The 56,599-nt window shown below is 65.4% G+C and carries 56 protein-coding genes and 1 pseudogene (2 of these 57 only partly in view); 24 read left to right on the top strand and 33 right to left on the bottom strand.

Translation table 11 applies throughout. The features are described from left to right. Positions 1–576, bottom strand: partial view of a TetR/AcrR family transcriptional regulator gene (locus G6N68_RS04035; protein WP_163708176.1) — the 5' portion only. Its footprint begins 3 nt before the window's first position; only the first 576 of its 579 coding nucleotides appear in the window; the start codon lies at positions 574–576; the stop codon falls past the left edge of the window. 115 nt (positions 577–691) lie between these two features. Between G6N68_RS04035 and G6N68_RS04030 the strand changes: the two genes are divergently transcribed. Continuing rightward, positions 692–1,624, top strand: a complete 933-nt coding sequence (locus G6N68_RS04030; protein ID WP_163708175.1) for a TauD/TfdA dioxygenase family protein — start codon at positions 692–694, stop codon at positions 1,622–1,624. A gap of 18 nt (positions 1,625–1,642) precedes the next feature. Here G6N68_RS04030 and G6N68_RS04025 read toward each other — a convergent pair whose 3' ends face one another. From G6N68_RS04025 to guaB, 3 genes are read right to left on the bottom strand one after another with little or no spacing between them, the layout of a single operon-like run. After that, positions 1,643–3,388: a GMC oxidoreductase gene (locus G6N68_RS04025; protein WP_163708172.1), complete on the bottom strand. Its 1,746-nt coding sequence runs from the start codon at positions 3,386–3,388 to the stop codon at positions 1,643–1,645. A gap of 45 nt (positions 3,389–3,433) precedes the next feature. Beyond that, the gene (locus G6N68_RS04020) at positions 3,434–4,561 is read right to left on the bottom strand and encodes a GuaB3 family IMP dehydrogenase-related protein (protein ID WP_163708169.1); all 1,128 of its coding nucleotides are present in this window, start codon (positions 4,559–4,561) and stop codon (positions 3,434–3,436) included. 19 nt (positions 4,562–4,580) lie between these two features. Next, positions 4,581–6,179: an IMP dehydrogenase gene (gene guaB / locus G6N68_RS04015; protein WP_163718140.1), complete on the bottom strand. Its 1,599-nt coding sequence runs from the start codon at positions 6,177–6,179 to the stop codon at positions 4,581–4,583. 195 nt (positions 6,180–6,374) lie between these two features. On the opposite strand from guaB, the gene G6N68_RS04010 reads away from it, so the two are divergent. Further along, positions 6,375–6,788, top strand: a complete 414-nt coding sequence (locus tag G6N68_RS04010) for a DUF5319 domain-containing protein (RefSeq protein WP_065135424.1) — start codon at positions 6,375–6,377, stop codon at positions 6,786–6,788. Positions 6,789–6,894: 106 nt separating this feature from the next. Here G6N68_RS04010 and G6N68_RS04005 read toward each other — a convergent pair whose 3' ends face one another. The 3 genes from G6N68_RS04005 to G6N68_RS03995 form a co-directional block, all read right to left on the bottom strand. Next, positions 6,895–7,806 carry an anti-sigma-D factor RsdA gene (locus G6N68_RS04005; protein WP_163708166.1) on the bottom strand — a complete coding sequence of 304 codons (912 nt, stop codon included), beginning with the start codon at positions 7,804–7,806 and terminating at the stop codon, positions 6,895–6,897. Beyond that, a complete protein-coding gene (locus G6N68_RS04000) occupies positions 7,799–8,374 on the bottom strand; it encodes a sigma-70 family RNA polymerase sigma factor (protein WP_069417474.1) in 576 nt (191 codons plus the stop codon). Before G6N68_RS04000 ends, G6N68_RS04005 begins: the two co-directional genes overlap by 8 nt. 115 nt (positions 8,375–8,489) lie before the next feature. Continuing rightward, complete coding sequence (locus G6N68_RS03995; RefSeq protein ID WP_240355365.1) at positions 8,490–9,278, bottom strand: hypothetical protein; 789 nt, start codon at positions 9,276–9,278, stop codon at positions 8,490–8,492. 419 nt (positions 9,279–9,697) lie between these two features. Between G6N68_RS03995 and G6N68_RS03990 the strand changes: the two genes are divergently transcribed. The 3 genes from G6N68_RS03990 to G6N68_RS03980 all read left to right on the top strand — a co-directional run bounded on the left by G6N68_RS03990 (position 9,698) and on the right by G6N68_RS03980 (position 11,482). After that, positions 9,698–10,003: a WhiB family transcriptional regulator gene (locus tag G6N68_RS03990; protein ID WP_163708161.1), complete on the top strand. Its 306-nt coding sequence runs from the start codon at positions 9,698–9,700 to the stop codon at positions 10,001–10,003. Positions 10,004–10,103: 100 nt separating this feature from the next. Beyond that, positions 10,104–10,916, top strand: a complete 813-nt coding sequence (locus tag G6N68_RS03985; RefSeq protein ID WP_163708158.1) for an SDR family NAD(P)-dependent oxidoreductase — start codon at positions 10,104–10,106, stop codon at positions 10,914–10,916. Positions 10,917–11,002: 86 nt separating this feature from the next. Then, positions 11,003–11,482 (top strand): nuclear transport factor 2 family protein, encoded by a 480-nt coding sequence (locus tag G6N68_RS03980; RefSeq protein WP_163708155.1) that lies wholly within the window; start codon positions 11,003–11,005, stop codon positions 11,480–11,482. Positions 11,483–11,505: 23 nt separating this feature from the next. Here the strand turns inward: G6N68_RS03980 and G6N68_RS03975 are convergent, their stop codons facing one another. After that, entirely contained in the window at positions 11,506–12,429 is a 924-nt protein-coding gene (locus G6N68_RS03975; RefSeq protein ID WP_163708152.1) for an LLM class F420-dependent oxidoreductase, read from the bottom strand. 222 nt (positions 12,430–12,651) lie between these two features. Then, positions 12,652–12,936 (bottom strand): alpha/beta hydrolase fold domain-containing protein, encoded by a 285-nt coding sequence (locus tag G6N68_RS03970; RefSeq protein ID WP_308205878.1) that lies wholly within the window; start codon positions 12,934–12,936, stop codon positions 12,652–12,654. Between the two features lie 448 nt (positions 12,937–13,384). On the opposite strand from G6N68_RS03970, the gene G6N68_RS03965 reads away from it, so the two are divergent. Next, entirely contained in the window at positions 13,385–15,166 is a 1,782-nt protein-coding gene (locus G6N68_RS03965) for a PE domain-containing protein (protein WP_163708148.1), read from the top strand. Here G6N68_RS03965 and G6N68_RS03960 read toward each other — a convergent pair. From G6N68_RS03960 to G6N68_RS03940, 5 genes are all read right to left on the bottom strand, one after another. Continuing rightward, on the bottom strand, positions 15,163–16,095 hold the full coding sequence (locus G6N68_RS03960; RefSeq protein WP_163708145.1) for an NADP-dependent oxidoreductase: 933 nt from the start codon (positions 16,093–16,095) through the stop codon (positions 15,163–15,165). The two genes, G6N68_RS03965 and G6N68_RS03960, sit on opposite strands and share 4 nt — an antisense overlap. 146 nt (positions 16,096–16,241) lie before the next feature. Further along, positions 16,242–17,450: a thiolase family protein gene (locus G6N68_RS03955; protein ID WP_163708142.1), complete on the bottom strand. Its 1,209-nt coding sequence runs from the start codon at positions 17,448–17,450 to the stop codon at positions 16,242–16,244. Further along, entirely contained in the window at positions 17,450–17,857 is a 408-nt protein-coding gene (locus tag G6N68_RS03950; RefSeq protein WP_163708139.1) for a Zn-ribbon domain-containing OB-fold protein, read from the bottom strand. The genes G6N68_RS03955 and G6N68_RS03950 overlap by 1 nt, the downstream gene beginning before the upstream one ends. 174 nt (positions 17,858–18,031) lie before the next feature. Next, positions 18,032–18,499, bottom strand: a complete 468-nt coding sequence (locus G6N68_RS03945) for a 2,4'-dihydroxyacetophenone dioxygenase family protein (protein WP_163708137.1) — start codon at positions 18,497–18,499, stop codon at positions 18,032–18,034. A 123-nt stretch (positions 18,500–18,622) separates the two neighbouring features. After that, a complete protein-coding gene (locus G6N68_RS03940) occupies positions 18,623–19,933 on the bottom strand; it encodes a PucR family transcriptional regulator (RefSeq protein WP_163708133.1) in 1,311 nt (436 codons plus the stop codon). 140 nt (positions 19,934–20,073) lie between these two features. Here G6N68_RS03940 and G6N68_RS03935 point away from each other — a divergent pair, with 140 nt between their 5' ends. Further along, positions 20,074–21,423: a WS/DGAT/MGAT family O-acyltransferase gene (locus G6N68_RS03935; protein ID WP_163708130.1), complete on the top strand. Its 1,350-nt coding sequence runs from the start codon at positions 20,074–20,076 to the stop codon at positions 21,421–21,423. Between the two features lie 5 nt (positions 21,424–21,428). Here the strand turns inward: G6N68_RS03935 and G6N68_RS03930 are convergent, their stop codons facing one another. Beyond that, entirely contained in the window at positions 21,429–22,388 is a 960-nt protein-coding gene (locus tag G6N68_RS03930; protein ID WP_163708128.1) for an oxygenase MpaB family protein, read from the bottom strand. A gap of 144 nt (positions 22,389–22,532) precedes the next feature. Between G6N68_RS03930 and G6N68_RS03925 the strand changes: the two genes are divergently transcribed. Both G6N68_RS03925 and G6N68_RS03920 read left to right on the top strand, forming a co-directional pair. Further along, positions 22,533–23,099, top strand: coding sequence for a TetR/AcrR family transcriptional regulator (locus G6N68_RS03925; RefSeq protein WP_163708125.1), 567 nt, complete (start codon positions 22,533–22,535; stop codon positions 23,097–23,099). Positions 23,100–23,137: 38 nt separating this feature from the next. Further along, complete coding sequence (locus tag G6N68_RS03920) at positions 23,138–23,896, top strand: superoxide dismutase family protein (RefSeq protein WP_163708122.1); 759 nt, start codon at positions 23,138–23,140, stop codon at positions 23,894–23,896. A 107-nt stretch (positions 23,897–24,003) separates the two neighbouring features. On the opposite strand, the gene G6N68_RS03915 is transcribed toward G6N68_RS03920, so the two are convergent. Then, positions 24,004–25,134 (bottom strand): acyl-CoA dehydrogenase family protein, encoded by a 1,131-nt coding sequence (locus G6N68_RS03915; RefSeq protein WP_163708117.1) that lies wholly within the window; start codon positions 25,132–25,134, stop codon positions 24,004–24,006. Between the two features lie 88 nt (positions 25,135–25,222). Between G6N68_RS03915 and G6N68_RS03910 the strand changes: the two genes are divergently transcribed. Genes G6N68_RS03910 through G6N68_RS03900 form a run of 3 tightly spaced genes read left to right on the top strand, consistent with a single transcriptional unit; the run spans position 25,223 to position 27,847 of the window. Beyond that, on the top strand, positions 25,223–26,398 hold the full coding sequence (locus G6N68_RS03910) for an acyl-CoA dehydrogenase family protein (protein WP_163708115.1): 1,176 nt from the start codon (positions 25,223–25,225) through the stop codon (positions 26,396–26,398). Between the two features lie 24 nt (positions 26,399–26,422). Beyond that, the gene (locus tag G6N68_RS03905; RefSeq protein ID WP_163708109.1) at positions 26,423–27,574 is read left to right on the top strand and encodes an amidohydrolase family protein; all 1,152 of its coding nucleotides are present in this window, start codon (positions 26,423–26,425) and stop codon (positions 27,572–27,574) included. A gap of 6 nt (positions 27,575–27,580) precedes the next feature. Next, complete coding sequence (locus tag G6N68_RS03900) at positions 27,581–27,847, top strand: acyl-CoA synthase (protein ID WP_163706401.1); 267 nt, start codon at positions 27,581–27,583, stop codon at positions 27,845–27,847. A 4-nt stretch (positions 27,848–27,851) separates the two neighbouring features. Here the strand turns inward: G6N68_RS03900 and G6N68_RS03895 are convergent, their stop codons facing one another. After that, a complete protein-coding gene (locus G6N68_RS03895) occupies positions 27,852–29,324 on the bottom strand; it encodes an aldehyde dehydrogenase family protein (protein ID WP_163708106.1) in 1,473 nt (490 codons plus the stop codon). A gap of 32 nt (positions 29,325–29,356) precedes the next feature. Here G6N68_RS03895 and G6N68_RS03890 point away from each other — a divergent pair, with 32 nt between their 5' ends. Then, positions 29,357–30,172 (top strand): FadR/GntR family transcriptional regulator, encoded by an 816-nt coding sequence (locus G6N68_RS03890; protein WP_240355364.1) that lies wholly within the window; start codon positions 29,357–29,359, stop codon positions 30,170–30,172. Positions 30,173–30,183: 11 nt separating this feature from the next. On the opposite strand, the gene G6N68_RS03885 is transcribed toward G6N68_RS03890, so the two are convergent. From G6N68_RS03885 to G6N68_RS03865, 5 genes are all read right to left on the bottom strand, one after another. Next, a complete protein-coding gene (locus G6N68_RS03885) occupies positions 30,184–31,398 on the bottom strand; it encodes a CaiB/BaiF CoA transferase family protein (RefSeq protein ID WP_240355363.1) in 1,215 nt (404 codons plus the stop codon). 16 nt (positions 31,399–31,414) lie between these two features. After that, positions 31,415–32,575: a DUF7064 domain-containing protein gene (locus tag G6N68_RS03880; RefSeq protein ID WP_240355362.1), complete on the bottom strand. Its 1,161-nt coding sequence runs from the start codon at positions 32,573–32,575 to the stop codon at positions 31,415–31,417. 55 nt (positions 32,576–32,630) lie between these two features. Beyond that, positions 32,631–34,199, bottom strand: coding sequence for an AMP-binding protein (locus G6N68_RS03875; protein ID WP_163708100.1), 1,569 nt, complete (start codon positions 34,197–34,199; stop codon positions 32,631–32,633). An 81-nt stretch (positions 34,200–34,280) separates the two neighbouring features. After that, a complete protein-coding gene (locus tag G6N68_RS03870; RefSeq protein ID WP_163708097.1) occupies positions 34,281–35,714 on the bottom strand; it encodes a FadR/GntR family transcriptional regulator in 1,434 nt (477 codons plus the stop codon). A gap of 4 nt (positions 35,715–35,718) precedes the next feature. Further along, positions 35,719–36,519 (bottom strand): enoyl-CoA hydratase/isomerase family protein, encoded by an 801-nt coding sequence (locus G6N68_RS03865; RefSeq protein WP_163708095.1) that lies wholly within the window; start codon positions 36,517–36,519, stop codon positions 35,719–35,721. Positions 36,520–36,590: 71 nt separating this feature from the next. On the opposite strand from G6N68_RS03865, the gene G6N68_RS03860 reads away from it, so the two are divergent. From G6N68_RS03860 to G6N68_RS03825, 8 genes are all read left to right on the top strand, one after another. Continuing rightward, positions 36,591–37,814 carry a cytochrome P450 family protein gene (locus G6N68_RS03860; protein WP_163708093.1) on the top strand — a complete coding sequence of 408 codons (1,224 nt, stop codon included), beginning with the start codon at positions 36,591–36,593 and terminating at the stop codon, positions 37,812–37,814. Between the two features lies 1 nt (position 37,815). Beyond that, on the top strand, positions 37,816–39,087 hold the full coding sequence (locus G6N68_RS03855; RefSeq protein ID WP_163708088.1) for an FAS1-like dehydratase domain-containing protein: 1,272 nt from the start codon (positions 37,816–37,818) through the stop codon (positions 39,085–39,087). Continuing rightward, positions 39,084–39,926, top strand: a complete 843-nt coding sequence (locus G6N68_RS03850; protein WP_240355361.1) for an enoyl-CoA hydratase/isomerase family protein — start codon at positions 39,084–39,086, stop codon at positions 39,924–39,926. Before G6N68_RS03855 ends, G6N68_RS03850 begins: the two co-directional genes overlap by 4 nt. After that, positions 39,923–41,320, top strand: a complete 1,398-nt coding sequence (locus G6N68_RS03845; protein WP_163708085.1) for a phosphotransferase family protein — start codon at positions 39,923–39,925, stop codon at positions 41,318–41,320. The genes G6N68_RS03850 and G6N68_RS03845 overlap by 4 nt, the downstream gene beginning before the upstream one ends. Further along, complete coding sequence (locus G6N68_RS03840; protein ID WP_240355360.1) at positions 41,317–42,858, top strand: class I adenylate-forming enzyme family protein; 1,542 nt, start codon at positions 41,317–41,319, stop codon at positions 42,856–42,858. The genes G6N68_RS03845 and G6N68_RS03840 overlap by 4 nt, the downstream gene beginning before the upstream one ends. Then, the gene (locus tag G6N68_RS03835) at positions 42,855–43,859 is read left to right on the top strand and encodes an LLM class flavin-dependent oxidoreductase (protein ID WP_163708079.1); all 1,005 of its coding nucleotides are present in this window, start codon (positions 42,855–42,857) and stop codon (positions 43,857–43,859) included. Before G6N68_RS03840 ends, G6N68_RS03835 begins: the two co-directional genes overlap by 4 nt. Next, the gene (locus tag G6N68_RS03830) at positions 43,856–44,881 is read left to right on the top strand and encodes a spirocyclase AveC family protein (protein ID WP_163708075.1); all 1,026 of its coding nucleotides are present in this window, start codon (positions 43,856–43,858) and stop codon (positions 44,879–44,881) included. The genes G6N68_RS03835 and G6N68_RS03830 overlap by 4 nt, the downstream gene beginning before the upstream one ends. A gap of 113 nt (positions 44,882–44,994) precedes the next feature. Further along, entirely contained in the window at positions 44,995–45,510 is a 516-nt protein-coding gene (locus G6N68_RS03825) for a hypothetical protein (protein WP_163708071.1), read from the top strand. Positions 45,511–45,517: 7 nt separating this feature from the next. On the opposite strand, the gene G6N68_RS03820 is transcribed toward G6N68_RS03825, so the two are convergent. Next, a complete protein-coding gene (locus G6N68_RS03820; protein ID WP_163708068.1) occupies positions 45,518–45,943 on the bottom strand; it encodes a rhodanese-like domain-containing protein in 426 nt (141 codons plus the stop codon). 135 nt (positions 45,944–46,078) lie between these two features. On the opposite strand from G6N68_RS03820, the gene G6N68_RS03815 reads away from it, so the two are divergent. Next, entirely contained in the window at positions 46,079–46,768 is a 690-nt protein-coding gene (locus tag G6N68_RS03815; RefSeq protein WP_163708065.1) for a winged helix-turn-helix transcriptional regulator, read from the top strand. A 16-nt stretch (positions 46,769–46,784) separates the two neighbouring features. Continuing rightward, a complete protein-coding gene (locus tag G6N68_RS03810; protein ID WP_163708062.1) occupies positions 46,785–47,375 on the top strand; it encodes a cysteine hydrolase family protein in 591 nt (196 codons plus the stop codon). Positions 47,376–47,405: 30 nt separating this feature from the next. Here the strand turns inward: G6N68_RS03810 and G6N68_RS03805 are convergent, their stop codons facing one another. The 10 genes and pseudogenes from G6N68_RS03805 to groES all read right to left on the bottom strand — a co-directional run bounded on the left by G6N68_RS03805 (position 47,406) and on the right by groES (position 55,098). Continuing rightward, positions 47,406–48,680 carry a cytochrome P450 gene (locus G6N68_RS03805; RefSeq protein ID WP_163708059.1) on the bottom strand — a complete coding sequence of 425 codons (1,275 nt, stop codon included), beginning with the start codon at positions 48,678–48,680 and terminating at the stop codon, positions 47,406–47,408. Between the two features lie 191 nt (positions 48,681–48,871). Continuing rightward, positions 48,872–49,078: pseudogene (locus G6N68_RS03800) on the bottom strand (adenylate/guanylate cyclase domain-containing protein); the annotation flags it as partial. Positions 49,079–49,510: 432 nt separating this feature from the next. After that, on the bottom strand, positions 49,511–49,726 hold the full coding sequence (locus tag G6N68_RS31945) for a group II intron maturase-specific domain-containing protein (RefSeq protein ID WP_371871530.1): 216 nt from the start codon (positions 49,724–49,726) through the stop codon (positions 49,511–49,513). 23 nt (positions 49,727–49,749) lie between these two features. After that, positions 49,750–50,169, bottom strand: a complete 420-nt coding sequence (locus tag G6N68_RS30085) for a reverse transcriptase domain-containing protein (RefSeq protein WP_205351233.1) — start codon at positions 50,167–50,169, stop codon at positions 49,750–49,752. Positions 50,170–50,355: 186 nt separating this feature from the next. Further along, complete coding sequence (locus G6N68_RS30080; RefSeq protein ID WP_205351232.1) at positions 50,356–50,649, bottom strand: reverse transcriptase family protein; 294 nt, start codon at positions 50,647–50,649, stop codon at positions 50,356–50,358. Positions 50,650–50,702: 53 nt separating this feature from the next. Then, a complete protein-coding gene (locus tag G6N68_RS03790; RefSeq protein WP_163708055.1) occupies positions 50,703–50,990 on the bottom strand; it encodes a hypothetical protein in 288 nt (95 codons plus the stop codon). Between the two features lie 240 nt (positions 50,991–51,230). Then, positions 51,231–52,136 carry a reverse transcriptase domain-containing protein gene (locus tag G6N68_RS03785; protein WP_205351230.1) on the bottom strand — a complete coding sequence of 302 codons (906 nt, stop codon included), beginning with the start codon at positions 52,134–52,136 and terminating at the stop codon, positions 51,231–51,233. A 70-nt stretch (positions 52,137–52,206) separates the two neighbouring features. Beyond that, the gene (locus tag G6N68_RS30075) at positions 52,207–52,482 is read right to left on the bottom strand and encodes a reverse transcriptase family protein (RefSeq protein ID WP_205351229.1); all 276 of its coding nucleotides are present in this window, start codon (positions 52,480–52,482) and stop codon (positions 52,207–52,209) included. A gap of 610 nt (positions 52,483–53,092) precedes the next feature. Next, on the bottom strand, positions 53,093–54,715 hold the full coding sequence (groL, locus tag G6N68_RS03780) for a chaperonin GroEL (protein WP_163708052.1): 1,623 nt from the start codon (positions 54,713–54,715) through the stop codon (positions 53,093–53,095). An 80-nt stretch (positions 54,716–54,795) separates the two neighbouring features. Continuing rightward, positions 54,796–55,098, bottom strand: coding sequence for a co-chaperone GroES (gene groES / locus G6N68_RS03775; protein ID WP_011739140.1), 303 nt, complete (start codon positions 55,096–55,098; stop codon positions 54,796–54,798). A gap of 693 nt (positions 55,099–55,791) precedes the next feature. Here groES and G6N68_RS03770 point away from each other — a divergent pair. Beyond that, positions 55,792–56,599, top strand: partial view of a PE family protein gene (locus G6N68_RS03770; RefSeq protein WP_240355358.1) — the beginning only. It continues 2,513 nt past the right edge of the window; only the first 808 of its 3,321 coding nucleotides appear in the window; its start codon is at positions 55,792–55,794; its stop codon lies beyond the right edge, outside the window.

Below are 56,599 nucleotides of genomic sequence, written 5' to 3'. Positions count from 1 at the left end.
GCGCGGTCCAAGCATCCGGGCGACCTCGGCGGCCACCTCCTGACGCAGTTCCTCTTCGGGCATGTGGTCAAGACCGGTCGCCGAGCGCAGCATCGGCGCGAACAGCCGCCAACCAAATTGCAGTGCAAGGGAATTGGCGACGGCCAGCCGCCCCTTGGTTTCGTCCTCATGACGGGGAAGCACCTCGTCGAGCAGCTCGGCAACGTTGGGAAAACGCTTCTGCAACTGCGCGACGGGATAACCGTCCAGCAATGCGCGGGCCAGCACCCGCATGTGCCGGTCAAGCGCGCGTTCGATGACGTCGGGCGGGGTCTCGGAGTGCACCAACCCGGACAGCGTGGCGCCCAGGTGATCGAGCACCGCACCGACCAACTGTTCTTTGGTGCCGAAGTGGCGAAACACCAACCCGTGGTTGACCTTCGACCTTGCGGCGATGTCACGAATCGACGTGGCGGCCGGCCCACGCTCGGCGAAAAGATCTGTAGCGCTTTCTAATACCGCCGCCGCAACCTCATCGCGGCCGGTGGGGATCTTGCCGCGCGACACCCTCGCAGACCCCGCGGACCGTGTAGTCATCCGTCTACGTTAGCCGACCGCGAAACTGCCCCTTGCACCGGGTGTAGTCACTCGACTACAGTGAGCTCTAATGTAGTCAACTGACTACAGATGAACACCCGGGTAAGGACACATCATGACGACCACCACCACCCATCTGATCGGAGTGAAAAAGCTGGGCAGCCGCATCGGTGCCGAGATCAGCGGTGTTCGCCTCGGCGGCGACCTGGACCCGGCAGTGGTGGACGAAATCCGGGCGGCGCTGCTGGCCCACAAGGTGATCTTCCTCCGCAACCAGCACCACCTCGACGACGCGCAGCAGCTCGCATTCGCCGGACTACTCGGCACCCCCGTCGGGCACCCGGCCGCCGCCGCCTTCGCCGCCAACGCGCCGGTCATCACGCCCATCAACTCGGTGTTCGGCAAGGCCAACCGCTGGCACACCGACGTCACGTTCGCCGCCAACTACCCGGCGGCGTCGATCCTGCGCGCGGTCACGCTGCCCAGCTACGGCGGGTCGACGCTCTGGGCCAACACCGCAGCCGCCTACGAGGATCTGCCCGAGCCGCTGAAGTCGCTCACCAAGCACCTGTGGGCCGTGCACTCCAACCGCTACGACTACGCCGCCAGCGGGGCCCCCGGCGGCACTACCGGCGAGGCGCAGGAATCGTCAACCGAGGCGCAGCGCGCCTTCCGACGGGTGTTCGAGGAGCCCGACTTCCGGACCGAGCATCCGGTGGTGCGTGTGCACCCGGAGACGGGCGAGCGAACCCTGGTGCTGGGCGACTTCGTCCGCAATCTCGTCGGACTGGACAGTCATGAGTCGAACCTGTTGTTCGAGATACTGCAGCGTCGAATCACCCTGCCGGAGAACACCATCCGCTGGAACTGGGAATCGGGCGATGTCGCCGTCTGGGACAACCGAGCCACCCAGCACCGAGCGATCGACGACTACGACAACCAGCACCGGGTCATGCACCGGGTCACCTTGATGGGCGACGTCCCCGTCAACGTGCACGGGCAGCGCAGCCGGGTGATCAGCGGGACGCCGCTGGCGCTAGCGGGCTAGCAGCCCCTGCCGCACCGCTCAGCCGACGTCGGCCTGCGGAAGGATCTCCTTCTGCGGCAGCCGGCGCAGCGCGCCGGGCGCGTCGGCAGGCACCACCGGGTGCAGCGGGTCGATCGGCTCCATCCGCTGGTATGCCTCACCTTGCGACGGGCGCACGTCGTTGTCGCCCTTGTTCGGCCATAGCGACGCCGCGCGCTCGGCCTGCGCGGCGATCGACAGCGAGGGGTTGACACCCAGGTTCGCAGAGATCGCGGCGCCGTCCACCACATAGAGCGTCGGGTAGCCGTAGACGCGGTGGTAGGGGTCGATGACCCCGGTGTCGGGGCTGTCGCCGATCACCGCGCCGCCCAGGAAGTGAGCGGTCAGCGGGATGTTGAACAGCTCGCCCCAGGTGCCTCCGGCGACACCGTCGATCTTCTCGGCGATCCGACGGGTCACTTGGTTGCCCACCGGGATCCAGGTCGGGTTCGGCTCCCCGTGGCCCTGCTTGCTGGAGTACCAGCGAATGCCGAGCTTGCCACGCTTGGTGTAGGTGGTGATCGAGTTGTCCAAGTGCTGCATCACCAACGCGATCAGGGTGCGTTCGCTCCACTGCCGCGGATTCAGCAGCCGCAACATGTTTTTCGGATCCTTGCCCGCTTGGTCCAGCAGCTGCTTCCAGCGCGGCACGTCGGTGCCTTCGGGTCCCGCTCCGTCGGTCATCAACGTCTGCAGCAACCCCATCGCGTTGGAGCCCTTGCCGTACCGCACCGGTTCGACGTGGGTGTCCTCCGTCGGGTGGATCGACGAGGTGATCGCGACCCCGTGAGTCAGGTCGAGATCCGGCTTCACCTCCAATGTGGCCGCGCCGACGATGGATTCGGAGTTGGTGCGAGTCAGCACGCCCAGCCGCTTCGACAGCTTGGGCAGTTTGCCGGCGTCGCGCATGTTGAACAGCAGGTGCTGGGTGCCCCAGGTGCCGGCGGCCAGGATGAGGTGCGTGGCGGTGAACTTGCGCCGATCCCGTCGCACCCAGCTGCCGGTGCGCACCGTGCTGACTTCCCACAACCCATCCGGACGCTGCGCGAACGACTTGACCGTCGTCATCGGAATAACTTCTGCGCCTGCGGATTCCGCGAGATAGAGGTAGTTCTTGAGCAACGTGTTCTTGGCGCCGTAGCGGCAACCGGTCATGCACGAGCCGCATTCCAGGCAACCGGTGCGCGCCGGTCCCGCACCGCCGAAGTATGGGTCGGGCACGGTCTTGCCCGGTGTCTTGGTGCCGTCCGGCCCGAAGAACACCCCCACCGGAGTCGGCACGAAGGTGTCGCCGCAGCCCATCTCGTCGGCAACCTCTTTGATGATGCGGTCGGCGTCGGTGAACGTCGGGTTGTAGACCACGCCCAGCATCCGTTGCGCCTGCTCGTAGTGCGGCATCAACTCGGAACGCCAGTTGGAGATGTCCCGCCACTGCGGATCGTTGAAGAACGGGTCCGGCGGTATGTACAGGGTGTTGGCATAGTTCAGCGACCCACCGCCCACGCCGGCGCCGGCCAGGATCATCACGTTGGTCAGCGGGTGGATGCGCTGAATGCCGTAGCAACCCAGCTTGGGCGCCCAGAGGAATTTGCGCAGGTCCCAGGAGGTCTTGGCGAATTCGTGGTCTTCGTAACGGCGTCCGGCTTCCAAAACGCCGACCCGATAGCCCTTCTCGGTCAGACGCAGCGCGCTGACGCTGCCCCCGAATCCCGACCCGATAATCAGAACGTCATAATCCGGCTTCATCGGTGCAGTATGAACGGCTTGACAGCGAAGCTAAACCGGCACCCCTCAGCAGCCGACTGTCAGGCCGACCTTCTGGAACTCTTTGAGGTCGCAATACCCGGCCTTGGCCATCGCTCTCCGCAAACCGCCGACCAGATTCAAGCTGCCGAACGGGTCGTCGGACGGTCCGTTGAGCACCCGCTCCAGGGGCGGCCGTTCGCCGACGGCGATCTGCAGCAGCGCCCCGCGCGGCAACGACGGATGCGCCGCAGCGGCCGGCCAGAACCAGCCCTCGCCCAGCGCTTCGGCGGACTCGGCCAGCGGCGTGCCCAGCACCACCGCGTCGGCGCCGCAGGCGATCGCTTTGGCCAGCTCACCGGAGGTGTGGATGTCGCCGTCGGCCAGCACGTGGACGTAACGGCCGCCGGTCTCGTCCAGGTATTCGCGTCGCGCGGCCGCGGCGTCGGCAATCGCGGTCGCCATCGGCACGCTGATGCCCAGCACCTCGTCGGTGGTGGTCACTCCGCGCGTCGAGCCGTAGCCGACGATGACGCCCGCGGCGCCGGTACGCATCAGGTGCAATGCCGTGCGGTGGTCCTGCACCCCGCCCGCGACGACGGGGATGTCGAGTTCGGAGATGAACGTCTTCAGGTTGAGCGGCTCACCGTCACTGGCCACCCGTTCCGCGGAGACGATCGTGCCCTGGATGAGCAGCAGATCGATGCCGGCCTGCAGCAACACCGGGGTCAGCGCCTGGGCATTCTGCGGGCTGACCCGCACCGCGGTGGTCACACCCGCTTCGCGGATCCGGGCCACCGCCGCGCCCAGCAGGTCCGGGTTCAGCGGTGCCGCGTGCATCTCCTGCAGCAGCCGGATCGCAGCCGACGGTTCCGGCTCCTTGCTCGCGGCCTCGATGACCAGGGCAATCTTGGACTGCACGTCGGCGTGCCGGCCGATCAGCCCCTCGCCGTTGAGCACGCCCAGCCCGCCGAGCCGACCGAGTTCGATCGCGAACTCCGGAGAGACCAGCGCGTCGGTCGGGTGCGCCAGCACCGGGATCTCGAACCGGTAGGCGTCCAGCTGCCAGGCGGTGGACACGTCCTGGGACGAGCGGGTGCGCCGCGACGGCACGATGCTGATTTCGCTCAGTTCGTAGGTGCGGCGGGCGTTGCGGCCCATGCCGATTTCAACCATGTTCGGTGTGCCCGTCAGCTCAGCGTGCGTAGTAATTGGGCGCCTCGACGGTCATAGCGACGTCGTGCGGGTGGCTCTCTTTGAGGCCCGCCGGGGTGATCCGGACGAACTGGGCCTGCTGCAGTACCTCGATGGTGGGCGAGCCGGTGTAACCCATGGCGGCCCGCAACCCGCCGGTCAGTTGGTGGATCACCGAGTTCAGCGGACCGCGGAACGGCACCCTGCCCTCGATCCCTTCGGGCACCAACTTGTCCTCGGACAGCGCGTCGTCGGCGAAGTAACGGTCCTTGGAGTACGACTTGGCCCCGCCGCGGCCCTGCATGGCACCCAGCGACCCCATGCCGCGATAGCTCTTGTACTGCTTGCCGTTGACAAAGATGAGCTCGCCCGGCGCCTCGGCCGTCCCGGCCAGCAGCGAACCGAGCATGGCAGTCGACGCGCCGGCGGCCAGTGCCTTGGCGATGTCGCCGGAATACTGCAGCCCGCCATCGGCGATCACCGGCACACCGGCCGGCCGGCACACCGCGACGGCTTCCAAAATCGCCGTGATTTGAGGCGCACCGACTCCGGCCACCACCCGCGTCGTGCAGATCGAACCCGGCCCCACCCCGACCTTCACCGCGTCTGCGCCGGCGTCGACCAGGGCCGCGGCCGCGGCTCGGGTGGCGACGTTGCCGCCGATCACCTCTACCCGGTCACCGACCTCGAGCTTGAGTTTGTGCACCATGTCCAGGACCAGCCGGTTGTGCGCGTGCGCGGTGTCGACGACCAACACGTCGACCCCGGCATCGACCAGCATCATCGCCCGGACCCAGGCGTCACCGCCGACGCCGACGGCGGCACCCACCAGCAGCCGGCCGTCGCTGTCCTTGGTGGCCAGCGGGTGCTGTTCGGTCTTGACGAAGTCTTTGACGGTGATCAGCCCGGTCAGGCGGCCGCGGCCGTCCACGACGGGCAGCTTCTCGATCTTGTGGCGGCGCAGCAGGCCCAGCGCCGCTGACGCACTCACACCCTCCTGCGCGGTGATCAGCGGGGCCTTCGTCATCACCTCGGCGACCTGCTTGGACTGGTCGACCTCGAACCGCATGTCGCGGTTGGTGATGATGCCGACCAGGGCACCATCGTCGTCGACGACGGGCAGACCGGAGATGCGGAACCGCGCGCAAAGCGCGTCGACCTGCGCCAACGTGTTGTCCGGACGGCAGGTGACCGGGTCGGTGACCATGCCGGCCTCCGACCGCTTGACCATCTCGACCTGGCCCGCTTGTTCGGCGACGGGCAGATTGCGGTGCAGCACACCCATTCCGCCCGCCCGGGCCATCGCGATCGCCATCCGCGACTCGGTGACGGTGTCCATCGCCGAGCTAACCAGCGGCACCTTCAGCCGGATCCGCTTGGTGAGCTGACTGGACGTATCCGCAGTGGCGGGCACCACGTCGGACGCCGCTGGCAACAGCAAGACGTCGTCGAAGGTCAGACCCAGCATCGCGATCTTGTGCGGGTCGTCGCCGCCGGTCGGCACCGATTCGCCCGCGAGCCCCGAAACGGGAGCGTCGCGCACGTAAGGGCTGCCGACCAGGTCGGAGCTTTCTTCGAGGCCGGACATGCCACGGGACATCTGGAAGCCCTCCATACGCATGCGTCAGATGAGAAATCCATCCTATCGGCTTCCGCACCGTGCCCTACTCACAGCTTTTGGTGCACGCCTGGCGTGTTGGTACCCAGACTGACCCGAACCGCCCCGGTCCCGCCACGAACGGGGCCGCCCGGGAATTTCTGGCAATATGTCCGCCCGCTTGCGTAGTCTAGAGGCGTGCGCGACCACCTCCCACCGGGTTTGCCGCCTGACCCGTTTGCTGACGACCCCTGCGACCCGTCGGCGGCGCTGGAGGCCGTCGAGCCGGGACAGCCCCTTGATCAGCAAGAGCGAATGGCCGTCGAAGCCGACCTGGCTGATTTGGCCGTCTACGAAGCTTTGCTGGCGCACAGAGGCATCCGCGGGCTGGTGGTGTGCTGCGACGAGTGCCAGCAAGACCACTACCACGATTGGGACATGCTGCGTGCCAATCTTCTGCAGCTTCTGATCGACGGCACGGTGCGTCCGCACGAGCCGGCGTATGACCCCGAACCCGACGCGTATGTCACCTGGGACTACTGCCGCGGGTACGCGGACGCCTCGCTCAACGAAGCGACGTCAGACGCGGACGGTTTCCGCCGCCATCTCTGAGCGCGCTCTTTAACTACGGTCTCTAACTACGGTCTTTAACTACGGCGCCGGCTCCGCCGGCGGTTCAGTCGGTGTTTCCGACGACTTGTGCGACCCGTGAGTTGACCTACGACGTGGTCGTCGGAGCCGGTGTCGTCGAGTCCGACGGTTCGGTTGCGGACGGGGACGGCGCCTCGGACTCCGTCGCGCCGGGGGTTGGCGACGGGGACCCGGATGCCGAAGGCGTCGGGGTCGCGCTGACCGTGACCCCGTCCTGCGGGGTTGTTGTCGGACTTACCGTCGGGGTCGTCGAGCCCGCCGCCGAGGTGGTCGCCGGGACGGATGTCGGAGTCGACTGCGGCGCAGACGGTGGCGCCGACGGCGCCGGGGCCAGTGACCCGGTTTGGGGCGCCTGCGCGTTGGGGTCGCGCCTGTCCACCTTCGTGTTCAGCTGATTCACTTCGTTCAACAAGTTCTGCTTACGGTTGTCGTCGTTCACCCCCTGCAGGGTGCTGCTGACCTCCGCCAACTGCGTGTGGGCCTGGTCCCACTGGCCCTGGGCGATCATCTGCTCGACCTTCGCCAGCTCCGCCTTGGCCGACAACTCGATCTGGTCGTCGTTGACCCGCGGTTCGCTGAACAGCATCGCGTGCAGGCCATACAACGCGTCGCCCGGACGAGCGTCCGCCACCACGGCGCCAAATCCACTCAACGCCAACACCGTTGCCGCCACCGACCCAACCGCGGCCATACCGCGACGAGTGCGCCGGCGCTCCGCGAGTCCCTCTTCCAAAGCCGCAATGGCCTGGTCTTTCGACACCAGCGTGTTGGCGGGTGGCCACCGCACGTCGTCTCGCCACTCCCCGAGCAAGGTGGCGAGCGCGTCGTCGTCGGGATCCCCGAGCCGGAAGTCCGCCCGCTCGGCGAGCGCATCCAACAGCAGATCGGTGTGGGTCAGTTCGTCCAGCGCCGGCGGGTCGCCGCGCGACCCGAAGTCCGGTTCGGAATTGCGTCCTGAACTCCGCCCTGAATTATGCATAATCACCTGCCGCAACGAGTTCGTCTTTTAACCGCTGAAGTGCGCGGTGCTGGGCCACCCGTACCGCCCCCGTGGTGCTACCCACCGCGGCGGCGGTCTCCTCCGCGCTCAGACCAACGACAACGCGCAGGATGAGGATCTCGCGTTGTTTGGAAGGCAAGATTTCGAGCAGGTCATTCATCCGGCTCACCGAATCCGCTTCGATCGCACGCTGTTCCGGGCCTGCGTCCGACGACCGGCGCTCGGGCACCTCCTCGGCCGGATAGGCCAGATCACGACCCGCGGCGCGGTGCGCGTCGGCGACCTTGTGCGCCGCGATGCCGTACAGGAAGGCCAGGAACGGACGTCCTCGGTCTCGGTAGCGCGGCAACGCCGTTATGGTGGCCAAGCAAACCTCCTGTGCCACGTCATCTGCTGACAGGCCACTCCGCTCGACCGTGCCGACTCGCGCTCGGCAATATCGGACGACGATTGGACGGATGGTCTCCAGCACCTCCCGAAGCGCGTTCCGGTCCCCCGCCACGGCTTCCGCAACCACAGCGTCGAGACGTTCGCCTTCAATTGTCATCGACGGTGATATCTCCAACGTTACGAAGCGGACACATCCTGGCTTTGAGACAAGCCTCTGAGACAAGCCCTGAGCCAGCTAAGACACTGCTAGACCATAACGGTCGGACTGCATTTCAAACAGAACGCCAATTTCCACCGGCGTCTTGCACCTGACCTGCACAAATATCGCGGATATCGATGAGTTCGCGCAATTTGTGTGCCGAAAGCGTGACTTTGCCGATATCAATCAGCAAGCAACTCAGTGCCCATTGCAGCGGTACCAGCCCAAATTGCCCGGTCGCGTCCAATGCCGCCTCTGCCACCGCACAAGCGCGGTCGATGTTCCCGGCGCTGCACAACGCCGCCGCCAGCACGACGTCGCTCTTGACTTGATGTCGCACCGATATGACGGTCATGGCCTGCGCCAAGTCGACCGCTTCCTCCGCGTGACGAACCGCCGTTACCCCGTCTCCCCCGGCCATCGCCAACTCGGCCGCCACCCAACGCCTGCGCACCGCCTGACGTTCGTCGACCGGCAGCGTCTCCGCGCGGGCCAACAGGGCGGCCGACGCGGCGAGGCGGCCGACGCCGAGCGCGTCGGCCGCCAATCCGACCAGAGCATCGCAACTGGCCTCCGGGTCGTCCCCGGCCAGCGCCAGCGCGCGGCCGTCCCAACCGCGGGCCAGCGTGTGCCACCCAAGCTGTCGCAGGAATGAAGCCTGGGTGCTGTGCGCCAGGGAAGCCAACCGGCCACTCGTCGCGCGCCGTCGCAACTGCGCGAGATCGCTGTATGCGGCGCCGTAGCGGCCCTGTCCACCGGCGGCCACGGCCCGTAGCCACAACTGGTACGGCGTGGTTGCGGTAGGCAGCGGCCAGGCGTTCGGCTGGTCGCCGAAAGCGGCTGCTCGCAAGGCCGCGGGCACCGCCGAAGGCGATGCCGGAGGCAGCTCATCCCCAATCGAACTGTTGCTAGTTCCGATCACCGTGATAGCTGCGCTCCGAATCGTTAAAAGTTTGTGCGTTCCGGGTTACCGGAATATTACTCACAGCGGTGTGTGGGTTAATTACGTCGTGCTAACGTCTGCCGCCTGAGCTGGGGAATCTCCACAACGAAGCGATGCTGTTAGCACATCTAGTCTTCGATAATGGCGGGACAGATGAACGGGGCGTTAATTCTCTACCGTGGGGGCTGTTTTTCGCCACGCCTAGCGGCTATTGACGGAAATTCATAGAGCACCTTAGCGTCTACTGCGACAGGTGGTCATCGGTGACTGCACTCCAATTCAGTTGCACAACTCGCAGGTTCGCGATCTTCCTCGTTCACTTTGGAGGGAACAGACTCATGCCACAACCGGAGCAGCTACCTGGACCCAACGCCGACATCTGGAACTGGCAACTGCAGGGCCTGTGCCGAGGCCAGGACTCGTCGATGTTCTTCCACCCTGACGGTGAGCGGGGCCGCGCGCGCATGCAGCGCGAGCAGCGGGCCAAGGAGATGTGCCGGCGTTGTCCGGTGATCGACGAGTGCCGTACGCACGCACTCGAGGTTGGCGAACCGTACGGAGTGTGGGGCGGGCTGTCGGAAGCCGAGCGCGACATGCTGCTCAAGGGCAGCCTTGGCCGCCGCGCCATCCGCCGCACGGCCTAGCCCTTATCGCGTTCTCCACACGTTCCCCCTCCTTTCCCTCGCACGGCTTTGATTCGGGGCCGTTGCTGCTGCGCGGCACTTGGTGCGCGAGGATCTACCCGTGGCTGATCTCTCGCGTTATGGGCCGTGGGCGGTGGTGGCGGGCGGATCGGAGGGCGTCGGTGCTGAGTTTGCCTTCGCACTGGCCGACGCGGGGCTCAATCTCGTTCTGATCGCCAGGAAGCCTGGTCCGCTCGCCAAGACCGCCGATCCCTGCCGCTCCCGCGGGGTCGAAGTGCGCACCGTCGAACTCGACCTGGTCAGAGACGACGCCGTCGCGCGGGTAATCGAGACCACCGCCGATATCGAGGTCGGCCTGCTGATCTACAACGCGGGCGCCAACACGTGCAGCGAACACTTCCTCGATGGCGACCTCGCGGACTTTGCGCGAGTGATCGATTTGAACATCGGCACGATGCTCGCGCTGGTACAGCACTTCGGCCGCCCGATGCGCGAGCGTCGGCGCGGCGGAATCCTGATGGTCGGATCGATGGCCGGTTATCTGGGTTCGATGCGCCACACCGTGTACGGCGGCGTGAAGGCGTTCGGACGAATCTTCGCCGAGAGCCTGTGGCTTGAGTTGCGCGAGTACAACGTTGACGTACTCGAACTGGTACTCGGTGTCACCCGCACTCCCGCGATGGAGCGCGTCGGACTCAATTTCGACGTGCCCGGCATGCGCGTCGCCGAGCCCGCGGACGTGGCTCGTGAAGGCCTGCAACAACTTTCCAATGGGCCGGTGTATGTGGCCGGGGGCAACGCCGACGATGTCGCGCGCCGCAACGATCCCGACCGCGCCAAGGTCGTCCTGGGCACGCACCGATTCATGGAGAAGTTGCTGGGGCCCCCGGGGTCCCGCTCGGATGGACGTTGATTCTGCGTCCAGGGCGCAAAAGTTCGAGTAGCAACCGCCGTGGATGCAGAGTCAGCGGCAAGGGAAGGCCAAGGGAAGGAAAGGCGTTGACCGAGGAACGGCTCGCCGAGCTAGAGCGGCGCTTGCAACAGATCGAGGACGAGCGGGCGATCGAACGGCTCATCGCTTCCTACGGTCCGCTCGTGGATGCCGGAGCGGCCGAAGCGACGGCCGCGCTGTGGGCAACGAACGGCAGCTATGACGTGGAAGGCTGGCCGATGCGCAGCCGCGCAGACGTCGAGGCCATGGTGCGCTCCGACGCCCACCAGGGACTCATCGGCCGTGGTTGCTGCCACTTCCTCGGTCCGGCGGTGGTGTCCGTCGACGGCGACGAGGCCGCGGCGGTCTGCGAATCACTGCTGGTGGTCAAACGCGGTGAGCATTTCGTCGTCGCTCGCGCCGGCGCCAACCGGTTTATCTTGCGGCGCAACGACAATCAGTGGCAGATCGTGGAACGCACCACGCGAATGCTCGACGGCAGCCCAGAGTCCCGTCAGTTGCTGACGACGGGGCTGGTGGACCGCTAACCGCAAAGTTGGATGGCCGCCGACTACGGCTGCACCAGCGGTTTGAGCGCTTCTCCCACCTTCGTGATCACTCCCGGTGTGTGGCGGTGCGTCGGAAGGTTGATGATGACGCCGTCGATGCCTGCGTCCAGCACGCGCCGTTTGATCTCGTCGGCGATTTGATCGGGTGTCCCGTGCACCGCACGCCCGCCTTGCGCCTCGCCGATGTCGCGCGGCGCGTCGTACCCGTCGACCACCACGGTGAGCAGGCCACTGGTCTCCAAAGTTGCTGGGTCGCGGTCGATCTCGACGCAGCGCTGCCGTAACACCTGCACCTTGGCGGGTAAGTCGTCGATGTCGGCGATGATGTTGAGGTGGTCGGCGTAGCGGGCGGCCATTCGGAACGTCTTCTTCTCGCCGCTGCCGCCGAGCATCACCGGAATATGGTCCCGATAGCGCGGTTCGTTGATCGCGTTCTCGGTGTGGTACCACTTGCCGGAAAAGCTGCGCCGCTCGCCGTGCAGCATCGGCAGGATGATCTGCAGCGCCTCTTCGAGCTTTTCGAAACGCTCGGTGAACGTGCCGAACTCGAAGCCGAGCTGGCGATGCTCGAGTTCGAACCATCCCGCCCCGATACCAAGAATTCCGCGGCCGCCGCTGACGACGTCCAATGTCGAGATCACCTTCGCGAGCAGCGTCGGGTTGCGGTAGGTATTGCCCGTCACCAAAGTGCCCAGCTGTACCCGCTCGGTGACCGTGGCCAGCGCACCCAGCGCCGTGTAGGCCTCGAGCATGGGTTCGTCGGGCGCACCCAGGCCGGGCAGCTGATAGAAGTGGTCCATCAGGAAGACGGTGTCGAAACCGGCGGCTTCGGCCTCCTGAGCTTGAGCGATGACGGCCGGAAACAGCTCGGCGACCGGCGTGTTGTAGGAGAAGTTGGGAATCTGCAATCCAAGGCGAATAGTCACGCATGTCTACAACGCCATCGGCCACACGGCGCATTCCACATCAAAGATATTTGTGTAGATGATCCCGTGCGCCAGCATGAAAATTCTTCGCGGTCAACGACTTCGGCCTCAGCAAACTCGGCACCGTGATACATCCCGGGAACCGTGACGAGGGTGCATGGGACACCGCTGGCACTCAGCCGTCCGGCGTGCTCGACGTCCTCGTCGTAGAACAGGTCGAGGTCACCCCACGCCGATCCAGGCCGGGGGCAGGCCACGCAAGTCCTCGCGGCGCGCCGGTGCCGCGTATTCCGGGGCATCCGACGCCCGCGGGCGACGACCCAGGTAACAGGTCCAGCCGAACAGATTCGATGCCGGTGTCCACGTGAACCGGCCACGTCCGGCGTGATCCGCACGCAATGCGGTGCGGTCGTCGAGCATCGGATACACCAGCACCTGCGCCCGCAGCGGGATGCCCTCGCCGTGGCTGCGCTGCGCAACGGCGGCGATCGCCGCGAGACGCTTCACGCTGGCAGCTCAGCTCGCGATGTGACCAACGTCGCCGAGCTGCCCCACCAACCACAAGTGCCACATGAGTCTCTGCGCCAGCGAACCGAGTCTTTCCGGCTTGGTGTAGCAAATCCGTTGCTTGTCAGTTGATTACCACTTCCGAGGCCCTCGGTCGGGAGACTGTATGTGCCCCAACGGAAATTGACGCACCCGAAAGTCCGGGAGCTCCCGAAGGTACGCGAATTGCTTATCAGATACGTGTATGTATCGTATGCGGAGATGAATCGCATCGGGTGTGTCCTCGGCCAATGACGTCCGAGCGGGAGCCAGCCGATGCGGAGGGATTGGGCCCTCGGCGCTTCTAGCAGTACGGGCGCCGGGCCACCCGGTCGGCATGGCGAGGAACGGTGTGAGGCCGTCCGCCACGGCTGGACGAAATTAGTCTAGGAATTGCGAGAGCTTTGTCATGTCTTCATTAGTTATCGATCTGGCGTTAATTAACACGGCGACAACGGATTTGACACGCATCGGATCTGCCGTCAGCCAAGCCAACTCCGCCGCGGCGACGTCCACCACCGGGCTGCTGGCGGCCGGCGCTGAGGAGGTGTCGGCGGCGATTGCTGAGCTGTTCAGTTCACATGCGCAGGCCTACCAAGCACTCAGTGCTCAGGCGGAAACATTTCATGCGCAGTTCGTGGAACTGGTCAGCAGTGGAGCGGCGAGTTACGCCACGGCCGAAGCTGTCAACACCCGGCCATTGCATGGGCCCGCGCAGATGTTCGGGCAGCAACTGCTGACTGTGGTCAATGCACCCACCAACGTATTGCTGGGCCGTCCGCTGATTGGCGACGGCGCCGCGGGCACCGCGACGAATCCCGATGGGCAGGCGGGCGGATTGCTATGGGGCAACGGCGGCAACGGCTTTCACGGTTTGGGCGGCAACGGCGGAGCAGCCGGGCTGATCGGTAACGGCGGCGCCGGGGGCACCGGTGCCGCCGGACTGCCCGGCGCGCCCGGTCAAGCTGGAGGTGCTGGCGGAGCGGCCTGGTTGTGGGGTTCCGGGGGCACCGGCGGCGCGGGCGGTGCGGGTGGGCCCGGTTTGACACCCGCGGCCGGTCAGGGCGGCTTCGGAGGCCGCGGCGGCGCAGGCGGTGCGGGCGGCACCGGTGGCCTGTTCTACGGCAACGGGGGCAACGGTGGCGCGGGCGGCGCTGGAGGACAAGGCGGTGTCGGGGGTACGGAGTGGTGGACGGTCTTCGGGTCCGGGCATACCGGCGGCCTTGGAGGTGATGGCGGTGTCGGTGGCACCGGCGGCCACGCCGGGTTGCTCTCCGGCCACGGCGGCGTCGGCGGGACCGGCGGCGCAGGGGGGTTGGGCGGCAATGGCGGCCCAGCCCAAAGCATCAACGGGTTGGGCGGGACCGGTGGCACTGGTGGCACGGGCGGTGCCGGCGGCACCGGCGGTTCCGGCGCCAGTCTGTTCGGCAACGGCGGTGCCGGAGGTGATGGCGGCGGCGCGGGCGACGGCGGCAATGGCGGCGGGGGGCCTGCCGTCGGCGGGTCCGGCGGAGTTTTCGGAATCGCCGGCACCCCGGGCAGCGGAGGATCCGGCGGACTGGGCGGGCTCCTCTTCAGCAGCGCCGGAGTGCACGGGGCAACCGGGCCGCTGGGCAGCAATGGCGCACCTGGCGCCTCGAGCCCCGTCAGCGTGCCGGGAATACAGCAGAGCCTCGCGGCCACGATGCACCTCGCGAGCATCAACACCTACCTGCACGTGTCCCAAGTGACCAACAGCTTCGACTACTTCGGCTGGTCCCTCAGCGTCAGTTTCAGCACCGCCGCGTACCAGACGGCCGTCCAAGCGCAGGCGACACTGCTCAACGCAACCGGCCTAGGTTTCTTGGACCCGGGAACCGGCAACCTTGGACTGTTCAATTCCGGTGACAACAACCAGGGGTTCTTGAACTTCGGCAACAACAACCGCGGCATGCTCAACTTCGGCGATGGGAACAGGGGCAGCTTCAACTTCGGCAGCCACAACTACGGCAGCCTGAACTTGCTCGGCGACAACAACATCGGCAGCTTCAACTTCGGTGGCGGCAACGTCGGCAACTACAACGTCGGCTTTGGCAACCTCGGTGACCGCAACTTCGGCGTGGGCAACATTGGCGACAACAATCGTGGATTCGAACTCGTCGGAAACAGACGGTTTGGTTTCGGCCCACTCTCACTCGTGTTGCCGCTTTAGCCGTCGTCGATGACCCGGATGATCGGCTTGCCAAGTCCACGGCGCGACGGGTCGAAGGCCGCGGCAGCCTGTTCGAGGGGGTAGGTCGGCCCAACGAGCGGGCGCAACCGCCCATCACGCAGCCTGACTTCCAGCGCCGCGAGTTGCGCACGATCGGGTTCCACAACGAAGAAAATGGCCCGTCCGCCGTCTGGAGTTGAGGGTGGAGTTTCGGCAATGCTGACGATGGTGCCACCGGGGCGGACCAAAGGCGTTGAACGACGAAGGATTTGCCCCCCGAACACGTCGAGCACCAGGTCTACCTCGCCGATGCTCTCCAGCTTGTCCGATTTGTCCGAGGCCAAATCCACGAAATTCTCCGCACCCAAGCCGAGCACCGTCTCCCGGTGGGCGGCGCGACCGGTCCCGATCACCCGCGCCCGGATCTCCAGCGCCAACTGCACTGCAACCGAACCGACACCACCCGCGGCGCCATGGATCAGGACGGTCTGCCCGGTTTCGAGATGTCCGTGGGTGAACAAGGCCTGCCACGCCGTCAAACCCGAAATTGGCAGCGCCGCAGCCACAGTGTGGTCGACACCGGACGACAGCACCGCCAGGTTGCGCGCCTCTACGGCAACGAACTCGGCCAGCGTGCCGTTACGGCACCAGTCGGTTATCCCGAACACTCTTTGGCCGACGGCCAACCCTGTTGTTCCGTAACCCAACTCCACCACCACGCCGGAGACCTCGTGGCCGGGAACGCTGGGCGTCCGGTCGCGGCCGGCTCGATCGGTCCACGTGCCCGGCCAGTCGAGTTCGCCCGGGGTGAACCCGGCCGCATGCACCCGGACAATGGCGTCGTTCTCCGCTGCATGGGGGTAGGAAAGCTCCGCCAGCGCAAGCCCATCGATTCCGGCCGCGCGATCCCGCGCGATTATCGCCCGCATCGACTAAGTGTTCCCCGGCTGCGCCAGAATTCCAACGCCAGTGGGCATCGCTGATCACGCCGAACGTGCGGGCTATGCACTAAAACCGTTGCGCATCAGTACATTAGCCTCACACTCAGCGGCGTTCAAACGCACCAAAGCGACCGTCAGACGGCGGAGCGCTCCAGCACGTGCACGCCACACGCGGAACCGAGTCCGATCACGTGGGCCAGGCCAACCTTGGCGTTCTCGATCTGCCGTTCGCCGGCCTCGCCGCGCAGGTGGTGGCATATCTCCCAGATGTTCGCGATGCCGGTGGCCGCGATCGGATGGCCCTTGGACTCCAGCCCGCCGGAAACGTTCACCGGGGTGGAGCCGTCGCGCCAGGTTGCGCCAGAGTTGAAGAATTCGGCCGCACCGCCTTCTTCGCACAGCATCAAGTTGTCGTAGTGCACCAGTTCGGCGGTGGCAAAGCAGTCGTGCAACTCGACGAGGTCGAGGTCGGACGGACCGATGCCCGCCTGCTCATAGGCGATGGTGGCGGCCTTTCGGGTCAGCGTGTTGACGTTCGGCAACACCTGGCAGCCTTCCTCGTAGGGGTCGGTCGTCAGGACGGACGCCGACACCTTCACCGCACGCCTGCGTTGCTCCAGCGACAGCGTCTTCAGCGTCTCACCGCTGCACACCACGGCGGCCGCGGCGCCATCGCAGTTCGCCGAACACATCGGGCGCGTGTTCGGGTAGGCGATCATGACGTCGTTCATGATCTGCTCCAGCGTGAAGCGTTTTTGGTACGACGCAAGCGGATTCAGCGTGGAGTGGGCGTGGTTCTTCTCGCTGATCTTGGCGAACAGCTCGAAGCTGGTACCGCCGTACTTGTGGCCGTATTCGATCCCGATCTGGGCGAATACGCCCGGCATGGTCTCGGTGCCGATTCTGCCGTCGATACCCGCCACTGCCCCGTAGCGGCCCGCCGGTGTCCAGGTGTCGGCGTCCTTCTTCTTGGCCCCGCCGGCCAGAAGGCCCGCACCCGCCAGCTTTTCGACACCGACCGCCAGACCGTAGTCCACCTCCCCCGCCTTGACCGCCATGATCGCGGTGCGCAACGCGGTGGCGCCGGTCGCGCAGGCGTTGGCGACGTTGTAGACCGGAATCCCCGTCTGGCCGATCTGCTTCTGAAGCTGCTGGCCGATACTGGCATTCGCATTCATCAAGCTGCCTGCGGCGAGCACACCGATGTCCGCCATGGTGACGCCCGCGTCCGACAGCGCGCCCATCGCGGCTTCGGCCGCCAGATCGATCGTGTCGAGTTGGGGGTGCTTGCCGAACTTGGTCATGTGGATGCCGAGGATCCAGATGTCGTCACTTGCGCTCATCACTGCTCCTTGTTCACTGGCTCGAAGCCGAACCCGATGGCTTCCGTACCCTCGGAGTCGGTACCGATCGGCTGGGTAACGAGACGCACTCGCATGCCGTCGTAAACGTGTTCGGGATCGGGCTTGACGTTGACCAGGTTGGCGCGAACATGGGTGCCGTCGCAGTCGACCACGGCGGCCACAAACGGTGTCGGAATCCCGGGTGCCGCGAACGTGACGATGGTGAACGCACGCACCGTGCCCTCGGTCGCGACCGGCACGGAGGTGAACTCGGTGGCGAAGCAGTTCGCGCACGCATTGCGGCGGTCGAAGAATCGGGCCCCGCAACCGGCGCACTCCTGCGCGACCAAATGCGGATTGTCGCCGTCCAGCACCAGATAGTCGACCAGCGGGATCTGCCCGGCCATGCCCCACCTCCATCGTTGGATGTCAAGACGTTATCGCTTGCTGTGCGGACGCCAAACATGGGGCCTAGGTACCGAACCCGCCTTCGACCAAATATCTGTTCTCAGCGCAGGCCGCCATCCCGGCCTAGATCCCCCGGCCCGCCCGCTGGGGCGCCGGCGGGCCTGCGGATCCCGTCAGGCGTCCCAGGTCGTCAGGTCGCGGGCCGGGATGCCGTGGGCAGCACAGTAATCGAGGTACCGCGCCACGGAGGTCTTGTGGTTCTCCTGCCACAAGATCGTGTTGTTCTCGTCGATGAACAGCAGCTCACCGACGATGAAGAAGAACACCTCGGTGTCCTCCAGGCTCTCCGGGGTGTGCCTGGAGCCGGAGACCTCGTAGACGGTGTCGCCGCCGCGGGATACCCAGTTGTTTTCCTGGTAGCGCCACGCCCCCTTGACGGTGTGTCCGACCACGATGCCCGTGTGATAGTGCGAGGCCAACTCCAGACCGGCGGGAAACTTCATCGAGACGACGATCTCGCCGCGGACCGGGTCGATCTTCCAGTACTTCAGGAACACCTGGTCGCTCAACGGGATGAACGGGATCCAGGGGTTGTCGGCGCCGCTCATGTAGTTGACGTCGAGTTCTTGCAGCGTTTGCATCGGGGTCTCCTTGCTTCGTGATGGGCCGGTGGCCAGCAGGCCAACTGCCGAAGACGGTAGGGCCGGGCGCCGCAGATTCCTTAGGTTGCGACGCCAAGGTTGGTTTCCTGGTTTGTACTCAGGTCACAGTGCGTGCGGGCGGGGCGATGCCTCCGCTACGAGCCCCGGCAGCATGGGCAGCAATAACAACGCCATGGCGAGATCGAGCGTGTCGGTGTCAATGCTGCGGCCAAGGATCATTTGAGCCTGATCGACACGGTAACTAATAGTGTTGGGGTGCACGGTGAGTCGCTTCGCAGCTCGGGACCGGCTGCGGTTCTCCTGCAGGTACACCGACAACGTCATGGCGACCCGGTAGGTCGCCTCATCGTCGGCGGCCAGTGGACCGAGCACCCGAAGAACGAACGATGCCGCCTGCTGCGCATCGCAACTGGCCAACGCGGGGATCGCGACATCGCGGTATCGCGTCAGTGCGCCGGCGCGTGTCCCGGCCAGCGAGGCGACCCGGCGGGCACTGGATGCCTCCAGATGAGTGGACCGAAAGCCCTGCAGACCGTGTCCGGCTTCGCCGATCCCAACCCGAACGCCGTCGGGAAGTCCGGGCCCGCCCACCCCGTCGGCGACGTCAGCGAAAGCACTTGCGTCGAAGGCGCTTTGCCGACTGAACCAGCCGAACGCCGCCAGCGAACCGGCCGGGTGGATGAGGGTGGTTTCCCCGCCCATTTCCCGCCCCAGGATGGTGAGCGCCTCGCTCAGCATGGACTGAGCGTCGCCGCTGTCCGGTATCGCATCGACCCACGCGACGACCCCGACGTGGTACCTGTTGACGTCGTAGCGCAACCGCTTGGACGCCCGCTGCGGGTCACGTTCCCGCCGGCTCAAAATGTCGGCGATTGCGTCGGTACGGGCGGCGGCCGTATTCCGTAGCCAACTTTCGCGTTCGGCCTCGTATGCCTGCTCTGCTCGGTTCAAGGCCGCGTCGACGTAACCGAACATCCAGTTGGAGACAAGGCGCAACGCCTCGGCTTGCTGCTTCTGACCGATCGCGGCCGTGGTGATGCGATCCCACATCCATTGCCACAACAACTCATGGGTCACCCGGTAGAACCTCATCAAGCTGGCGAGGGGAATCTGCCGTTGCACTCCGGCGCGGGCGAGCGCCACGGTCGGCGCCGGTAATTCGACTGTGCGAGGGTCACCGGCCACGTCGATGATGTCAGCCAGTTGGCGGATGCTCGCCGCTGTGCTCACTACGTTTTCCGGTACCGACTGCGGGTCGGGAAACAGCATCGGCATCTCGGCCTGCACCCGGGCGACGGCCAACTCGGCGAGTTCCACTGCACCTGTGCGCATTTCGGCTGCAATCGGGCGCAGCAACATCTTCCAGACGTCCTCGGCGCCCGGCTCACGCAGTGGTTCCCACGCGAGCTCCATGGAGGATGAACGTACTCCTCTTTGTGACGTGGCCACAATCGCCAGGATCGACGTTGGCACCGCGACACGAGGCTTCCCAGCCGCTCAGTCCCTACTTTTGCAGCACGCTCCCCTAGCACCGCCAACACTGAGGACAAGTCATGGACCTGATGTCACCAATCGAATCGATGATGCTGCTCGCTGAGTCGCCCGGACAACCGATGCATGTGGCGGGGTTGCAGCTCTTCAAAACGCCCGAAGGTGCTGGGTCAGAATTCGTCCGCAATTACGTTCGGGCGCTTCGGTCCTGCGACGAGGTCCAGCCACTCTTCCGCAAGCACCCAACGACGGTGCCGGGAGGACGAAACGCCATCTGGTCTTCCGCGCCCGATGTCGATCTCGACTATCACGTCCGACACTCGGCGCTGCCGGGCCCCGGAAGAGTGCGGGAGCTACTCGAACTCACCTCGCGGCTGCATTCCGGCGTGCTGGACCGGCATCGTCCACTGTGGGAGACCCACGTCGTCGAAGGGCTTAACGACGGACGCTTCGCCGTCTACACCAAGATTCACCACGGCCTCGTCGACGGCATATCGACCATCAACTTTCTGCAGAATGCACTCGCGGCGGACGAACTCGACAGAACGGTCCGCGCGCCGTGGGCGAGCCCGATCAATGCCGGTGAGCGCACCGACGCTCCGTCGAGGTGGCAGACGCTGGGTGGGGCGATCAAATCGGTTCCCCGCCTTGGTACCTCGACGCTCGGCCTGGCACGCGCCGCGTTGCTCGAGCAACAGCTCACGTTACCGTTCCGGGCGCCTCGTACCAGGCTCAATGTTCCGATCGGCGGGGCTCGACGTTGCGCTGCACAGTCGTGGTCGCTACAGCGCGTCAAGGACGTCAAGAATGCCGCCGGCGTCACGGTCAATGACGTCGTGCTCGCGATGTGCGCCGGCGCTCTGCGCGCCTACCTCGCCGATCAGGATGCGTTGCCCGAAAAGCCGTTGGTTGCAATGGTTCCAGTCAGCCTTCGGGGCGCCGACGAGGCGGCCGGGGGTAACGCCGTGGGAGCGGTACTGGCCAACTTGGCCACACATCTCGACGACCCCGCCCAGCGCTTGGACACGATCAGCACCTGCATGCGCAACAACAAGGCCGTGCTGGCCCAACTTCCCAGGCAGCAGGCCATGGCTCTGGGAATGATGTTGCTCTCACCGGTGGTGTTGGGTGGAGTCATGGGTACGGCCGCCGGCCCGCCGCCGTTCAATGTGTGCATCTCCAATGTTCCCGGTGCGCGGAAACCGCTGTACGCCAATGGCGCCCAGTTGCAGGGCAGCTACCCGATGTCGATCGCGGCCAATGGGCAGGCGCTCAACATCACCCTTGTGAGCAGCGGTGATCGTCTTGACTTCGGGCTCGTGGGCTGTCGCCGGGCCGTACCGCACCTGCAGCGTCTACTCGACCATCTGGAGACCTCGCTCAAAGACCTCGAGCGAGTCGTCGGAGTATGACCCCGTTATCGCGCCTTCGGCGGGTCCTTCGGCAGGTGGTATGCGAATGACTTCTCTTGGCGCCGCTTCATCTTCTCGAGGCACTGATGGTGTTTGCGCGCGTGATACGCCAACGGGAAATAGGTGAGCCGGTCCGGCAGCACTCGGTAGGCGTTGCGGATCACGGCGTACGTCCGGGTGAGCTCCCGTTCCTCTTTGGCGCTCCAAGTGACACCGAGCTTCTTGCGAAGACGCGGATCGAGCAATCCGACGACCGATAGGTAATTGAAACGCAGCGCGGGCCGCAGTGCGGTTCTCGCCAACGGGACCAACGGTTTCGGAACAAACGGCGGCAGGTCGACTTGGCCCGTCTTCAAGTCGTGGATCAACTGCAACGCCTCCGGAGTGCCTTGCAGCTTGTCGATCATCGACTCGTAGTAGTCGGCCATCTCCTGTTGCGACTCGGGATAGCCGCGCATCGGCACGTGCAGCAGTCGAGCCAGCCGACGATTGTCCCGCAGCAGTTCGTCTTTCTCAGCGTCGGTGAATTCCCGGCCGATCAGCAGCCGACCGGCCTGCACGTAGCCGATGTAGCCGGTGGCGATCACCCACTGGTACGCCTCCGGGTTCAGCGCGCTGATCTGTTTTCCGGTGCGGGCGCTCTTCATGGTGATCGGCTGGTGCATCGCCCGAACGCGGTCGCCCTCGGCCGCGGCTTCGGTGAGGCCATACGTCCAGCGCAACACGGAGTCAACGGAACGTATCGCACGACCGGCGGGGTCGCCGTGGAAGGCCGCGGAGTATCGGCCGACCATCTCGCCGATGACCGGATGCATGGCCTGCATCATGAACGCCGCGCCCTCGAGCATGAGAAAGGTCCAACGTCCGGTGTGCTCGGCGGTGATGGAGTCCGGCGGAACCAGTTCAATGGGCGCGTCAATGGGCGCGCTGACGTCCGGCTCCGCGAGATCCCTAGTGGCGGTCATCGTCGTTAACCCTCCCTCAAGTTATGCCGTCGAAAGCTAATATGACCGTCAGGTCGCATTCAAGTCGCATTAGGAGCGGTAGTGGGCGCAACAAAGTCCAGTTCAGGGCGTCGCAAAGCGCCCCAACAGGCACGGTCCCGCGATATGGTCGCAAAAATTATCGGCACGACCGCGTCGCTGCTGCGCAGGTACGCACCCGAGCAGATCACCACCAACCTGATCGCCGAGAAGGCCGGCGTCAGCAAGGGATCGATCTATCAATACTTTCCGAACAAGGAAGAAATCATCAAAGCCGCGATCGAGCGGCTCGCCGCCGAACAGGCACCCGCTATCGAGGAGATGCTCAGAGCGATCACTCTCGAACGTCCGGAATCGGCGATCGAATCGTCAATCGACATGCTCATCGACTACACCATCGCCAACCGCCGGTTGTTCCGCTACCTCGCCGAGCGGCCCGACCACATTCGCACGTTCGACTCCATCTCGGGCCTCAACGCCACCCTGCTCACGATGACTCGGATGCACATGAATCACTACCGCAGCCAGTATCGAGACGAGTTGAGTCCGAGCGCGTTGGCGTGGTTGTTCTTCAACATGGCCGTGGCGACGACCATGCGTTATATCGAGTCCGACGACCCCATCCGGCTGGACGAGTTGCGCGCCGGCCTGAAGTTCGCCTCCGCGGGGTTGCTGGCCGGCCGGCGGGACTGACCTGGTTTCAATTCTCGTCGAACGGGTAGGTACGGCTCATGAATAAGGGCGTATCCTTCGCGTTCGCGGTAATTACCGTCGCCGTCGCACCGTTAGCCGCATGCGGAAACCAGCAGGGCGGTGGCCAAGCCACGTCGGCCTCCACCAAAGCGCCCGGCGCCGATCGGATGACCACCCCCTTGAAGGCGGCAGATGGCAGCCAAGTCGCCACCGCCACTTTCGATTTCGATAGCGGATACGTGTCGGTGACGGTCGAAGCGGGCCCCAACCAGGTCCTGACCCCCGGGTTCCACGGGCTCCAAATCCACTCGGTGGGCAAGTGCGAGGGCGATGATTTCGAGGCCGCCGGCAGCGTCTTCCAGAAGCAGGACCACACCGGCTATCCCCCCAGCGGTGAACTGACCGCATTGCAGGTACGTTCCGACGGGTCAGCGAAACTCGTCACCACCACAGACAAGTTGACCGCGGCAGACCTGCGGAGCAGTTCCGGGACGGCATTGGTCATCCATCAAGACGCGGACAATTTGAGCGGTAGCCCTTCGGGTGAACCGAACAAGCACGTGGCCTGCGGTGTGATCGCCGCGGCGTCCGCGACAACCACCTCGTCCACCGCGACGACTACGAGCGTCACCACGAGCACCACCACCACCGAAGTGCCGCCACCGAGCGTCAGTACGAGCACCAGTACGGTCACGGTGACCAGCACTCCGACACTGACATCGCCGCCGACGGTCACGCCGACGCCGACGATCACGCTGACGCCGACTCCCACCGTCTCGCTCCCGCCCGGCACCTGAGTCGCGGCCGCGGGGGCTCATTTGACGGCCTCACCGCGCGCCGAAAGTGTGGTCTTTGCACCGGAAATGGCAGATCCGGGTCCAGAAGCCCCACGCTCGTGCCGCTTTTAAGGCCTTGAGTCACGTACTCCTGACTGCAAGATCTGACACAACCGCTCGCGGTGGTGCCTGACATCGCCGTAAAGCATCGAACCCACCCGGGCGCGCCGCAGATAGAGATGCAAGTCGTGCTCCCACGTGAATCCGATGCCACCATGTAGTTGAAGTGCCTGTCCGGCAACACGATTGACGGCACCAGAGACGTACGCCTTGGCGACGCTGACAAGGCGCTCGGTGTCGTGATGCTCGGCGTCGAGAGCCATGGCGGCGTAGTAGGTGGCGGCGGTGCTGGCTTGCACCCACATTCTCATGTCGGCGCACTTGTGCTTGACGGCCTGAAAGCTTCCGACGGGACGCCCAAACTGGACCCGGTTCTTGACGTAGTCGGTGGTCATGTCCAGCAAGCGTTGGCCTATCCCGACCAGCTCGGCACACGTGAGCACGGTGATCAACTGCAACGTACGGCCGATCTGGGCCGAGTCGCCACGAGCGAGCAGGGCGGATGCGTCCACCGAAGCATGGTCGAAGTCCACCTCGAAGTAACCGCGGGTGACATCGAGCGTCTGCTGTCGCCTGGTATGAATGCCGGCGATGTCGGTCGGGACGAGGAACCGGGCGGGTGCATTGTCGAGAACCGCATCGACGACGACAAACTGGGCGATGTCACCGTCTTGCACCGACACCTTGGATCCGGTGAGCTCATAGCCTCCACCTGCCGGCTCCGCACGGGTCTGTACGCCGGCGACCGACCATGGCTGCCCGAACTCGGCAAACGCCCACGTTGCGATGAGCGTCCCGGCGCAGATCGACTGCAACAGTTCCGATTTCCGCTCATGATTGGAATGGGACAGCACGTCGGCGGCGACCACGACGGGTATGAACGGGGTGGACGCCAGCGCGCGTCCGAGTTCGACGGCAACCAAGGTCAGGTCGATGATCTGTTGCCCCAGTCCGCCGTCCGACTCCGCTATTGCCAGCGCCGGCCAGCCCAGCTCGGCGCCGTACCCCCACAGCTCGGCATCGAACCGGTGCTCGGTCTCCGCGAGTTTGCGAGTCCGCTCGATTGGAGCCTTGGCGGTCAGCAACGACCGAGTGGAATCGACGAGCCCTCGCTGTTCATCGGTGAGCTCGAAATCCACCCGGGTGCTCCTCGGATTTGGAAAAACTCTTTGGGAATATACAGGATACTGATTAAGTTAAATGGGGTCCCGTCGTGGGAAGGATTGCGTGGAACTCGGGCAAGACGACGAACTGGACAAGCTACGCGAGCGGGTCCGGCAGTTGGCCTCGCGACATGCGCCGCCGCGCAACGGGCGCACCGGTGTGCGCGCGCCCGAAGCCCATGAGGTTCCGGCGTTACAGAAGTGGACCAGGATGCTGTTCGAGCATCAGTTGCTCGGGGTGCACTGGCCGGTGGCGTACGGCGGACTGGCCGACCCACACCCGCTGCACGAGTCGGTCGTGACCGACGAACTGATCCGCGCCGGGGCGGCGGGGCCGGTCGGTGGCGGACTGCTGGCCGCCGCCGCCATCATCGGCTTCGGCACCGTCGAGCAGCAGAACTATTTCTTGCCGAAAATACGGACAGCAGAGCACATCTGGTGCCAGCTGTTCAGCGAGCCCGACGCGGGCAGCGATCTGGCGAGTCTGCGGACCCGTGCCCGCCGGGACGGCGACGAATTCGTCGTCGATGGACAGAAGGTGTGGACAACCAACGCACACCATGCGGACTGGGGGTACCTACTCGCCAGAACCGACCCCGACGCACCCAAGCACGCGGGTATCACGGCGTTCGCTCTGGACATGACCACCCCCGGTGTGACGGTACGACCGCTGCGCGAGATCACCGGTACCGCCGATTTCAACGAGGTGTTTCTCGACGGCGTCCGGATCCCCGTCGAGCACGTCATCGGCGAGGTCAACCAGGGCTGGGCGGTGACGACCGCCAGCCTGGCGCTCGAGCGTTCCAGCGCCGGGAGCGGAGCCTCCCTGTTCGGTGCGCTGGAGCGACTCGTGCAATTGGCCGGCACGGTGACGCGGGACGGACGCCCGGCCATCGAGCACGACGACGTCCGCCAGGCCATCGGCGGCTTCGCGGCTGACGTCCAGGTGAACTCGTTGGTTTCGGCCTTTGGCGACAGTCGCGCGCTGCACGGTACCGGTGATGCTGCCGACGCCCCGCTGTCGAAGATCCTGTTCAGCGAAATCAACCTGGCACTGCACGAATTCGGCCTCGAGCTACAGGGGCACGACGGGGTGCGGATCGAGGGTGACGCTCGCGTGTGGGACAGCGGCTGGTGGCAGGACGCCTTTCTGTACGCGCGCGCCTTCACCATCGCGGGTGGGACCAACGAAGTGCTGCGAAACCTGATCGCCGAGCGCGCCTTGGGCCTCCCTCGCTGATCAGCCGTCGATCGAAGGAGAAACATGCCACTACAGGACTGGATGAAGATCATTTCGGTGGACGACCACGTCATCGAACATCCGCGGGTATGGCAGGACCGGCTGTCGGCGGCGCATCGCGAGCAGGGCCCGCAGATCATAGAAACCGCTGCGGGTCACCACGTTTGGCGCTTCGAGGGACAGCTGTTTCCGCAACTCGGACTCAATGCCGTCGCCGGCAGGCCTCCCGAAGAATACGGAATGGACCCAGTGCGCTACGACGAGATGATCCCGGGGTGTTACGACCCGGTCGAGCGGATCAAGGACATGGACATTGACGGCGTGCACGCGGCGCTATCCTTCCCGTCGTTCCCCGGCTTCGGCGGCAACGTGTTCCACCGCGCGAAAGACAAGGAACTTGCGCTGGCCTGCGTGCAGGCCTGGAACGACTTTCAGGTCGACGAGTGGTGTGCGACAGCGCCAGACCGGTTGATCCCGTTGGGGATTCTGCCCACCTGGGACCCGCAATTGGCCGCGACCGAAGTCGAGCGATTGGCGCAGATCGGCACCAGAGCGGTGTCCTTCCCGGACAGCCCGGTTCCACTGGGACTGCCGTCCTTCCACCACCCCGACCACTGGGAACCGCTGTGGAATGCGTTGGAAGCCGCTGACATCCCGGTGTGCCTGCACTTCGGTTCCGGCGGATTTGTCCCCGGCTTCTCGTTCGTCAAGCCGTCCGCCGACGACCCCGCCCCGTTCGCCGTGGCGATCGCCACCTTCTCGACCAACCTGATGTGGAGCACCGCCGATCTGGTGTTCTCGGGGATGCTGCAACGTCACGCGAATCTGAAGTTCCTGCTGTCCGAAGGCGGAATTGGCTGGATACCTTACCTTTTGGAGCGTCTGGACTACACCTGGGAACGCCACCGCTGGTACCAGAACATCAGCCGCACCGACCGCCCGTCGGACCTCTTCCGCAAACACATCTGGGGCTGCTTCATCGACGACGTCCACGGTGTGAACTCACGGGAGGCGATCGGCATCGACCGAATCCTGGTCGAGGTGGATTATCCGCATTCCGACTCGAACTGGCCCAACAGCCGCAAACGCATTGCCGAGAACCTCATTGAGGTGGACGATGACGACGTTCATCGAATCGTGGAACTCAACGCCCGCGAGTTGCTGCACTTCGGCTGACTCGCAATGACTTCCGACGATCAGCGTCCCGATACCGACGACTACGACCTACTGACATTCGGTGAGGTCGCGGCGCGACTGGCCGAGGAGTTGGCCGCCCAGTACGACGAACTCGACAGGCTGCGCGCAATGACGCCGCCGGATCCGAATGCGATCCGCCGGATCGAAGAGCGCATCGCCGTCTTGAAGGTGGCCGCCGACCGGTACCGGCACGAACAAGGGACGAATGAGGCGTTCCAGCGGAGATTCGGCTCCGCCATCGAGCACGAGTGAACCGCTAACCGACCGGCCACTGCAGCGTCTTGTGCTGCAAGTACTCCGACAGGCCGTATTCGCCGAACTCGCGACCCACGCCGCTGTACTTGTAGCCGCCGAACGGGGCCGCGGGGTTGAGCCCGCCGCCACCACCGTTGATGGTCACCATGCCGGTGCGTAACCGACGGGCCACGGCGACGGCGCGCTGGGGGTCTGCGGACCAGACACCGCCGCCCAGTCCGTAACGGCTGTCGTTGGCGATCCGAACGGCCTCGTCATCGTCGCTGAAGGGAATCACGACGCCGACCGGTCCGAAGAATTCCTCCTGGGCGATGCGCATCCGGTTGTCGACGCCAACGAAAAGCGTTGGTTCCAAGAAGAATCCACGGTCCAGGTGGGCGGGGCGGCCGCCGCCGAAAGCGATCTGCGCCCCCTCGGCCACCCCGGCGGCGATCAGCGACTCGACCCGCTGCCGCTGCACGTCACGGATCAGTGGACCCATCACCGTGGCGGGGTCGGCCGGGTCGCCGACACTGATGAAGCCAAGGGTTCCAACGATCCGCGCCACCAATTCGTCGTGCAGCGACTGGTGTACCAGGACGCGGGTTTGCAACGCGCAGCCCTGTCCGGCGTGCGTGATGATGCCGCCCAGCACGCTTTCCATCACCTTGTCGAGGTCGGTGTCTTCGAGGAGGATGTTCGCGGACTTGCCGCCGAGCTCCAGCACCACCTTCTTGATCGAGTCGGCTCCCTGGGCATATACCTTGCGGCCCACGGTGTCTGACCCGGTGAAGCTGACGATGTCCACCCCCGGATGCTGAGTCAACGCTTCGCCTGCGGCGATGTCGCCGGTCACGATGTTGAGCGTTCCCGGTGGCAGCCCGGCGGTTTCGGCGATCTCACCGAGCACCAACGCCTCCAACGGCGTGTACGGGGACGATTTCAGCACGGCCGTGCAGCCCGCGGCCAATGCCGGGGCGACCTTGGCCAGGTTGAGCAGGAACGGGAAGTTGAACGCGGTGATCAGCGCCGCGACGCCGTAGGGTTCGCGCACCACCACGCCCTGGCCGATACCACGACCGTAAACCGGCGGCACCGGTTGCTCGAAGGCGAACTGCGGCAACACCCGGTGTGCCATGTCGGCGAAATGGTCGATCGGCGTGCCGACCTGCAGGAAGTCGGCGATCATCCGCGTCGATCCGGCCTCGGTGATGTTCAGATCTACCAGTTCGGCACGCCTGCGGGTCATTTCGTCGGCCATCGCCGCGAGGATCTTCGCCCGTTCGGCCGGACGCATGGTCGGCCACGGTCCTTCGTCGAAGGCGCGGCGGGCCGCGCGCACTGCGGCGTCGATGTCGGCCGGGGTGGCCTGAGGCACCTCGGCGATCGTCTGCTCGGTCGCTGGGTTGAGCACCTCAAGACGTTCGTCCCCGACACCGGCGGTCCACTTCCCGTCGATGAACAGTTCGCGGGTGATCAGCGGTGTCGAAGTCATTCATTCCTCCCAGTAATCCGTGAATTAGCCAAATGAGTAAGATCATTTATCTGATGGACGCCACGAAGCGGATGAACAGCGCGACGAAATTGGTGCGGGCCCCCAAGACCGCCGAGATCATCGCGGATCAACTGCGTAGCAGCATCGTTCGCGGTGTTCTCCGCAAGGGCGACGCGCTGCCCACCGAGGTGGAATTGGTGAAGCAGTTCGGCGTCTCCCGCCCCACCCTGCGCGAGGCGTTTCGCATTCTGGAAAGTGAATCGCTGATCGTGGTCCGCCGTGGTTCGCGCGGCGGAGTACTGGTGTCCTCCCCGGAAACATCGGTGGCCGCAAGGGATTTCGGTCTGCTGCTGCAGATGTCGGGCACCACGCTGGCCGATGTGTACGAGGCGCGCAAGATTTTCGAACCGGCCGCCGCCGAGCTGCTGGCCGCCCGAGCGACACCCGAGGACGTCGCGGAACTCAAGGCCACGGCGGACGCGCTGGCGGCGTTGGTCAACGAAGCCACCGGGCCTGCCGATTTCGGCGAGTGGACGGCGGCGACGTTCCGGTTCCACGACCTGATTCTGGAACGAGCCGGAAACAACACGGTGGCCCTGATCGGAGCCGTGCTGCGCGAGGTAGTCACCCGGCACATGGAGCGCGTGGTGTCCACGACCAGCAGTCACGCCCAGATTGAAAAGCAATTCAAGCAGACCGTTCGTGCGTTCCACAAATTCATCGGCCTCATCGAATCCCGCGATGGTGTCGCGGCCAGAGAGTTCTGGACCACGCACATGGATCGGGCCGGCCGCAAGATGTTGTGGGGCGACCTGGCGACCGAGCGGGTGATCGACCTCTACGTCTGACCAGGCTGACATCAGCCCAGGACTCCGTCGTCTCGCATGCTGGTGATCTCGTCCCACTCCAGCCCGCTCTCCAACAGGATCTCCTCGGTGTGCTGCCCGAGTTCGGGTGCGGGTCCGGCCGGTGTCGTCGGCTTCCCATCGAACTGATACGGCGGGGCGACCAGGCGGAAGGTGTTTCCGTCGAGACCGGTGACGGTGGGCAGGTATCCATTGCTGGCGACCTGGGGGTTGTCGCAGACCTCCTCGAACGTTGCGGCGGCAGACCATACTCCGGAAAATCCGGCCAGCACCTCGCGCCATTCCGCGAGGGGGCGGCCGGCGAACGTGGTGTCCAGTTCGGCGATGCAGGCCGCGCGGTTGACGTAGCGGGCGACCGCATCGCCGAACCGTGGGTCGTCAGCCAAGTCGGGTCGGCCGACGAGTACACACAGCTCGGACCAGAACCGGTCCGACTGCAGGCACACCAGATTGAGCCAGCGGTCGTCGGACGTTCGGTAACTGTTGACGATCGGATTGGGGGCCGCCAGTCGGTCGGTGCGAGGTAACTCGCCGATACCCGCTGCGCTGGCGGCCAGATCGGGGCTCATGGTCCACATGCCGGTGTTCAACAGCGAGACATCGACCACGCCGCCGACGCCGGTGCGTTCGCGCCGGAACAGCGCCATGGCAACGGCGCCCGCTATTGCACTCGAACCCTGCAGGTCGAAGAACGCCGCGGGTTGCGCGGCGGGTGCGGCAGCGCGGGGCGCGGTCAACTTGTGCTGAATGCCTGCCGCGGACCATGCGGCGGCGGCATCGAATCCACCCGCGTCTGCCATCGGACCCGCACTGCCCCAACCGGATCCGCGGACATAGATCAAGCGCTCGTTTTCGGCGCGCAGGTCCTCGGCCTCGATGCCCAGCTTGGACCGCACCTTGGGCAAATAGCTGGTGAGAAACACATCGGCGGATGCGACCAAGCGGCGCAACGTGGTCAGACCGGCCTCGTGCGACAGGTCCAGCGTGATGCTGCGCTTGCCCCGATTGGGTACTTGCACAAAGGGGTCGGGCAGGGACTTGTCGGCATTGATCGCGTTGAGCAAGGCACGCTGAGGGTCGCCGGCCGGGGGTTCGACCTTGATCACCTCCGCACCGAGATCGGCCATGATGGCGCCTGCCGCCGGGACGAATGTCCACGACGCCACCTCGACGACACGCACGCCCTCGAATGGTCCGGTCACACCCATCTCCTCGGTCCGTCGGCTAGTGGTGATCCGGCGCTTGCGGCACCTGTGACACTTGCGGTGCGGGCGGTGCTTGCTCCGCCAGAGCGGCATGCATGCGAGCGAAATGTTTTGGATGCCAGATGTCTTGGTCCTCGCCCCAACCCACCTTGCCGTCGATGTCCCAGCACATCAGCGCGGTGCTGCCGCCGCCACGCTCACAGATGTGGCTCACCGCCATGCCTTCGGCGACCATCGCCCGTCCGGTGACATCTCGCAGCTGCACGTCCATGTGGGAGCCCCAGCCGGTGACCGGGTCCCGGTAGTTCTTCATCCGGCTGGCGGATTTGTCCAGCAGTTCGAACCGTCCGTCGCGCAGCAGCCACCCGTGGTTCAGGGGCGCGAAGCCCTCGGCGTTGCCGTCGGCCACCCGGACGAAGGCAAGGAACCCGGTGTCCGCGCCGGCATGGCCGAAGATGTACTGGATTCGCCCGCGCCCACGTTCCCGTTCGATCTCGCGCCAGCGCGGGCCGCCGGGATGCCGCACCCGGGTCGACTCGTCGGTCGTTTGGCCCGAGGTCTTTTCGCGCGGCGGCGCCGGGGGCCCGCCCCGTGGCGCCCACGATCGATCCCGGATGGAATAGCAGTCGATCGGAACCGACTGTCCGGACAACACCAACTCGCCGGTGACATGACCGAGTTGGTCGAGGTGGGTGTGCTCCATGAACGGCGGCTCGCCCGGAGTGAAGCGGCGTGGCTCATGTACGCCTTGGTAGGTCAGCCGGACGGCGAAATCCGCTTCGGCATCGTTGAATTCGATGCGGTAGTCACGCAGTGGCCGCAGCATCCGGACACTGAAGCCGCCGCCGGGGATGGTGATGTCACGCAGATCCGGAGTGGGATCGGTGACCGGGACGTCGGAAACCACCTTGCAGTAAGGCAACTGCTCCGGTGTCGCACCGCTCGGGTCCCAAACGTAGACCCGCCAGGTCACGGTGCCGCGGTTGGTGTGGAACGCGGCGTGCAACCACCCGCCTAACTTGCGGTCCGGGACGTTGAATGACCACCACGTCGTCTCGGTCCAGAACGGGTTGTCATCCGGCGGTGTGTGGAAGTCGTCGTCGGCCGGCAGGAACGGAGTTGCGGCGGTGATCGGTTCGGTTCTCCCGTCCGCCCTGTCCGGAGTGCGCACCTGCGCCATCACGCGATCCTAACCTAAAAGGATACTCATTTAGTAGTTACTCACCTTCAACTTGCTAGACCCGACGACCGGCGTCGGCCCAGTAGACGTCGCGAATCTCGCGCTTGAGCAGTTTGCCGGATTCGGTTCGGGGCAGGGCGGATTGGAACTCCACCGAGCGTGGGCACTTGAAACCGGCCAGGTGTGCGCGGCAATGGGCGATGATGTCGTCGGCCAACCCCGCCGATGGTTCGGCGTCGCCGACCAACTCGACCACCGCCTTGACCTGCTCGCCCCATTCCGGGTCCGGAATTCCGATGACGGCGGCGTCGGCGACCAAGGGGTGCGCGCTGAGCACGCCCTCGACCTCGGCGGGATAGATGTTCACCCCGCCGCTGATGATCATGTCCTTGGCGCGGTCGCAGATGAACAGGTAACCATCCTCGTCGAGGTAGCCGAGGTCGCCGAGGGTGAAGGCGGCGCCGCGGTGTACCGAGGCCGTGAGTTCGGCGTCATTGCGGTATTCGAACCGGGCGCCGTCCAGTCGTTCCAGGTACACGTTGCCGACCGCGTTGGGCGGCAACGGATTCCCTTCGTCATCGAGGATTTTGACGCGCATTCCGCGCACCGGCCGACCGACGGTCCCTGGCTTCTGCAGCCAGCGGTACGGCTTGGCGATGGTGGCGGCCCCCTCGGTACCCCCGTAGGTTTCCCAGATGACCGGCCCCCACCAGGCCATCATGTCCTTCTTGACCTGCAGCGGGCACGGGGCAGCGGAATGAACCACCGAATGCAGGCTGCTCAGGTCGTACTTGTCGCGGACGTCGGCGGGCAGCTTGAGCATGCGGACGAACTGGGTGGGCACCATGTAGGCGGTGCTCACCGCGTGCCGTTCGATGGCGGCCAGCGTCTGCTCGGGATCGAACCGGCCCAGGATCGCCAGCGGCTGACCGACATTGAGAGCGCCGAGATAGAAGCTCTGGCATCCGGCGTGGTACATGGCAGTCGACACTAGGTGCGCGCCCTCGAAGGGCCGAAAGTCGAAGGCGCGGCCGAAGATTGACATCGAATTTGCCGCAACGGACGGATCGCGGCCATCGAGAGGCCGCACGATGCCTTTGGGTTTGCCGGTGGTGCCCGAGGAGTAACGGATGGCGTCCCCCTGCTTGCGCCCGGCGGGCGCCGTCGTCGGATGCCCGACCAACAGATCGCGCTCCGCAATGAAGCCGGCCGGCACTTCCGCGTCGTCGCCGACGACAATGCGGAGCCGGATGTTGTCGGGGACCGCGGCGAACCGGTCCAGGTAGGCGGCATGGGTGACCAGGACGGCGGCGCCGGAGTGATCGAGGATCGAGGCGAACTCGGCCGCCGAGAGGGCGGTGTTCAGGGTGAGATAACGCAGTCCGATCTCGTTGGTGGCCAGCTGCCAGATGAGCGCGTCAACATCATTGGGCAGCGCGTAAGCCACCACCGCCTCATCGCCAAGTCCGTTTGCGCGCAGTGCGTTTGCCACCTGATGCGCGGCGGCGGCCAGTTCGCCGAAGGTCAGTGTGCGACCGCTGGGCGAGGCGACGATGGCCGGCGCCTCGGGGTGATCCTCTGCGATCCACCACACGCCAAGGCGTCGGTCCCACGGATGTCGCATCCCACCTCCCGGTGCTCTATTAGATAGAACAGTATCCTGAACTCTCAGGTAGCGGAAAGGGCGCACGCGGTGACCGCCCGGTCAGTGCTTGGGTGCCGAGGTCTCGGTCATGTGCGTACGCATTCGCATCACGGCCAATTCGGTGTCCCCGGTGACCAGTGCGTCGATGACGCCTTGGTGAGCCGGCTCGATCTTCGACGGCCTGGACATCGCACCCACCGCCGGGTCGCTGGCGGCCAGCTGCGAGAAGAACTGCCAGCCCAACCGCATGGTGACGCGGTGCGCCAATTGCAGGACCCGGTTGCCGGTGATGGCGGCTAGCGCCGAGTGGAAATCCTCGCCGTGGTCGAAGGCCAGAGCGAGGCCATGCTCGGACTCGCGGCGCAGTGACCGCTCGAGCAATTCAGCATCTTCTGGACGGGCGCGCAACGCTGCCGCGGCCCGCTCGACCACCGCCAACTCCAAACCGATGCGAAGGTCGGCGATGTCGCGCAAGCGCACCCCGCGACGCCGCAGATAAATCGTGATGATGTCGGTCAGCGCGGAGATGTCCGGTTCGGCGACGAACAGGCCTCCCCCGGGCCCGCGGCGGGTCAACGCGATCTGGTGGTACTCCAGAATCCGGATCGCCTCGCGCACCACGGCCCGGCTGGCGCGATGCTCGCCCATCAACGTCGCCTCGGAGCCGATGAAGCTCCCCGGGGTGGCGCCGGAGCTGACGATGTGGGTGCACAACTGGCGGGCCAGGGCCTCGCCCCGCTTGTCGCCGAGCGTTCCCGACAGCGCTACCGCCGGGTCGAGCCGTTGCGATGCGGCCGGATGCGCCCGGATGAAGTCAGCCTCGGCACGCAGGTGGCGCTGCATCCGATCGCGGGCCAGGCCCGGGTTGTTGCTCAGGATCGCTTTAGCGATGCCTGCGTGGGCTCGCGCGATCTCCTGGTCGATATCCTTCGGCAGGGCGGCGGTGTCATCGAAGTAGAAGTTGGTCAATCGGGCGAACGTTTCGACGAACAGTTCGAGCACCGGGTTGCCGGTCAGCGTTGCCACTTGGGAATGCAGCAGCCGGTAGTTGGAGATGTTTCCGGACGATTCCCGCTCGATGGTACGGCGGATCCCGGCGATGTCGGATTCTTTGACCCGCTGCGAAGCGATCTCGGCCGCCAACTCCTCCAACAGAATTCGAGTGTCGGCGACCTCGTCGAGGGTGGCGCCGATGCGCAGCAGGTAGATGATGGCCGGCCCGATTACCGCATCGATATCCGGCGCGTCGATGACCAGGCCGCCGCCGGTGCCGCGTCGCATCCGCGCCACACGCTGGTGTTCGACCAGCCGGATCGCCTCGCGCAGCACCGCCCGGCTGACCCCGTAGCGTTCCAACAGTTCGGCCTCAGAACCCAGCACCTGGCCCACCGGCCAACCCAGCTCGATCACGTCGGCGACGATCTGCTCAGCGGCGCGCCCGGCGAGTTTGGCGCGACGCGAATCGACGCGCGGCGCGATCAGCTGTGGATTCACCCGGTCACCGGTAGGAAGCGGGTCCGTTACGCCGGGGAGCCGCCCGCCGCTCGGCCAGTGGCGGATTACCGATATGGGTGTAGGCCATGCCGTTCTGCAGTGCGGCCGACCGCGTCATGTCAAGAGATTCCCATATCGCGCGGATGGTGCCCTGGATCGCCTTGGGATTGCGCGCGGCGATCGAACTCGCGATCTCGTGCGCCCGCGGCCACAGTTCTTCGCGGCTGACGACTTCTGACACCAACCCGATCCGCAGCGCGGTGTCGGCCGAGATCCGTTCCTCGGTGCCCATCAGAGCCCAGCGCAGCACCTCGCCGAGGGGTATTCCGCGGTGCAGCATGCCGATGGGTTCCAGCGCCGAGACGATCGAGGCGTTGGCGTGCGGGTCGAAGAAGGCGGCGTCCCGCGAACAGATGATGATGTCGGACTCGTTGAGCAGATACTGAGCACCCCCGGCCGCATACCCGTGTACCGCCGTGACCACGGGCTTCCAACACCGGTGCACGATCTTCGGGGCCACCACGGTGCCCGGGTCGAATGTGTTCCAAATATTGGTCCGGAAGAACCAGTTGCCATCCCCTTTGACGTCGACTCCGGTACAGAAGGCGCGATCACCGGCGGCCCGTACGACGGCGACATGGATGTCGTCGGTGTCTCGCACGGTTTGCCATGCCCAGGCGAGCTCGTGGGCCATCCGGGCGTTGATCGCATTCATCGCGTCCGGGCGGGCCAACGTAATGGTGGCGACGTGCTCCTCGACATCGAACTCGATGGCCTCAAGCGTGTCTGGGGTAGCGGAAATCATAGAAATCAGTGTACTAATAAACGGAGCCGAGCCACAGACACGAGGAAGTCGAAATAGGCAGCCGAGCAACCATGTCAAAAGTCATTGCGGCCATGCCGAAAACCGCGTTGGACAGTCGCGAGATGCTCGACGACCCGTTCGCCCGGCTTGCGTACCTGAGGGCACACGCCCCGGTGTCCTGGGCGACGGCTTCGCTGCTGTTGCATGGCAAAGGTGGATACCTGCTGGCCCGGTACGACGATGTCGTAACGATCCACAGCGATGAGCGGTTCTCGACCGATGTCGTCAAGTACACCTCGGTCGGCAAGTTCATCTGGCTGCTGCCGCCCACCATCCGGATGCTGACGCAGACCATGGTGTTCAAGGACGATCCGGATCACAAACGGCTACGCACGTTGGTGCACAAGGCTTTCACCCCCAGGTTTGTCCGCGCGATGACGCCCGAGATCGCCGCGATCGCCGACCGGCTCGCCGACGAAGTCAAGGCCAAGCGGGATGTGGACCTGGTCCACGAGTTCGCGGTCAAGTTGCCTCTTGCCGTTATCGCCAGCATGCTCGGGGTCGCCGACGAGGACCGCGACCGGTTCCAAATGCTGGTCGAGAAGGTCAGTTCGGAGTCCAACACGTTGCGCGGATTCGCCACCGCACGAAAACTCGTCAAGCTCTTCGAGGCACTGGTCGAAGAACGCCGCCTGCGCCCGGACGATGGACTGATCTCAGAACTCGTGCGCGCCAACGAGGGCGGCGACCGGCTCAGTCACAAGGAGACCATCGCCATGGTCTTCCTACTGCTGCTGGCGGGACATGACACCACCGCCAACCTGATCGGCAGCAGCGTGCTGGCCCTGATCGAGCATCCCGACCAACAAGCTTTGCTGCGTGAGCAGCCAGAATTGTTGGAGACCACCGGGCTGGAGGAACTGCTGCGGTTCACCTCCCCGGTCGCCGACGGCGCCACCCGGCTGGCGACGGAGGATCTGGAGATCCGCGGGGTCCCGATCCCCCGCGGTTCACAGGTGGTCGGCTCGATCGTTTCGGCCAACCGGGATGAGGCGGTGTTCGACAACCCCGATGCGCTCGACCTGACCCGAAAGCCCAACAAACACCTGGCTTTTGCGTTCGGGATCCACTACTGCTTGGGCCATCAGTTGGCGCGGCTGGAGGGCCGTGCCGCGTTGGCCACGCTGCTGGAACGCTTCCCCAACTGGGAATTGACGGCACCGCGAGAGAGCTTGCGCTACAAGCCCACGGTGTCGCTTCGAGGCCTGACCGAACTACCGATACGGATGTACTGACATGACACAGACCGAGGAAGCCCGGGACTTCGACCACGCCATCAAGGACGAGGACATCGAACGTGCCAAGCTGCTACTCGGCCTCGACGCCCCGATCAGCATCGACGAGCATCACCGCCAATTGAGCGTCGACGCGATTCGTCAGTTTGCGATCGGCTACGGCGACGACAACCCACTGTTCGTCGACCCCAGTTACGCAGCGCGAACCCGCTGGGGCGGCCCCATCGCCCCGCCGATGATCCACTCGGCGCTGTCGAAAAAGATGTTGGGCGACAAGATTCCCGAGGACATCCGCAAGGCCACCCGGGGATTGTTCTCCGGCATCCACATCTTCGTGTCCGGCCAACACACGGAGTGGTACCAGCCGGTGCGCCCGGGTGATGAACTGTACGGGTTCGGTGGTCTGGAGTCGATCGAGGAAAAGAACAGTGAGTTCGCCGGCCGCTCGGTCATCCGGGTCCGGCGCGTGGTGCGGATCAACCAGCGCGCAGAGGTCGTGGCCATTGAACGGACGATCCTGATCGCCACCGAACGCAAAAAGTCGCGTGAGCGCGGCAAGTACATGGACATCAAGCCGGCCACCTATACCGACGAGCAGATCGCGGAGATCGACGCGATCTACGCGGCCGAGGGTCCGCGGGGCGCCGAGCCGCGCTACTACGAGGACGTCCGGGTCGGCGAGCAGCTTCCGCGCATGGTCAAGGGCCCGCTGACGCTGACCGACATGATCTGCTTCCACGCCGGCGGATACGGCTTCGGACCATACGGAATCGGCGGTGCCCGAGTCGGATACAAGAACCGCCAGCGGGTGCCGAAGTTCTACATCAAGAATGCCGCCGGCATCCCCGACGTGGCGCAGCGGCTGCACTGGGAGAACGAGTGGTCGCAGTCGATCGGCAACCCGATGGCTTACGACTACGGCATCATGCGGGAATGCTGGCTGACCCATTACCTCACCGACTGGATGGGTGACGACGGCTGGTTGCTGCGCCAACACGACGAGATGCGCAAGTTCAACTACATCGGCGACACCCAGTTCATCACCGGCGAGGTGGTCGGCAAACGCGTCGAAAACGGTAACGGCGTCGTCGATGTCGAATTCCGGGCGACCAACCAGCGTGGCGAGGTCACCGCACCGGCCACCGCGACGGTGGCGCTGCCGAGCCGGGAGTTCGGTCCGGTGGTGCTTCCCGAGCCGGATCCGGCACTACGCCGCAAGGCCGCCGCAATGATGGCACGGCACAACGAATTGGCCCGCGGAACCAAGCGGTGATCCCGGCCGGCGCCCACCTCGATACCGGTACCGAGATGGTGCTGGCGGCGGTGGTCGACGGTGTCGGAGTCGTCGCCTTGAACCGGCCGCAGCGCCGCAACGCCCTGCACAACGAGATGTACGAGGCGGTGCCCCGCCTGTTGGAGCGGTTCGCCGCCGACGACGGCGTCGGCGCCGTGGTGATCACCGGAGCGGGGCAGGCATTCTGCGCCGGCGGCGATGTGCGTGACGGCGGGTCGGCCAAGGCGGTTACCGGGACCGGCGGCTCGGAAGCCCAAGAAGCCCAAATCGCCGCTCGTAGCACACTGTTGGCCGACAACGCACGCATGGTCACACTGCTGCACGAGATGCCGAAAGTGACGATCGCGGCGTTGCCGGGCGCGGCCGTCGGCGCGGGTATGAGCATCGCGCTGGCCGCCGACCTGCGGATCGCCGCCACCTCGGCCCGGCTGATCCCCGGGTGGTCGAAGCTGGCGTTCTCGGGCGATTTCGGTGGGGCCTGGTTTTTGACACGGTTGGTTGGCCCGGCGAAGGCGCTGGAGTTACTGATCGCCGACCAGGCCATCGACGCAAATGCCGGGCTGCGGCTGGGGCTGTTCAATCGGGTGGTGGACGACGCCGACCTGCCGGGCGAGGCGTTGCGCTGGGCCAGCGAGATCGCCGCCGGCCCGACCTATGCTTACGCCGCCACCAAAGCCAATGTTTCTGACGCACAACGGCTGCCGCTAGCCGATGCGCTGCTGCTCGAAAGTGAGCGGATGGTGCGCACCGGACTCACTCAGGAGCATCGGGATGCAGTCAAGGCATGGCTGGCTGCGGCGAAGGCGAGCAAGCGGTGACCAGGACGCGTCGCGAGATACCCGCCGACGTCAAGGATTGGATCGCCGAGACGACGGGCGCCGAGCGGATCGAGGTCAAGCAGGTGCCCGGCGGCGCGAGCCGCCAGGCGTGGTTCGTGGATGCCGATGATCAAGCCTTGTTCTTGCGGTACGACCCGCGAGAACCACAGCCTGGCGGTGCATTTCATCGGCTGCAGGTCGAGGCCGAGATCATGGCGGAACTGCACCGCCACGGTGTGACGGTACCCCGGGTCGTGGCGGCCCATCCGGAAATTCAGGCGGTGCTGCTGCAGCGGGTTGACGGGGAGACCTGGTTTCGGCTGATCGCCGACCCCGACGAACAGGTCCGCACCGCGCAAGACTTCATCGCCAAATTGGCTGTGCTGCACCGGATCGACGCCCGGCGCTTGCAAATCCCCAGCCTGGGGCCGGCGGGTCCGGTCGACGGACACGTCCGCGCCGAGATCGCCGCGATGCGGCGCCGGGTGGACGCAGGTGGAAAGCCCGCGCCGTTGTTGCGGTTCTGCATCGACTGGCTGGAGCGGAATGTGCCCGACTACGACGGGCCGACGGTGCTGGTGCAAGGCGACACCGGCCCGGGCAATTTCATGTACGCCGACGGCGCGGTCACCGCGATTGTGGACTGGGAGCTGGCGCACTTCGGTGACCCGATGGACGACATCGCCTGGTTGTCACTGCGAACGGTGCAGGACACCTTCACCGATTTTCCCGCCCGGCTCGCCGAGTACGAGCGAGCTTCCGGCCACCGCATCGACCCGCAGCGGGTCTGGTACTACCGGTTGTTCGCCGAAACTCGACTCGCCTCGGTGAGTCCGGGCAGCATCGACGTGCGGGCTTCGGCGCCGGCCGGCTCACCGGATGCGGGCAATCGGCTGATCTACGGCATGCTGCACCGTCGGCTGCTGGTCGAGGCACTGGCCCACGTCGTCGGCATCCCCGAAGTCCACGTGGACTTTCCCGACGCCGATCACCGGTCGGAATACGCCGCGGTCTACGACGCGGCCGCGGCGGCCATGGCCAGTGCCGCCGAGCGGGCCACGGACGGGCTGGCGTTGCGCTACATCAAGGGTGCGGCGCGGCTGGTGAAGTACCTCGCCGAGGTCGATCGGATCGGACCGATCATCGATGCCCAGGAGACCGCCGAACTCGCCACCTTCCTGGGGTCGACGCCGGCTTCGGTATCGGAGGGCCGCGCGGCACTCGCGGAGCTGGCCGGGCGCGGCGAGATCGACCAACGGGACTACGTCGCACAACTCTGGCGCGGCATCAAACGCGATGACTACCTGACCCGTACGGCCTCGGGCGCATTGAGTCGCCGCACTTGGCCACCGCTCACACATCCCGGCAACGTCCCCGCCACAGCCCGATGTTGACCCAGCACATCCCCGGCGAAATCCTCGGCGCCGCGGCTAGTTTCCGAGACAAGCGGGTGGTGGTACACAGCGACGTCCGGTGCGATTCGGCCAGCCTGGGTGACCTGGTCGACGAAAGTTGCCGCGTGGCAGCGGGTCTGGCGGCGCTCGGAGTGCGACCGGGTGACGTGGTGGCGGTGCAGCTGCCGAACTGGCGTGAGTGCTTCACCGCACATGCCGCGATCTGGCTGTGCGGCGCCGTGGTGCTGCCGATAGTGCCCAGCTACGGACCGGCAGAACTGGAGTTCATCACCCGACGCGCCCAGGCCAGGGCCGTGATACTGGCCCGGACGGCAGGCAAACGCGATGCCGCTCCCGCGCTCGCCGCGTTGGCCCCGGTTCCGGGCCTCGACCACTTCGTTCTGGTGGGCGACCCACTGCCAGGCACGGTCGACTACGCCGAACTGGCCGACTCTGTGGCAACCGACTTCGATCCGGTGACGCCGGCGGACCCCCGCGACCGGTGCCTGCTGGTGTACACCTCCGGAACCACCGCCGAACCCAAGGGTGTGCAGCACAGCCACGCCAGCCTACTCGGTGAGATGCGGTCGATGGACGAACTGCGCTCGGCGAGAGCGAATCTCACTACGCTGACGGTGTTTCCGTCCGGGCACATCGCCGGCACCCTGGGCATCCTGCGGTTGTTCTGCCGGGCGGGCACCACCATCGCTCTGGATTCCTGGAACGCCGAACGGGCCGCCCGGCTCATCGCACGCCACTCCGTCGGCGTCTCCGCCGGCGCACCGATCCACCTCAACGGCATTCTCGATGTGGCCGAGCGCGACGGGCTCGATTTGTCCAGCTTGAGCGAGTACGTCACCGGCGCGGCCGGGGTGGCCGGCACGCTGATCCGTCGCGCGGCCCGGTTCGGGGTCGGGGCGTTCCGCTGCTACGGGTCCTCCGAGCATCCGACCATCAGTTCCGGGCGACCCGAGGATCCGCTGGACAAGCGCGCCGACACCGACGGCCGGATCACGCCCGGAACCGCCATCAGGATCGTCGGCGACGACGGTGCCGACGTGGCAACCGGTGTGGCCGGTGAAATCCTCACCCGCGGACCCGAGTTGTTCTGTGGTTACACCGATCATCGACACAACCGGGACAGCATGCTCGATGGCTGGTTCCGCACCGGGGACGTCGGGCGACTCGATGCCGACGGCTATCTCACCATCACCGACCGCAAGAAGGACATCATCGTCCGTGGCGGCGAGAACATTTCGTCCAAAGAGGTCGAAGACGTGCTGAGCAGCCATCCCGCCATCGCCGAGGCGGCCGCCGTGGGCGCGGTCGACGAAGTGTACGGCGAACGGGTGTGCGTCTTCGTCGTGGTCAATGCCGGGCAGCGCTTCGAAGTGGCCGACGCTGCCCGCCATTTCAGGGAGTGCGGTCTGGCCCGGCATAAGACGCCGGAGCGCGTCGTCGTGGTCCCCGAATTACCCCGGACGGCCAGCGGCAAGGTCCAAAAACATGTACTCAGGGAGCAACTGAACAGCCGATGAAATGGGGAATGCCTTGGCCGGGAACGGTTCTCGCACAACAATGCGAGGAGGCGGGAGCGACGGCGTTCTGCGCCGGTGAATTTGTCGATGCCAGTGCGTATGTGACGGCTTCGGAGATGGCGCACGCCACGACGGCGGCCCGGATAGGACCGGGTATCGCCTACGCGTTCGCTCGATCGCCGTTCGTGCACGCCGCCGCGGCCCGGCACCTGAACAAGATCGCCCGGGGTCGGGTCTTTCTCGGACTGGGCGCTGGCACGGGGCGGATGAATCGCGATTGGTTCGGCGTGGACTCCAGCCACCCGGCGCCCCGGATGAGGGAGTTGGTCAGCTGCATCCGAGCCTTTCTGACGGCGGAGGACTATCAGCGGATCACGTTCGACGGGGAGTTCTACACCGTGAACGCCCGCATCCAAGCGCCCGTCATGGGACCCATTGACATACCGATCCTGTTGGGTGCGTTCAACATCCACATGATTCGCACCGCCGGTGCCGTCGCCGACGGGGTGCTGGGTCATGGCCTGTTCACCGACCGGTGGTGGAACGAGGTGGTGGATCCACAGCTACGGCTCGGCGCCGAACGCGAGCGGCGCGACAGTGCGGGACTGCTGCGGTGGGGGTGGGTGATCACCGCGATCGACGACGCTGATCCGCAGCGAGCGATCGAGGACGCCAGACGTCAGATCGCGTTCTATCTCACCGTCAAGACCTACGACTCGTTGGTGACGTTGCACGGCTGGCAGGACGAGGTCGCCGCGATCCGCCGGGAGTTCGCCTCCGGCGACCCCCGCAAGCTGGGCAATCACGTGAGTGAGGAGATGTTGTGGTCGATGGCGGTGTGCGGAGACGCCGGCCAGGCCAGGGAAATGCTGTCGAATCGGCGGCGCCTTCCGGAGCTCGCAATCCTCTCCCCGCCGGCGTTTCTGGTGAGCTCACGGCGTCGGGCGAACTATTGCGCGAACGTCCTGGCGGTTGTTTCGGAGATGGGAGTGTTCCAGTGACCGCAGATCAGAACACCCGCACCGAGGTCGAGGACCACACCGGGCTGTTTGACGGCGCGAAGGACTCGCCGCCGATCGTCTGGCTTGCCCGCCTGGGTGGCGTGTTCGTGGTGTTCCAGGTGTACGTGTACCTGCGCTGGATCTTCTCCGACAGGTTCACCCCGATGCCGAGCGGGCCCGATCCGGTCCCCGGTTCGGCCATCTTCTGGGTCCGGTTCTGGGAGATAGGCTGCGTCGCCGCGGGTGTCGGTCTGGTGTGGTGGATCATCCGCAAGACACGTCGCGACGGGGAGTTCCCCGCTGTCGGTGTATTCGTGGTCGCCTGGCTGCTGGCCGCCTGGCAGGATGTCGGCGTCAATGCCACGCGCCCGGTATTCGCCTATAACAGCGCCTTTTTCAACATGGGCACCTGGGGGGAATTCATTCCCGGCTGGGTGAGCAAGGGAGCCGAGAACCCACAGCCGATCATCTATTTCCTGGCCAGCTATATCGTGCTGACGCCGCTGGCGATCATGGGTATCGACACGCTCATCGTGCGGATGCGAAAGGCCGTTCCACGCCTGAACCGGGCGGGGGTCATCGCGGCGATGCTGGTGCTGTTCATCGTGCTGGACATCGCCCTGGAACAGTTTTTCCACCGGGTCAGGCTGTGGACCTACCTCCGCGTCGACGGTGATTGGTCAATCTTCCCCGGCACCCTGTACCAGTTCCCGTTGTACGAGGGGGTTTTCTTCGGCGGGGTGGTCAGTGTGTTGTCCATCGCCATCTACTGCTTCCGGGACGGACAGGGACGGATGATCAGCGACATCGGCATCGATAACCTGCGCAACAAGCGCACGGTGCCGCTGGTGCGGATCCTGGCGCTGACCGCGGTATTCAACCTGATCATGATGGTGTTCATGTTGGGTTTCAACCTGGTCAACCAGCACGCGGACACCCAACCCGCCGAGCGGGTGCCGAGCTATCTGCACCACGACATGTGCGGAATCGCGCCGAATCCACCCTGCGCGCCGCGGCCCTGACGGTCAGGCAATACGACACCGCCCGTCGGCACAGTATTGCCCCTCTCCCCGGACCGAACTGACCGGGAGCGCGTTGCCGAATACAGTTAAGGGCCAGAAGGAGGGACATTCCAATGCCGAACGATTACCGCCGTACGGTGGCCGCCAGTTGCGCCGCCCTGTCTGCCCTGGCCCTGCCAACCGTCCTGAACATCGCCTCGGCTCAGGCTGACCCGTTACCCGCCTTTTGCGTGCCGTCCAGCGTCGTCGACAACGTTTGCACCGTGCGCCTGACGTCAGTGACGGACAATGTCACCGACGGGACGATCACCGGGACCCCTGTGGGTGGCGGAGCGGCGATTACCCTTGCGGGACAAGGAGATGCCTACCAGAAGTCGGCGGGGTTCGGAGACGTGCGACCCGCTCCCGTACAAGAGTGGGACGACACCCTCGACAAGGTCAGCAATCTCCCTACCGACCCGTCCGACCCCAACTGGTACGGCAACGCCAAGTCAAAGGCCTTCCTGCCCCGTACCCTGAATAGCCTTGCCGCCCAGTTCCCCCCGAATATCCTGGTGGTCCGGTTCACCCCCGATGACGCCCGGCCGGGTTGGTTCCGGCTCGTGTCCATTCAGCCGACGCACCAGTAACGGGCGCCTAGGACTCCAGGTCGACGACTGGGAGTCCGGCCGCCTTCCACGCCTGAAAGCCACCTTCGACGTCGGTGGCGCCGCTGAGCCCGATGCGCTGCAAGGAGGCGGCGGAAAGGCTTGAAGCGAGTCCGAGATTGCACAGCACGATGATCTTGTCGTCCGGTTGCGGCAGGGGCGGCAGTTCGGCCGCCTCCTCGGGGGTGAACAGCGGGCGGTGAGTGGGGTCGAGGAAGACCTCGACGGCGTTGCGGGGCACTCGGATTGCGCCGGGGATGATGCCGTCAGCCGCCTGCTCTTCGCTGGTGCGGGTGTCGATGAGTAGCACGCCCTCATCGAGCGCGGCTGCCGCCTCCTGCGGTGTGAGCCGGTCAAGGTTGGCTTGGGCCGCGTAGATGAGTTCGAGCGTGCGACTAGTCGCTGTGTTGGTCATAATTCTCCTCAAGGGACGCACTGTCGGCAGGCCATCAGCCACTCAACACGACGGCAGGCGCCCAGCAACAGGTTTAAATTCACGACTATTCCGGTACTAGATTTGAACCGGTAACAATCGGGTAGCGTCGCCGCTATGTCCGTGGTGCCGGCCGAATACTGCCCAGTGTCTATCGGTGCGAGCATGCTCGCCGACCGCTGGAGCCTGTTGATCGTCCGAGAGGTGATGGTGGGCGCCCACCAGTTCAACGCGATCCTGCGAGGACTTCCAGGGTTGTCGCGGAGCCTGCTGACCACCCGCTTGCGTCATCTGGAAGAACTCGGCGTGCTCAAGCGCGTACCGACCGGCAGCGGACGGACACACGAGTACCGCCTCACGCCTGCCGGCGAAGACCTGCATGAGGTCATCTATGCCCTGGGGCGATGGACCGTGCGCTGGTGGTTCCCTGCGCCCCAACCCGAACAGGTCGACAACGCTCTGCTGCTGTGGCGCATGCGGGCCGGGATCACCTCGCAGCTGCCCGAGGGACGCACCACCATGCTGTTCGACTTCACCGACGGCGATGTGAAACGCGGATGGATCGTGGCCACCAACACCGAAGTGTCTGTCTGCCTTCACGATCCGGGATTCGCCGTCGACCTGCAGGTGACCGGCAGTGGCCGTCTATGGCATGAGATTTGGTTCGGTCACCGCGACCTGAAGCAAGCAATCGCCGATGGCGACATCGTCATCGAAGGGCCCGCCAAGCTCGCTCGTGCGCTGCCCAAATGGTTTGCGCTGAGCCCATTTTCCGCCGACGTGGCCGCCACCGCGGTGCGCCGCTAGTTCAAGAAAGGTAAATATGTCTGACACCCTGCGGGCCCTGGCCGGCTTACCCGGACAACCGCCCCGACTAGCCGACTCTGCACTCATCCTCATCGACTGTCAGAACACATACACAAGCGGCACAATGGAACTCGACGGTGTTCAGCCGGCCTTGGATGAAGCCGCCGCGCTACTGGACCGAGCTCGCAGCGCCGGCGTGCCCGTCATCCACATCCAGCACAACATGGGTCCGGGCTCGCTCTACGACATCGAAGGCGAGTCGGGCGCGATCGTCGCCCCGGTCGCGCCCCGCGGCGACGAACCCGTCGTGGTGAAGTCCTATCCCAACTCATTCGTGTCGACCGACCTCGACGAGCGGCTCAAAGGTCTGAACGCGACGCACCTCATCCTTGCCGGATTCATGACCCACATGTGCGTCAATTCAACCGCGCGCGGGGCGTTCAACCTCGGGTACGCACCCACCGTCGTCGCGTCGGCAACCGCGACTCGGGCGTTGCCGGGCGTCGAGGGCACGGTGTCGGCCGCAACCATCCAGGCCGCCAGCCTGGCCGCCATCTCCGACCTGTTCGCGGTCGTCGTTCCGGACGTGGCGGCGATCCCAGATTGACCACGAGAGCGCGTCGGCTGTCTCGGGCCTCTAGGCAGGAGTGAGGCGGACCCGCAGGCACGTCGGGCCGCGCAACAAGCTGTTGGTTGACCAGCGCGTATCACCCACCGCCGAGATCCCACTCGCCTGCGTCACAAACTCCCGCAGCACAGCTTGGGCTTCCATGCGAGTGAGTTGCGCGCCGATGCACAGATGGACACCGAAGCCAAAGGCAATGTGCTGGGTGGGGTTTCGGTTTACCCGAAACTCGTCGGGTTGGTCGAAGACCCTTGGGTCGCGATTGGCGGCACCGATGCTGAGCAAGACACGCTCGCCGGCCGGAATGGTTACGTCACCCACCTGGTAATCGCGGGCCGCTGTGCGATGCACGTTCTGGGCAGGTGAGAGGTAACGCAGGCCTTCCTCGATCGCCATTGGGATAAGTCCAGTATCGGAGCGCACCATTTCGAACTGTTCCGGGTGGTCAGCCAGTGTCGCGAACAACCCGCCGAGCAGATTGGTGGTGGTCTCGTTGCCCGCAAGGAGCAGCAACATCGCAAATTGAAACAGCTCCGAATCGGAAAGGGAGCCCGCCTCATTCTCGGCCAGCAGTCGGCCGCAGATCGTGCCTGAGCCCTTCAACCCACCGAGGGCGAACTGCCGCCTGAAATATTGATGCATCGCCCAGGAACCGCGGAGCATCTGCGTAAATTTGCGGGCACCCTCGGCCGTCAACGCCACACCGGTGAGCTGCGTCGCCGCTTCGGACCACCTCCGGAAATCTGCGACATCCGTGTCGGGGATACCTAACAGCTGTGCGATGAGACGCACCGGAACCGGCACCGCCAACCGCTGCACGACATCGCAACCGGGATTTTCAAGAACGTCGCGCACCGTCTCCGCCGCGAGCTGATCGATTGTCAGACGCCAACTTTCCAACGCCGCCTTGGTGAACGCGGGCATCGCCTGGCGGCGCAGCTTCGCGTGTTTCTCACCGTCGGTCGAGACCAGGATCGGCGCACGGACCCTGACCCGGGCTGGCCCGTCAGCGCTAGCGTCACGAAGCGCTCGCCGGACGTCGTCGAGACGGCTCAGGATCCACACCGCCCGCTTCGGGTTGTACTGCACGCGACTGCCCTCATGCAGTTGGCGGTAGGCATCGTGCGGATGGGCCGCGGTCGAAGGGTCGAGCGGGTCGTAGGCGGTGATCGCCGCCCCGTTCCGCGCTAATCGGCGGGCACGGATCCCCCTGCTGTTGGCCCGGATGGACCCGCCGAAGGCCTTTACCGCGGCGCCAGTGAATCGAACGGTTTCCGTCACAGCCATGCGCCACGCCTCCGACACGATTACAGATCGGACCGTAACGGTTGGTCCCGCAATTAACAAGGAAAATGACCGCAGTGAAAATGACGATTGATGGGCTGGCCCGCCGCGGCGAAATGACCAGGCTGAACGCGAGTGGCAAAGCCGCGCCGGCCTTTAGAACCGACGACCATCTGTCTCGTATACGGCGGATCAAATCGCTTCGGGTACAAGGCTTTTCGTTGGACATCAGGCGGCAGCGCGGCGCCGGCATGATCCGCGAGGGCGTTGGGCGCACCGAAAACGGCCAACGCACCGTCACCGAGGAACTTGTTTCCTTGCCCACCGACCCCCAGGACGGCGGGCACCACGATCTCGAACAACTCGTTGAGCCGCGCGACGGTGTCCTCGGCCGTGTTGGCCTAGACCGGCAGAACCACGGCGAACGTGATTGCACAGATCGCCCACGAGTATCTCGCCCCGTACCGGTCCCACGCCCACTGCCAGATGCGATCCATGCAGCGAAGTTAAACGTCGGTAGCGCCGAACTGAGGCTGTTGGTGATCCCGTCGCCGTTCCCCATTTGGCCCGTTACGGCAACGTGAATGAACGCGGTCAAGACACCCGTCGACCTGACGCCGCGCGCTCCGCCCAGAATCGAGTAGGGGGCCGGGTTGACCGGCCCCCTCTCACACCACCGGACGTGCGGGCCTCGCATCCGGCGGTTCGCTAGGTCGTGTGGAATCTGGCCCAGGCGTGGTGAAACGTGATGAGGCCCTGCCGGTCCCAGTATCGGTTGGGCAGTGCCCGCGTCAGGACGGGCGAGCCCGCGATTCGCCAGTAGCCGCGGCTGCTCATGCCCCATTGCCAGGCCAGGTCGGCCCGGATCCCGAGTGCACGCAGGTTCGCGACCTTGGTGCGGACGCGTTTCCATTCCTTCCAGCGGATTTGGCGCAGTCGACGGCGGAACCACTCATCCAGATCCCGGAACTTGCGGGTGTGTCCGCTAGGCGGAAGTACCCCATCCAGCCCCGGACGTATTGGTTCAGCCGCATGATGCGGTACTCCATGGCCACACTCCACCGCCGCGACGTCAACGACCGGATGCGGGCTTTGGCCGCTGCCACGCCTTGGGCGCGACCCGGATCTTGACCCCGGAGGTAGTGAAGAACCCGAACCCCAGCAACACAGCTGTCGTCGCCGGGGCGATCGAGGACTTGGCCTGGTTCACCCTCAACTTCAACCGCTGCTCCAGCAGCCGAGTGCCCTGTTCGAGCACCCGCTCGGCCGCCCGCTTCGATTTCACAAAGACCCGGATATCGTCGGCGTAGCGGACAAACCGGTGCCCACGCGCCCAGAACTCCTGATCGAAATCGTCGAGCATGATGTTCGACAACAGCGGCGATAACGGCGACCTGTGGGGTCCCTGGCTCACCGCCTGCCGCACCCCATCGGCCATGATCCCCGCCTCCAAATAGCGGCGGATCAGCTTCAGCAGCCGTTTGTCGTTCACTTTCCGCGCAACCGGGCCATCAGCACGTCGTGGTTGACCCGATCGAAGAACGCATCCAGGTCCACCTCGACCACCCACCGATACCCCTGCTCGATCACCAACCTGGCGACCTTCACAGCGTCGTGGGCGCTTTGCCCGGCCGGAACCCATACGAGACCGGCACAAACCCCGGATCAAAGACCGGGGTCAGCACTGCGCGATCGCCTGCTGGATCAACCGATCCAGCACCGTCGGCACCCCCAACTTCCGTTGCCCGCCATCAGGTTTGGGAATCATCACCTGACGCACCGGCATCGGACGGTACGTGCCCGCATCCAACGCCTCCCGCACTCCGGCCCAGTTGTCCCGGCACCAGTTACGCAACTCCTGCGCGCTGACACCATCGACACCGGCCGCACCGCGATTGCGTTCGACACGTCCCAACGCGACAGCCAGATTCGCGGGCGCGAACACCTGCTCCCACAAATCCTGGCCTGACACCCTCGGCAGCACCCGCCGAGACACCGCTACGCACAGACAAGGGCCTTCCGGATTCACCAGTCCCTCCACATCATCTGCCCCACCGCCGGTGGGTTGGCTGCCACCGCGACATCCACAGCACCACTTCGAAACATCAATTCCCAACGTTCAGCCCTTCCCGGCACATCTGCACACTCTGCCTTCTGCCCCGTCAGCGCCGCCCTCACGAACAGCCGCTCCGGCGCCAGCACCGACGCACCCAGATCTCCCCAGATAAGAACATCCACTTTCACCCTGCCGCCGCCGCATTTACACACCGGCCGCTTCGGTGGAACGGGCTTCACCATCTGTTGCTGGCTCACCCCAACCGGCATGCCTTCTATACGGTTCGTGTCCCTCGGTGCAGGGCTTCGTCTCCGGCTTCCTTCCCACCCACCTCACGGTGACGCAGTTGCCATCGACTCGGAGTTAAACCACCTTCTCCTCCAGAGGACTCACACCTCCTAGCGAATGCCCATGCTGGGCGTACATCGAGTAGGGGGCCGGGTTGACCGGCCCCCTCTCTCACCACCGGACGTGCGGGCCTCGCATCCGGCGGTTCGCTAGGTCGTGTGGAATCTGGCCCAGGCGTGGTGAAACGTGATGAGGCCCTGCCGGTCCCAGTATCGGTTGGGCAGTGCCCGCGTCAGGACGGGCGAGCCCGCGATTCGCCAGTAGCCGCGGCTGCTCATGCCCCATTGCCAGGCCAGGTCGGCCCGGATCCCGAGTGTACGCAGGTTCGCGACCTTGGTGCGGACGCGTTTCCATTCCTTCCAGCGGATTTGGCGCAGTCGACGGCGGAACCACTCATCCAGATCCCGGAACTTGCGGGGTGTGTCCGCTAGGCGGAAGTACCCCATCCAGCCCCGGACGTATTGGTTCAGCCGCATGATGCGGTACTCCATGGCCACACTCCACCGCCGCGACGTCAACGACCGGATGCGGGCTTTGGCCCGCTGCCACGCCTTGGGCGCGACCCGGATCTTGACCCCGGAGGTAGTGAAGAACCCGAACCCCAGCAACACAGCTGTCGTCGCCGGGGCGATCGAGGACTTGGCCTGGTTCACCCTCAACTTCAACCGCTGCTCCAGCAGCCGAGTGCCCTGTTCGAGCACCCGCTCGGCCGCCCGCTTCGATTTCACAAAGACCCGGATATCGTCGGCGTAGCGGACAAACCGGTGCCCACGCGCCCAGAACTCCTGATCGAAATCGTCGAGCATGATGTTCGACAACAGCGGCGATAACGGCGACCCCTGTGGGGTCCCCTGGCTCACCGCCTGCCGCACCCCATCGGCCATGATCCCCGCCTCCAAATAGCGGCGGATCAGCTTCAGCAGCCGTTTGTCGTTCACTTTCCGCGCAACCCGGGCCATCAGCACGTCGTGGTTGACCCGATCGAAGAACGCATCCAGGTCCACCTCGACCACCCACCGATACCCCTGCTCGATCACCAACCTGGCGACCTTCACAGCGTCGTGGGCGCTTTGCCCGGCCGGAACCCATACGAGACCGGCACAAACCCCGGATCAAAGACCGGGGTCAGCACTGCGCGATCGCCTGCTGGATCAACCGATCCAGCACCGTCGGCACCAACTTCCGTTGCCCGCCATCAGGTTTGGGAATCATCACCTGACGCACCGGCATCGGACGGTACGTGCCCGCATCCAACGCCTCCCGCACTCCGGCCCAGTTGTCCCGGCACCAGTTACGCAACTCCTGCGCGCTGACACCATCGACACCGGCCGCACCGCGATTGCGTTCGACACGTCCCAACGCGACAGCCAGATTCGCGGGCGCGAACACCTGCTCCCACAAATCCTGGCCACCCCTGACACCCTCGGCAGCACCCGCCGAGACACCGCTACTGCACAGACAAGGGCACTTCCGGATTCACCAGTCCCTCCACATCATCTGCCCCACCGCCGGTGGGTTGGCTGCGATCACCGCGACATCCACGAGAAGCACCACTTCGAAACATCAATTCCCAACGTTCAGCCCTTCCCGGCACATCTGATTCCCGCCGGTACTACGGCCTCTGCTGACTTCTGCCCCGTCAGCGCCGCCCTCACGAACGACGCCGCTCCGGCGCACAGCACCGACGCACCAGGACAGATCTCCCCAGATAAGAACATCCACTTTCACCCTGCCGCCGCCGCATTTACACACCGGCCGCTTCGGTGGAACGGGCTTCACCATCTGTTGCTGGCTCACCCCAACCGGCATGCCTTCTATACGGTTCGTGTCCCTCGGTGCAGGGCTTCGTCTCCGGCTTCCTTCCCACCCCACCTCACGGTGACGCAGTTGCCATCGACTCGGAGTTAAACCACCTTCTCCTCCAGAGGACTCACACCTCCTAGCGAATGCCCATGCTGGGCGTACAACGAAAGCGCCCCGGCCAGTTGACCGGGGCGCTCCGTCTTGTTGACTAGTGCGCGTGACCGTGGTGGTGCCCGTGACCATCGTCGGCCGGCTCAGCCGGCTTTTCTACGACGGCCGTCTCCGTGGTCAGGATCATGCGCGCCACCGACGAGGCGTTGAGCACCGCCGACCGGGTCACCTTCACCGGGTCGACAATGCCGGCGGCGGCAAGGTCACCGTACTCGAGCGTGCCCGCGTTCAGCCCGTGGCCAGGCGGTAGCTCACTGACCTTACTGACCGCGACCGCGCCGTCCAGTCCAGCGTTCGCCGCAATCCAATACAGCGGTGCCGCAAGGGCATCGGAGAACGCGTTAACGCCCAGCAACTCGTCGCCACTGAGTTCCTCGCGCAGCGACTTCAGCGCCTCGCGGGCGTGGACTAGCGCCGACCCACCGCCGGGGACGATGCCCTCTTCGACCGCAGCCTTGGCTGCAGCCACGGCATCCTCGACGCTCTCCTTGCGTTCCTTGAGTGCGGTCTCGGTCGCGGCGCCGACCTGGATGACGGCGACGCCTCCGGCCAGCTTGGCCACTCGCTCCTGCAGTTTCTCGCGGTCCCAGTCGGAGTCACTGGCCTCGATCTCGGCACGCAGGGTCTTCACGCGGTGGGCAACGTCCTCCGCCGAGCCTGCGCCGTCGACGATGATGGTCTCGTCTTTACTGACCACCACGCGTCGCGCCGAACCCAAGACCTCGAGACCAACCTCGCGCAACACCAGTCCGGTGTCAGGAGTGATCACCTGGGCTCCGGTAACCACAGCGAGGTCCTGCAGGAATGCCTTGCGGCGGTCGCCGAAGTACGGCGACTTGACCGCGACGGCCTTGAGCGTCTTGCGGATCGCGTTGACGACCAGCGTCGCCAGCGCTTCACCCTCGACGTCTTCGGCGATGATCAGCAGCGGCTTGCCGGACTCGGCGACCTTCTCCAACAGCGGCAGCAGGTCGGGCAGCGAGCTGATCTTGTCCTGGTGCAACAGGATCAGCGGGTCCTCGAGCACGGCCTCCTGGGAGTCGAAGTCGGTGACGAAGTAGGCCGACAAGAATCCCTTGTCGAAGCCGACGCCCTCGGTGAACTCCAACTCGGTGTTCAGCGTCGACGATTCTTCGACGCTCACCACGCCGTCGTGGCCGACCTTGCTCATCGCCTCGCCGACCAGCTCACCGATGACGGCGTCCCGCGAGGAGACCGTAGCCACCTGGGCGATGGCTTCCTTGCCGGAAACCGGTGTGGCCGAGGCCAACAACGCCTCCGACACCGCGTCGGCGGCCTTGCTGATGCCCGACCCCACCGCGATCGGGTTGGCGCCGGCGGCAACCAGGCGCAGCCCGGCCTTCACCAACGCCTGTGCCAGCACGGTCGCGGTGGTGGTGCCGTCACCCGCGACGTCGTTGGTCTTGGTGGCCACCGACTTCACCAGTTGGGCACCCAGGTTCTCGAACGGGTCCTCCAGGTCGATCTCGCGGGCGACCGTGACGCCGTCGTTGGTGACCGTGGGCCCGCCAAATGACTTGGCCAGCACCACATGCCGACCACGCGGACCCAGCGTCACCCGTACCGTGTCGGCGAGCTTGTCCATGCCCGCCTCGATGGCGCGACGCGCGATTTCGTCGTACTCAATCAGCTTGCTCATCAGGGTCCTTCCCCATTACGCATGCCGCCCCGGAAATCACCCGCGCTGATACGCGGGGATCGCCGGGGCGGGACACGGTTCTACTTGGAAACGACAGCCAGCACGTCGCGCGCCGACAGGATGAGGTATTCCTCACCGCCGTACTTGATTTCGGTGCCGCCGTACTTGCTGTAGATGACGGTGTCACCTTCGGCGACGTCGAGCGGAATCCTCTTCTCGCCGTCCTCGTCCCAACGGCCGGGGCCGACTGCGACGACGGTGCCCTCTTGGGGCTTCTCCTTGGCGGTGTCGGGAATGACCAGACCGGAAGCGGTCGTGGTCTCGGCCTCGTTGGCCTGCACGAGAATCTTGTCCTCGAGTGGCTTGATGTTCACCTTCGCCACGATTGGAGCCCTCCACTATTTGGATCGGGTCCGGGACCGCGAGCCCCGGACCGAGTTGACGGCCGCTCGGGGCATCCGCCCGAACGTCCGAATTACCAGGTGTTCGGCAGTCTTCCGGTGCCCTCGCGCCGTCGTCGCGGGTGCCGACACAGGGGCTTTCCGACTGCCACCTAGCACTCTATACACGAGAGTGCTAGCACTCAAGGGTACCCCGATGCTTCCGTGTCGCCGACCTGCGTTCGCCCTGCGTGAGACGGCGGGCCCGGACTGTGTCACCGCGCGGTCGCGAGGCTCATTTCACCAGGTTATTGCCCGGCCCACGTGGACGCCTACCGCGTTACGCATATCCGCAAGCGGCGCATTTCGCCTTCCGCGAAATGTGGACTAACGGGGGCCATGCTCCCCCAATACCGAATGGGCGGCGGATGGACACAATTGCTCGTCTTGCCGGACTCGAGAACGAGCGCCCACCGGATGACAAACAGTCGAATCCGCCACGATACCAACATAGTTCGGCCAATATGGGTAGACAAAGAATCAGCGTGGAGCAAATCAATATCCATAGAATCAGGCTGCAGAAATTGGGGCTGCGGACGTAAGACCTCGCGGTATCGTCCGCTCCAATTGCCTTCTACGTCTCGCGGATTCCGGCTGGATCCTGCTGAGATCGTCTTCCGAAATAGGAGCCTTCAGTTGTCCTCTTTTATTTTTGTCACCCCTGAATTTCTCGGTAGCGCGTCGGCGGAGTTGGGTGGGATCGGTTCGGCCGTGCAGGCGGCCAATGCGGCCGCGGCCGGTGCGACGACGCAGATTGCGGCGGCCGGCGCCGACGAGGTGTCTGCAGCGATCGCGACCCTGTTCGGCGGGTTCGCGCGGCAGTATCAAGCGCTGGGCGCTCAGGCGGCCACCTTTCACGACCAATTTGTGCAGGCGCTGAGGTCGGGCGCTGGGGCGTATGCGGCGGCCGAGGCGGCCAACGCTTCGCCGTTGCAGGCGATCGAACAGCAGATCTTGGACGCGATCAATGCGCCGACTCAGGCGCTGTTCCAGCGCCCGTTGATCGGCGACGGCGCCAACGGCGCCGCGGGGACGGGCCAGGCGGGTGGCGCCGGCGGCATCTTGTTCGGCAACGGCGGCAGTGGCGGGTCAGGGGCGGCCGGACAGGCCGGCGGCGTCGGTGGCGCGGCGGGCCTGTTCGGTAACGGCGGGGCCGGCGGCGCGGGCGGAGCCGGGGCGTCCGGCGGCGTTGGCGGGGCCGGCGGAATCCTGTACGGCAACGGCGGGGCCGGCGGCGCCGGGGGCGCGGGCCAGGCAGGCGGAGCAGGCGGTTGGGCCGGCCTGTTCGGTAACGGGGGGGTCGGCGGCGCCGGTGGCGCTGCCATCACGCCCGGCGGCGTGGGTGGCATCGGCGGCGCGGGCGGCGCCGGTGGAACGTTCGGCGGTCACGGCGGGAACGGCGGAGCCGGGGGCCAAGGAGGCGCAGGTGCCACCGGAGTGGCCG

The organism is Mycobacterium bourgelatii, from assembly GCF_010723575.1.
GTDB classification, from domain to species: domain Bacteria; phylum Actinomycetota; class Actinomycetes; order Mycobacteriales; family Mycobacteriaceae; genus Mycobacterium; species Mycobacterium bourgelatii.
Note: the sequence above shows the minus strand (reverse complement) of the source record. Positions and strands in the feature narration are given on the sequence as shown.

Excerpts from the sequence above, each read along its gene's own strand:
- G6N68_RS03920 (WP_163708122.1), top strand. The coding sequence starts at position 23,138 with ATGAATAAGGGCGTATCCTTCGCGTTCGCGGTAATTACCGTCGCCGTC.
- G6N68_RS03835 (WP_163708079.1), top strand. The coding sequence starts at position 42,855 with ATGAAATGGGGAATGCCTTGGCCGGGAACGGTTCTCGCACAACAATGC.
- G6N68_RS03950 (WP_163708139.1), bottom strand. The coding sequence starts at position 17,857 with ATGGCCGGGCAGATCCCGCTGGTCGACTATCTGGTGCTGGACGGCGAC.
- G6N68_RS03925 (WP_163708125.1), top strand. The coding sequence starts at position 22,533 with ATGGTCGCAAAAATTATCGGCACGACCGCGTCGCTGCTGCGCAGGTAC.
- G6N68_RS03990 (WP_163708161.1), top strand. The coding sequence starts at position 9,698 with ATGCCACAACCGGAGCAGCTACCTGGACCCAACGCCGACATCTGGAAC.
- groL (WP_163708052.1), bottom strand. The coding sequence starts at position 54,715 with ATGAGCAAGCTGATTGAGTACGACGAAATCGCGCGTCGCGCCATCGAG.
- G6N68_RS03940 (WP_163708133.1), bottom strand. The coding sequence starts at position 19,933 with ATGGAGCTCGCGTGGGAACCACTGCGTGAGCCGGGCGCCGAGGACGTC.
- G6N68_RS04025 (WP_163708172.1), bottom strand. The coding sequence starts at position 3,388 with ATGAAGCCGGATTATGACGTTCTGATTATCGGGTCGGGATTCGGGGGC.
- G6N68_RS04020 (WP_163708169.1), bottom strand. The coding sequence starts at position 4,561 with ATGGTTGAAATCGGCATGGGCCGCAACGCCCGCCGCACCTACGAACTG.
- G6N68_RS03885 (WP_240355363.1), bottom strand. The coding sequence starts at position 31,398 with ATGGGTGTGACCGGACCATTCGAGGGCGTGCGTGTCGTCGAGGTGGCG.
- G6N68_RS03815 (WP_163708065.1), top strand. The coding sequence starts at position 46,079 with ATGTCCGTGGTGCCGGCCGAATACTGCCCAGTGTCTATCGGTGCGAGC.
- G6N68_RS03905 (WP_163708109.1), top strand. The coding sequence starts at position 26,423 with ATGCCACTACAGGACTGGATGAAGATCATTTCGGTGGACGACCACGTC.
- G6N68_RS03860 (WP_163708093.1), top strand. The coding sequence starts at position 36,591 with ATGTCAAAAGTCATTGCGGCCATGCCGAAAACCGCGTTGGACAGTCGC.
- G6N68_RS03955 (WP_163708142.1), bottom strand. The coding sequence starts at position 17,450 with ATGAGCGCAAGTGACGACATCTGGATCCTCGGCATCCACATGACCAAG.
- G6N68_RS03875 (WP_163708100.1), bottom strand. The coding sequence starts at position 34,199 with ATGCGACATCCGTGGGACCGACGCCTTGGCGTGTGGTGGATCGCAGAG.
- G6N68_RS03895 (WP_163708106.1), bottom strand. The coding sequence starts at position 29,324 with ATGACTTCGACACCGCTGATCACCCGCGAACTGTTCATCGACGGGAAG.
- G6N68_RS03965 (WP_163708148.1), top strand. The coding sequence starts at position 13,385 with ATGTCTTCATTAGTTATCGATCTGGCGTTAATTAACACGGCGACAACG.
- G6N68_RS31945 (WP_371871530.1), bottom strand. The coding sequence starts at position 49,726 with ATGGAGTACCGCATCATGCGGCTGAACCAATACGTCCGGGGCTGGATG.
- G6N68_RS03890 (WP_240355364.1), top strand. The coding sequence starts at position 29,357 with ATGAGTAAGATCATTTATCTGATGGACGCCACGAAGCGGATGAACAGC.
- G6N68_RS04030 (WP_163708175.1), top strand. The coding sequence starts at position 692 with ATGACGACCACCACCACCCATCTGATCGGAGTGAAAAAGCTGGGCAGC.
- G6N68_RS03825 (WP_163708071.1), top strand. The coding sequence starts at position 44,995 with ATGCCGAACGATTACCGCCGTACGGTGGCCGCCAGTTGCGCCGCCCTG.
- G6N68_RS03935 (WP_163708130.1), top strand. The coding sequence starts at position 20,074 with ATGGACCTGATGTCACCAATCGAATCGATGATGCTGCTCGCTGAGTCG.
- G6N68_RS03960 (WP_163708145.1), bottom strand. The coding sequence starts at position 16,095 with ATGCGGGCGATAATCGCGCGGGATCGCGCGGCCGGAATCGATGGGCTT.
- G6N68_RS03880 (WP_240355362.1), bottom strand. The coding sequence starts at position 32,575 with ATGGCGCAGGTGCGCACTCCGGACAGGGCGGACGGGAGAACCGAACCG.
- G6N68_RS03855 (WP_163708088.1), top strand. The coding sequence starts at position 37,816 with ATGACACAGACCGAGGAAGCCCGGGACTTCGACCACGCCATCAAGGAC.
- G6N68_RS03810 (WP_163708062.1), top strand. The coding sequence starts at position 46,785 with ATGTCTGACACCCTGCGGGCCCTGGCCGGCTTACCCGGACAACCGCCC.
- G6N68_RS03930 (WP_163708128.1), bottom strand. The coding sequence starts at position 22,388 with ATGACCGCCACTAGGGATCTCGCGGAGCCGGACGTCAGCGCGCCCATT.
- G6N68_RS03900 (WP_163706401.1), top strand. The coding sequence starts at position 27,581 with ATGACTTCCGACGATCAGCGTCCCGATACCGACGACTACGACCTACTG.
- guaB (WP_163718140.1), bottom strand. The coding sequence starts at position 6,179 with ATGTCCCGTGGCATGTCCGGCCTCGAAGAAAGCTCCGACCTGGTCGGC.
- G6N68_RS04005 (WP_163708166.1), bottom strand. The coding sequence starts at position 7,806 with ATGCATAATTCAGGGCGGAGTTCAGGACGCAATTCCGAACCGGACTTC.
- G6N68_RS03945 (WP_163708137.1), bottom strand. The coding sequence starts at position 18,499 with ATGCAAACGCTGCAAGAACTCGACGTCAACTACATGAGCGGCGCCGAC.
- G6N68_RS03805 (WP_163708059.1), bottom strand. The coding sequence starts at position 48,680 with ATGGCTGTGACGGAAACCGTTCGATTCACTGGCGCCGCGGTAAAGGCC.
- G6N68_RS04000 (WP_069417474.1), bottom strand. The coding sequence starts at position 8,374 with ATGACAATTGAAGGCGAACGTCTCGACGCTGTGGTTGCGGAAGCCGTG.
- G6N68_RS03820 (WP_163708068.1), bottom strand. The coding sequence starts at position 45,943 with ATGACCAACACAGCGACTAGTCGCACGCTCGAACTCATCTACGCGGCC.
- G6N68_RS03865 (WP_163708095.1), bottom strand. The coding sequence starts at position 36,519 with ATGATTTCCGCTACCCCAGACACGCTTGAGGCCATCGAGTTCGATGTC.